General features: G+C 61.4%; 52 protein-coding genes and 1 tRNA gene (2 of these 53 cut by a window edge). 30 read left to right on the top strand and 23 right to left on the bottom strand.

The window, feature by feature from the left end; all coding sequences use genetic code 11:
* The 4 genes from BPNPMPFG_RS01440 to BPNPMPFG_RS01455 all read left to right on the top strand — a co-directional run.
* Positions 1 to 6,384, top strand: the 3' portion of a protein-coding gene (locus BPNPMPFG_RS01440; RefSeq protein WP_258592911.1) for a glycoside hydrolase family 94 protein. It extends 2,199 nt beyond the left edge of the window; the window shows 6,384 of its 8,583 coding nt (coding positions 2,200-8,583); its start codon lies off the left edge, out of view; its stop codon occupies positions 6,382 to 6,384.
* A gap of 517 nt (positions 6,385 to 6,901) precedes the next feature.
* Positions 6,902 to 8,683 carry a glucan ABC transporter ATP-binding protein/ permease gene (locus BPNPMPFG_RS01445; protein WP_258592912.1) on the top strand — a complete coding sequence of 594 codons (1,782 nt, stop codon included), beginning with the start codon at positions 6,902 to 6,904 and terminating at the stop codon, positions 8,681 to 8,683.
* A gap of 190 nt (positions 8,684 to 8,873) precedes the next feature.
* Positions 8,874 to 9,980 (top strand): ISAs1 family transposase, encoded by a 1,107-nt coding sequence (locus BPNPMPFG_RS01450; protein ID WP_258590727.1) that lies wholly within the window; start codon positions 8,874 to 8,876, stop codon positions 9,978 to 9,980.
* Between the two features lie 84 nt (positions 9,981 to 10,064).
* Positions 10,065 to 10,817, top strand: a complete 753-nt coding sequence (locus tag BPNPMPFG_RS01455) for a heme ABC transporter permease (protein WP_258592913.1) — start codon at positions 10,065 to 10,067, stop codon at positions 10,815 to 10,817.
* Positions 10,818 to 11,041: 224 nt separating this feature from the next.
* Here the strand turns inward: BPNPMPFG_RS01455 and BPNPMPFG_RS01460 are convergent, their stop codons facing one another.
* Complete coding sequence (locus tag BPNPMPFG_RS01460) at positions 11,042 to 12,100, bottom strand: D-TA family PLP-dependent enzyme (RefSeq protein WP_258592914.1); 1,059 nt, start codon at positions 12,098 to 12,100, stop codon at positions 11,042 to 11,044.
* 290 nt (positions 12,101 to 12,390) lie between these two features.
* On the opposite strand from BPNPMPFG_RS01460, the gene BPNPMPFG_RS01465 reads away from it, so the two are divergent.
* The gene (locus tag BPNPMPFG_RS01465) at positions 12,391 to 13,077 is read left to right on the top strand and encodes a D-lyxose/D-mannose family sugar isomerase (protein ID WP_258592915.1); all 687 of its coding nucleotides are present in this window, start codon (positions 12,391 to 12,393) and stop codon (positions 13,075 to 13,077) included.
* A gap of 17 nt (positions 13,078 to 13,094) precedes the next feature.
* On the opposite strand, the gene BPNPMPFG_RS01470 is transcribed toward BPNPMPFG_RS01465, so the two are convergent.
* From BPNPMPFG_RS01470 to BPNPMPFG_RS01480, 3 genes are all read right to left on the bottom strand, one after another.
* Positions 13,095 to 13,370 (bottom strand): hypothetical protein, encoded by a 276-nt coding sequence (locus tag BPNPMPFG_RS01470; RefSeq protein WP_258592916.1) that lies wholly within the window; start codon positions 13,368 to 13,370, stop codon positions 13,095 to 13,097.
* Positions 13,371 to 13,405: 35 nt separating this feature from the next.
* Positions 13,406 to 15,091, bottom strand: coding sequence for a tetratricopeptide repeat protein (locus tag BPNPMPFG_RS01475; protein ID WP_258592917.1), 1,686 nt, complete (start codon positions 15,089 to 15,091; stop codon positions 13,406 to 13,408).
* Between the two features lie 263 nt (positions 15,092 to 15,354).
* Complete coding sequence (locus BPNPMPFG_RS01480) at positions 15,355 to 16,470, bottom strand: tyrosine-type recombinase/integrase (RefSeq protein WP_258592918.1); 1,116 nt, start codon at positions 16,468 to 16,470, stop codon at positions 15,355 to 15,357.
* A 337-nt stretch (positions 16,471 to 16,807) separates the two neighbouring features.
* Here BPNPMPFG_RS01480 and BPNPMPFG_RS01485 point away from each other — a divergent pair, with 337 nt between their 5' ends.
* From BPNPMPFG_RS01485 to BPNPMPFG_RS01555, 15 genes are all read left to right on the top strand, one after another.
* Positions 16,808 to 17,011, top strand: a complete 204-nt coding sequence (locus BPNPMPFG_RS01485; protein WP_258592919.1) for an excisionase family DNA-binding protein — start codon at positions 16,808 to 16,810, stop codon at positions 17,009 to 17,011.
* Positions 17,008 to 17,346, top strand: coding sequence for a hypothetical protein (locus BPNPMPFG_RS01490; protein WP_258592920.1), 339 nt, complete (start codon positions 17,008 to 17,010; stop codon positions 17,344 to 17,346). Before BPNPMPFG_RS01485 ends, BPNPMPFG_RS01490 begins: the two co-directional genes overlap by 4 nt.
* 440 nt (positions 17,347 to 17,786) lie before the next feature.
* Complete coding sequence (locus tag BPNPMPFG_RS01495; RefSeq protein ID WP_258592921.1) at positions 17,787 to 18,755, top strand: hypothetical protein; 969 nt, start codon at positions 17,787 to 17,789, stop codon at positions 18,753 to 18,755.
* 567 nt (positions 18,756 to 19,322) lie between these two features.
* Entirely contained in the window at positions 19,323 to 20,357 is a 1,035-nt protein-coding gene (locus BPNPMPFG_RS01500) for a hypothetical protein (RefSeq protein WP_258592922.1), read from the top strand.
* 302 nt (positions 20,358 to 20,659) lie between these two features.
* The gene (locus tag BPNPMPFG_RS01505; protein ID WP_258592923.1) at positions 20,660 to 21,160 is read left to right on the top strand and encodes a hypothetical protein; all 501 of its coding nucleotides are present in this window, start codon (positions 20,660 to 20,662) and stop codon (positions 21,158 to 21,160) included.
* A 10-nt stretch (positions 21,161 to 21,170) separates the two neighbouring features.
* Positions 21,171 to 21,782, top strand: coding sequence for a hypothetical protein (locus BPNPMPFG_RS01510; protein ID WP_258592924.1), 612 nt, complete (start codon positions 21,171 to 21,173; stop codon positions 21,780 to 21,782).
* A 222-nt stretch (positions 21,783 to 22,004) separates the two neighbouring features.
* The gene (locus BPNPMPFG_RS01515) at positions 22,005 to 22,235 is read left to right on the top strand and encodes a cold-shock protein (protein WP_258592925.1); all 231 of its coding nucleotides are present in this window, start codon (positions 22,005 to 22,007) and stop codon (positions 22,233 to 22,235) included.
* A complete protein-coding gene (locus BPNPMPFG_RS01520; protein ID WP_258592926.1) occupies positions 22,225 to 22,803 on the top strand; it encodes an HK97 family phage prohead protease in 579 nt (192 codons plus the stop codon). Before BPNPMPFG_RS01515 ends, BPNPMPFG_RS01520 begins: the two co-directional genes overlap by 11 nt.
* 244 nt (positions 22,804 to 23,047) lie before the next feature.
* Positions 23,048 to 23,431 (top strand): hypothetical protein, encoded by a 384-nt coding sequence (locus BPNPMPFG_RS01525; RefSeq protein WP_258592927.1) that lies wholly within the window; start codon positions 23,048 to 23,050, stop codon positions 23,429 to 23,431.
* Positions 23,432 to 24,009: 578 nt separating this feature from the next.
* Positions 24,010 to 24,447 (top strand): hypothetical protein, encoded by a 438-nt coding sequence (locus tag BPNPMPFG_RS01530; protein WP_258592928.1) that lies wholly within the window; start codon positions 24,010 to 24,012, stop codon positions 24,445 to 24,447.
* Positions 24,448 to 24,518: 71 nt separating this feature from the next.
* Entirely contained in the window at positions 24,519 to 24,860 is a 342-nt protein-coding gene (locus tag BPNPMPFG_RS01535) for a hypothetical protein (RefSeq protein ID WP_258592929.1), read from the top strand.
* Between the two features lie 81 nt (positions 24,861 to 24,941).
* Positions 24,942 to 25,217 carry a hypothetical protein gene (locus BPNPMPFG_RS01540; RefSeq protein ID WP_258592930.1) on the top strand — a complete coding sequence of 92 codons (276 nt, stop codon included), beginning with the start codon at positions 24,942 to 24,944 and terminating at the stop codon, positions 25,215 to 25,217.
* Positions 25,207 to 27,099 (top strand): coiled-coil domain-containing protein, encoded by a 1,893-nt coding sequence (locus tag BPNPMPFG_RS01545; protein WP_258592931.1) that lies wholly within the window; start codon positions 25,207 to 25,209, stop codon positions 27,097 to 27,099. Before BPNPMPFG_RS01540 ends, BPNPMPFG_RS01545 begins: the two co-directional genes overlap by 11 nt.
* Positions 27,099 to 27,764 carry a hypothetical protein gene (locus tag BPNPMPFG_RS01550; RefSeq protein WP_258592932.1) on the top strand — a complete coding sequence of 222 codons (666 nt, stop codon included), beginning with the start codon at positions 27,099 to 27,101 and terminating at the stop codon, positions 27,762 to 27,764. Before BPNPMPFG_RS01545 ends, BPNPMPFG_RS01550 begins: the two co-directional genes overlap by 1 nt.
* A complete protein-coding gene (locus tag BPNPMPFG_RS01555) occupies positions 27,764 to 28,006 on the top strand; it encodes a hypothetical protein (RefSeq protein ID WP_258592933.1) in 243 nt (80 codons plus the stop codon). The genes BPNPMPFG_RS01550 and BPNPMPFG_RS01555 overlap by 1 nt, the downstream gene beginning before the upstream one ends.
* On the opposite strand, the gene BPNPMPFG_RS01560 is transcribed toward BPNPMPFG_RS01555, so the two are convergent.
* From BPNPMPFG_RS01560 to BPNPMPFG_RS01590, 7 genes are all read right to left on the bottom strand, one after another.
* A complete protein-coding gene (locus tag BPNPMPFG_RS01560; RefSeq protein WP_258592934.1) occupies positions 27,987 to 28,271 on the bottom strand; it encodes a hypothetical protein in 285 nt (94 codons plus the stop codon). The genes BPNPMPFG_RS01555 and BPNPMPFG_RS01560 overlap by 20 nt on opposite strands.
* Before the next feature lie 575 nt (positions 28,272 to 28,846).
* Positions 28,847 to 29,389, bottom strand: coding sequence for a hypothetical protein (locus BPNPMPFG_RS01565; RefSeq protein ID WP_258592935.1), 543 nt, complete (start codon positions 29,387 to 29,389; stop codon positions 28,847 to 28,849).
* Between the two features lie 17 nt (positions 29,390 to 29,406).
* The gene (locus BPNPMPFG_RS01570; protein ID WP_258592936.1) at positions 29,407 to 29,559 is read right to left on the bottom strand and encodes a hypothetical protein; all 153 of its coding nucleotides are present in this window, start codon (positions 29,557 to 29,559) and stop codon (positions 29,407 to 29,409) included.
* A 923-nt stretch (positions 29,560 to 30,482) separates the two neighbouring features.
* Positions 30,483 to 30,857, bottom strand: coding sequence for a Rap1a/Tai family immunity protein (locus tag BPNPMPFG_RS01575; protein WP_258592937.1), 375 nt, complete (start codon positions 30,855 to 30,857; stop codon positions 30,483 to 30,485).
* A gap of 132 nt (positions 30,858 to 30,989) precedes the next feature.
* The gene (locus BPNPMPFG_RS01580; RefSeq protein WP_258592938.1) at positions 30,990 to 31,568 is read right to left on the bottom strand and encodes a hypothetical protein; all 579 of its coding nucleotides are present in this window, start codon (positions 31,566 to 31,568) and stop codon (positions 30,990 to 30,992) included.
* Between the two features lie 231 nt (positions 31,569 to 31,799).
* Positions 31,800 to 32,057, bottom strand: coding sequence for a hypothetical protein (locus tag BPNPMPFG_RS01585; protein WP_258592939.1), 258 nt, complete (start codon positions 32,055 to 32,057; stop codon positions 31,800 to 31,802).
* Between the two features lie 72 nt (positions 32,058 to 32,129).
* Positions 32,130 to 32,348, bottom strand: a complete 219-nt coding sequence (locus BPNPMPFG_RS01590; RefSeq protein ID WP_258592940.1) for a helix-turn-helix domain-containing protein — start codon at positions 32,346 to 32,348, stop codon at positions 32,130 to 32,132.
* A gap of 116 nt (positions 32,349 to 32,464) precedes the next feature.
* On the opposite strand from BPNPMPFG_RS01590, the gene BPNPMPFG_RS01595 reads away from it, so the two are divergent.
* Positions 32,465 to 32,752, top strand: coding sequence for a hypothetical protein (locus BPNPMPFG_RS01595; RefSeq protein WP_258592941.1), 288 nt, complete (start codon positions 32,465 to 32,467; stop codon positions 32,750 to 32,752).
* 193 nt (positions 32,753 to 32,945) lie between these two features.
* Here the strand turns inward: BPNPMPFG_RS01595 and BPNPMPFG_RS01600 are convergent.
* Positions 32,946 to 33,019 (bottom strand) — tRNA-Gln (locus BPNPMPFG_RS01600).
* A gap of 176 nt (positions 33,020 to 33,195) precedes the next feature.
* A complete protein-coding gene (locus tag BPNPMPFG_RS01605; RefSeq protein ID WP_258592942.1) occupies positions 33,196 to 34,128 on the bottom strand; it encodes a lysylphosphatidylglycerol synthase domain-containing protein in 933 nt (310 codons plus the stop codon).
* A 379-nt stretch (positions 34,129 to 34,507) separates the two neighbouring features.
* Between BPNPMPFG_RS01605 and BPNPMPFG_RS01610 the strand changes: the two genes are divergently transcribed.
* Together BPNPMPFG_RS01610 and BPNPMPFG_RS01615 are read left to right on the top strand one after the other, a co-directional pair.
* Entirely contained in the window at positions 34,508 to 35,860 is a 1,353-nt protein-coding gene (locus tag BPNPMPFG_RS01610; protein ID WP_258592943.1) for a Ppx/GppA phosphatase family protein, read from the top strand.
* 139 nt (positions 35,861 to 35,999) lie between these two features.
* Positions 36,000 to 36,713: an RlmE family RNA methyltransferase gene (locus BPNPMPFG_RS01615; RefSeq protein WP_258592944.1), complete on the top strand. Its 714-nt coding sequence runs from the start codon at positions 36,000 to 36,002 to the stop codon at positions 36,711 to 36,713.
* A gap of 53 nt (positions 36,714 to 36,766) precedes the next feature.
* On the opposite strand, the gene BPNPMPFG_RS01620 is transcribed toward BPNPMPFG_RS01615, so the two are convergent.
* Positions 36,767 to 38,188 (bottom strand): MFS transporter, encoded by a 1,422-nt coding sequence (locus BPNPMPFG_RS01620; protein WP_258592945.1) that lies wholly within the window; start codon positions 38,186 to 38,188, stop codon positions 36,767 to 36,769.
* Between the two features lie 285 nt (positions 38,189 to 38,473).
* Here BPNPMPFG_RS01620 and guaB point away from each other — a divergent pair, with 285 nt between their 5' ends.
* From guaB to BPNPMPFG_RS01635, 3 genes are read left to right on the top strand one after another with little or no spacing between them, the layout of a single operon-like run.
* Positions 38,474 to 39,976: an IMP dehydrogenase gene (gene guaB / locus BPNPMPFG_RS01625; protein ID WP_258592946.1), complete on the top strand. Its 1,503-nt coding sequence runs from the start codon at positions 38,474 to 38,476 to the stop codon at positions 39,974 to 39,976.
* Positions 39,927 to 40,553, top strand: a complete 627-nt coding sequence (locus BPNPMPFG_RS01630) for a hypothetical protein (RefSeq protein WP_258592947.1) — start codon at positions 39,927 to 39,929, stop codon at positions 40,551 to 40,553. The genes guaB and BPNPMPFG_RS01630 overlap by 50 nt, the downstream gene beginning before the upstream one ends.
* A gap of 25 nt (positions 40,554 to 40,578) precedes the next feature.
* On the top strand, positions 40,579 to 40,998 hold the full coding sequence (locus BPNPMPFG_RS01635; RefSeq protein WP_258592948.1) for an MAPEG family protein: 420 nt from the start codon (positions 40,579 to 40,581) through the stop codon (positions 40,996 to 40,998).
* A 331-nt stretch (positions 40,999 to 41,329) separates the two neighbouring features.
* Here BPNPMPFG_RS01635 and rnd read toward each other — a convergent pair whose 3' ends face one another.
* The 3 genes from rnd to BPNPMPFG_RS01650 all read right to left on the bottom strand — a co-directional run bounded on the left by rnd (position 41,330) and on the right by BPNPMPFG_RS01650 (position 45,194).
* The gene (rnd, locus tag BPNPMPFG_RS01640; protein ID WP_258592949.1) at positions 41,330 to 42,481 is read right to left on the bottom strand and encodes a ribonuclease D; all 1,152 of its coding nucleotides are present in this window, start codon (positions 42,479 to 42,481) and stop codon (positions 41,330 to 41,332) included.
* 75 nt (positions 42,482 to 42,556) lie between these two features.
* The gene (locus tag BPNPMPFG_RS01645; RefSeq protein WP_258592950.1) at positions 42,557 to 43,801 is read right to left on the bottom strand and encodes an MFS transporter; all 1,245 of its coding nucleotides are present in this window, start codon (positions 43,799 to 43,801) and stop codon (positions 42,557 to 42,559) included.
* 157 nt (positions 43,802 to 43,958) lie between these two features.
* Positions 43,959 to 45,194: an MFS transporter gene (locus tag BPNPMPFG_RS01650; RefSeq protein ID WP_258592951.1), complete on the bottom strand. Its 1,236-nt coding sequence runs from the start codon at positions 45,192 to 45,194 to the stop codon at positions 43,959 to 43,961.
* A gap of 117 nt (positions 45,195 to 45,311) precedes the next feature.
* Between BPNPMPFG_RS01650 and BPNPMPFG_RS01655 the strand changes: the two genes are divergently transcribed.
* The gene (locus BPNPMPFG_RS01655; RefSeq protein ID WP_258592952.1) at positions 45,312 to 46,070 is read left to right on the top strand and encodes a DeoR/GlpR family DNA-binding transcription regulator; all 759 of its coding nucleotides are present in this window, start codon (positions 45,312 to 45,314) and stop codon (positions 46,068 to 46,070) included.
* Positions 46,071 to 46,242: 172 nt separating this feature from the next.
* Here the strand turns inward: BPNPMPFG_RS01655 and BPNPMPFG_RS01660 are convergent, their stop codons facing one another.
* The 4 genes from BPNPMPFG_RS01660 to BPNPMPFG_RS01675 all read right to left on the bottom strand — a co-directional run bounded on the left by BPNPMPFG_RS01660 (position 46,243) and on the right by BPNPMPFG_RS01675 (position 49,904).
* A complete protein-coding gene (locus BPNPMPFG_RS01660; protein ID WP_258592953.1) occupies positions 46,243 to 46,929 on the bottom strand; it encodes a putative serine hydrolase in 687 nt (228 codons plus the stop codon).
* A gap of 137 nt (positions 46,930 to 47,066) precedes the next feature.
* Positions 47,067 to 47,759, bottom strand: a complete 693-nt coding sequence (locus tag BPNPMPFG_RS01665) for a YbhB/YbcL family Raf kinase inhibitor-like protein (RefSeq protein ID WP_258592954.1) — start codon at positions 47,757 to 47,759, stop codon at positions 47,067 to 47,069.
* Positions 47,760 to 47,888: 129 nt separating this feature from the next.
* Entirely contained in the window at positions 47,889 to 48,806 is a 918-nt protein-coding gene (locus BPNPMPFG_RS01670; protein ID WP_258592955.1) for a LysR family transcriptional regulator, read from the bottom strand.
* Positions 48,807 to 48,887: 81 nt separating this feature from the next.
* The gene (locus BPNPMPFG_RS01675; protein WP_258592956.1) at positions 48,888 to 49,904 is read right to left on the bottom strand and encodes an SDR family NAD(P)-dependent oxidoreductase; all 1,017 of its coding nucleotides are present in this window, start codon (positions 49,902 to 49,904) and stop codon (positions 48,888 to 48,890) included.
* On the opposite strand from BPNPMPFG_RS01675, the gene BPNPMPFG_RS01680 reads away from it, so the two are divergent.
* Entirely contained in the window at positions 49,885 to 50,346 is a 462-nt protein-coding gene (locus tag BPNPMPFG_RS01680) for a MarR family winged helix-turn-helix transcriptional regulator (protein WP_258592957.1), read from the top strand. The genes BPNPMPFG_RS01675 and BPNPMPFG_RS01680 overlap by 20 nt on opposite strands.
* Before the next feature lie 62 nt (positions 50,347 to 50,408).
* On the opposite strand, the gene BPNPMPFG_RS01685 is transcribed toward BPNPMPFG_RS01680, so the two are convergent.
* On the bottom strand, positions 50,409 to 50,753 hold the full coding sequence (locus BPNPMPFG_RS01685; RefSeq protein WP_258592958.1) for a cupin domain-containing protein: 345 nt from the start codon (positions 50,751 to 50,753) through the stop codon (positions 50,409 to 50,411).
* Positions 50,754 to 51,022: 269 nt separating this feature from the next.
* Between BPNPMPFG_RS01685 and aspS the strand changes: the two genes are divergently transcribed.
* Positions 51,023 to 52,819, top strand: a complete 1,797-nt coding sequence (gene aspS / locus BPNPMPFG_RS01690; protein WP_413776824.1) for an aspartate--tRNA ligase — start codon at positions 51,023 to 51,025, stop codon at positions 52,817 to 52,819.
* Between the two features lie 121 nt (positions 52,820 to 52,940).
* Here aspS and BPNPMPFG_RS01695 read toward each other — a convergent pair whose 3' ends face one another.
* On the bottom strand, positions 52,941 to 54,131 hold the full coding sequence (locus BPNPMPFG_RS01695; RefSeq protein ID WP_258592959.1) for an aq_1923 C-terminal domain: 1,191 nt from the start codon (positions 54,129 to 54,131) through the stop codon (positions 52,941 to 52,943).
* Positions 54,132 to 54,458: 327 nt separating this feature from the next.
* On the opposite strand from BPNPMPFG_RS01695, the gene parC reads away from it, so the two are divergent.
* Positions 54,459 to 56,552: the 5' portion of a DNA topoisomerase IV subunit A gene (parC, locus tag BPNPMPFG_RS01700; protein ID WP_258592960.1), read on the top strand. The gene runs 159 nt beyond the window's last position; only the first 2,094 of its 2,253 coding nucleotides appear in the window; its start codon is at positions 54,459 to 54,461; the stop codon falls past the right edge of the window.

The raw sequence follows: 56,552 nt of genomic DNA on the forward strand, positions 1-56,552 counted from the left end.
ATCGAGGAAAACACAATCCTCAGCCACGACCTGCTGGAAGGCGCGCTGGCGCGCGCGGCGCTGGTCACCGATATCGAACTGGTCGAGGACTATCCGACCCGCTATTCGGTCGACGCCTCGCGCCATCATCGCTGGGCACGTGGCGACTGGCAGCTTCTCGGCTTCATGCTCGATCCGCGCTCCGGCGTGCCGGCTCTGTCGCGCTGGAAGATGATCGACAATCTGCGCCGCTCGCTGACGCCGATCTTCTGGGTGATGGCGGCGATCGCCGGCTGGACGCTGCTGCCCTTCACGCAAGCCGCGCAATGGCAGGCCCTGCTGATCCTCAGCCTGTTCATGGCGCCGACATTCGACATCGTCAACGCCATCCTGCCCAAGAGCGGCGACCAGACGCCGCGCGGCCATTTCTCGGCCCTGGCGCGCGACGTTGCCTTCGGCACCGCCATGGTGGCGCTGAAGATCGTGCTGATGGCGCACAACGCCTGGATGATGGGCGATGCCATCGTCCGCACGCTCTACCGGCTGTTCGTCAGCCGCCAGAACCTCTTGGAATGGCGCACCGCCTCGCAGGCGCACAAAAGCGGCGACAACGATGTCGGCTCCTACTATGGCATGATGTATGGCGCCGTGATCATCGGCTTCGTCGGCCTTGCGATTCCGGTGCTGGCCGATTCCACCGGTGCGTTCGTCGCCTTCTTCTTCGCCCTGTTCTGGATCGCTTCGCCGGCCATCGCCGCCTGGATCAGCCGCTCGGCCGAAACCGAGGATCGGCTGCGCATCTCGGCCGCCGACATCCATGCGCTGCGCACGGTTGCGCGGCGCACATGGCACTATTTCGAAAGCTTCGTGACGGCCGAGCACCACAATCTGCCGCCGGACAATTTCCAGGAAAGCCCGGCGCCTGTGGTGGCGCCGCGCACCTCGCCGACCAATATCGGCGTCTACCTGCTGTCCGTCGTCTCTGCCCGCGATTTCGGCTGGATCAGCCTGTCCGACGCCATCACCCGCATCGACGCCACCATGACGACCATCGAGGGCATGCCGCGCGACCGCGGCCACCTCTTCAACTGGTATGACACGACGACGCTGAAGCCGCTTTATCCGCTTTATATTTCCGCCGTCGACAGCGGCAATCTTGCCGGCCATCTGGTGGCGGTGGCGGCGGCTTGCGCCGAGTGGGCGGAAGCGCCCTCCGTTCATCTCCAGGGCGATTTCGAAGGCATTCTCGACACGGTCACCATCCTCAGCGAGAGCCTCGACGAACTGCCCGACGACCGCCGCCAGCTGCGGCCGTTGCGCCAGCGCCTCGCCGACCGTCTCGACGGCATGCGGCGTGCGGTCGACACCATCAAGGCGCAGCCGGAAATGGCGTCGATCCGCACTATCAACCTCGCCGTCCTGGCGGGCGAGATCCGCAAGCTTGCCGCTGCGATCCATACCGAGGCGGCATCGCCCCAGAGCGACATCATCGTCGACTGGGCGGCCAGGCTCGAGGCCACCTGCGAGGCGCATGTCCATGATGCGCACAGCGACGACAATGCCGTCGAGGCACTGCGCGCCAAGCTCCTGACCTTGCGCGAGCGCACGCGCCGCTTCGCCTTCGAGATGGATTTCTCCTTCCTGATGCGGCCCGAACGCAAGCTGCTGTCGATCGGCTACCGCGTCGAGGAACACCAGCTCGATGAAAGCTGCTACGACCTTCTCGCGTCCGAGGCGCGGCTGACCAGCCTGTTCGCCATTGCCAAGGGCGACCTGCCGACCGAACACTGGTTCCGGCTTGGCCGGCCGATCGTCGAGATCGGCTTCCAGGGCGCGCTGATGTCTTGGTCCGGCTCGATGTTCGAATACCTGATGCCGCCGCTGGTGATGAAGGAGCCGCAAGGCAGCATTCTCAACCAGACCAGCAAACTGATCATCAAGCGCCAGATCCAGTATGGCCGCCAGAAGAACGTGCCGTGGGGCATTTCGGAAGCGGCCTACAACGCCCGCGACCGCGAACTGACCTATCAATACACCAATTTCGGCGTGCCCGGTCTCGGCCTGAAGCGCGGCCTCGGCCAGAACACGGTGATCGCGCCTTACGCGACCGTGCTCGCGGCTCAGTTCAACCCGCGCGAGGCCGTGCAGAATCTCGCCCGGCTGCGGGAGATCGGCGCGCTTGGCCGCCACGGTTTTTACGACGCCGTCGACTTCACCCCGCAGCGCGTGCCCGAGGGCACCGATCATGTCGTCGTGCAGAACTACATGGCCCACCATTCGGGCATGTCGATCGCGGCGGTCGCCGACGCGATCTTCGAAGGCCGCATGCGCGACCGCTTCCACAGCGATCCGGTCATCGAATCGGCCGAGCTGCTGCTGCAGGAGAGGGCGCCGCGCGACATCCCGACCGCGACCGTCAGGACCGAGGCCGACGAACGCGCCAAGGACGAGACCGAAGTCGAGAGCCCCGACACCCGCATCGTGCTCGACCCCTTGCGGTCGCTGCGTTCGACGAGCGTGATGTCGAACGGCCGCTATTCGGTGATGGTTACCGCGACCGGTTCGGGCTACAGCCGCTGGGGCGATCTCTCCGTCACCCGCTGGCAGCCGGACCCGACCGAAGACCGGCTCGGCTCCTACATCTTCCTGCGCGATGCCGGCACCGGCGACTGGTGGTCGGCGACGGCGGAGCCGAAGCGGGCGGCCGAGGAAAAGGCGCAGACCTTGTTCTCGGACGACAAGGCGAGCTTCGTCAAAACGGTTGGCACGTTGCGCTCCGAGGTCGAATGCATCGTCGTTTCGGAAGGCAATGGCGAGGGCCGCCGGGTCACGCTCTACAATGACGGGCCGTCCGATCGTCACATCGAAGTGACCTCCTTTGCCGAATTGGTGCTCGGCCTGGAGGCGTCGGACAACGCACATCCGGCCTTCTCGAAGATGTTCGTGGAAACCGAAATAGCCTCGAACAACGCGGCGATCTTCGCCACGCGGCGCAAGCGCGAAACCAGCGAGCCCGATATCGCCATGGTGCATTTCGTCACCGATCCGTCCGGATCGGCGCGTGATGCCGAAGCCGAGACCGATCGGCGCGCCTTCATCGGCCGTGGCCGCACCATTGTCGACGCGGCCGCCTTCGATCCGGGCGCCAGGCTTCGCGGCCATTCAGGCTTTACGCTCGATCCCATCGCCTCGCTGCGCCGCCAGGTGCGCGTGCCCGCCAACAAGAAAATATCGCTGACGTTCTGGACCGTCGTCGGCGCCAATCGCGCCGAACTGGAGGCAGCCGTCGCCCGGCTTGACCATCAGGAGAGTTTTGCCCGCCAGGCCATGCTCGCCTGGACGCGCAGCCAGGTGCAGACCCGCCACATGGGCCTCAGCCTGACCGATGCCGCCAATGTGCAGAAGCTGGCGCGCTACCTGATCTATCCGGATCCGTTCCTGCGTCTTCCCGCCGAATCCATCGCCTCGGGGCTGGGCAAGCAGTCGAGCCTGTGGCCGACCAGCATTTCCGGCGATTTTCCGATCTTCCTGGTCAGGATCGGCGACGTCGCCGATCTCGAAATCGTCGCCCAGGCGTTGCGTTTCCAGGAATACATGCGCACCCGCGGCATGATGATCGACTTCGTCGTCGTCAACGAGCAGGCGTCCTCCTACGTCCAGGACCTGCAGCGGGCGGTCGAGACGTTGTGCGAAAACAGCCGCTTGCGCGGCAAGGAACTCGGGCCGCGCCAGCACATTTTCGCGGTGCGCCGCGACCTGATGGACGAGACCACCTACAAGACGCTGCTCGCCGTCGCCCGCGTCGTGCTGCACACGCGCAACGGAACCATCTTCGACCAGATCGAGCGCGCCGAGGCAGCGGCCTTGCAGGCGCGCGACGCCCTGCAGCCGGCAGGGTTGCTGGTTCCGCGCGAACTGCCGTCGCCTGTACCCATGGCGCATGCTTTTGCCTCGCAGGCCGTGGTGGATGTCAGCGCCGATGGCAACGGCCTCAGCCAGTGGAACGGCTTTGGCGGTTTCGACGGCGACGGGCGGCACTATGTCGTGCGCCTGGCCGGCCGGCGTACGACGCCGCAGCCGTGGATCAACGTCGTCTCCAACGCTTCGTTCGGCTTCCACACCTCCGCCGAGGGGGCTGCCTTCACCTGGAGCCGCAACAGCCGCGACTACCAGCTGACGCCATGGTCGAACGACCCGGTCTCGAACCGGCCGGGCGAGGGCCTCTACATCTACGATCAGGCCAGCGGCAAGGCGTTCTCGCCGCTCGCCGCCGTGGTGCGCGATCCCTCGATGACCTACGAGGCCTGGCACGGCCAGGGTTTCTCGACCTTCCGCGCAAAGCGCGGGCCGTTGTCGATGGACCTTACCCATGTCGTCGACCCGGTCGACCCGGTCAAGATTTCGCGGCTGCGCATCCAGAATTCCGGCTCGGTGCCGGCGCGGCTGCGTGTCTATGCCTATGCCGAATGGGTGCTCGGCGGCCATCGGTCGCGCACGGCGGCAACCGTCGTTCCGTCACGGGACGCTGCCAGCGGTGCGTTGCTGGCGCAAAATCCCTACGGGCTCGACTTCAGCGAGCGGGTGGCCTTCCTCGCCGCCGACGGCGGCGTGCACTCGGTGACATCAGACCGCTCGGAGTTCCTCGGCCGGCACGGCTCCAGCGAACTTCCGCAGGCGGTGCTGAGCGGTGCTGCCCTGTCGGGCCGTGTCGAGGCCGGCGACGATCCTTGCGCGGCGATCGCCCGCGACATCGAGATTCCGGCCGGTGGCGACGTCACATTGCTCTGGCTGCTTGGCGACGCCGAGTCCGTCGAGGAGGCCAGCGCCCTGGTGCAGGAGCATCGGGTCAAGGATTTCGACCAGCGGCTGGCCGACAACGAACGCGAGTGGCGCGGCTTCCTCGACACCATCCAGGTCGAGACGCCGGACAAGGCGCTCGACGCCATGGTCAACCACTGGCTGCCCTATCAGAGCCTGGCCTGCCGCATCCGCGCCCGCTCCGCCTTCTATCAGGCCAGCGGTGCCTTCGGCTTCCGCGACCAGCTGCAGGACACACTGGCACTGCTGGCGCATGATCCGCAGCTGGCGCGCGACCAGATCCTCAATGCGGCGCGGCGGCAGTTCCCCGAAGGCGACGTGCAGCACTGGTGGCTGCCGCGCACCGGGGCAGGCGTGCGCACCACGATCTCCGACGACGTGGTCTGGCTGGCCCACGCCACGGCGCGCTACCTGCTGGTCACCGGTGACGCCACCATCCTGAAGGAGCAATTGCCTTTCATAGATGGACAGGCGCTGGGCGAGGGCGAGCACGATGCCTTCTTCACCCCGGAAATTTCGAAGAAGACGGCGTCGCTCTACGACCATTGCGCGCGGGCGCTCGATCTTGCCATCAAGCGCAGCAGTCCCGCCGGGCTGCCGCTGATCCTCGGCGGCGACTGGAACGACGGCATGAACCGCGTCGGCGAGCACGGCAAGGGCGAGAGCGTCTGGCTCGGCTGGTTCCTGCTGAAGACGCTGGGCGACTTCGCCGCCGTTGCCAAGACCGAAGGCGATGCCAAGCGCGGGCAAGCCTGGGCAAAGCATGCCGATGCGCTGAAGCGGGCGCTTGAAAGCACGGCATGGGACGGCGAATGGTACCGGCGCGGCAGCTTCGACGACGGCACGCCGCTGGGTTCACGCACGTCCGAAGAGTGCAAGATCGACTCCATCGCCCAGTCCTGGAGCGTGCTTTCGGGAGAGGGCGATCCGGCACGGTCGACGACGGCGATGGAGCAGGCAACCAAACTGCTCGTCGACGACAAGCTCAAGATCGTCAAACTGTTCACGCCGCCCTTCTCGAAGACGGACAAGGACCCGGGCTACATCAAGAGCTATCCGCCGGGCGTGCGCGAGAATGGCGGCCAGTACACCCATGCCGCCACATGGTTCGTCATCGCGCTGGCCGAGATGGGACGCAATGACGAGGCCTATCGCTGTTTCTCGATGCTGAACCCGGTCAACCATGCGACCGACGAGGCCTCGGCCGAGCACTATCGCGTCGAGCCCTATGTCGTCGCGGCCGATATCTATGCCGGGGACGACAATGCCGGCGACAATAGGGGCGGCCGTGGCGGCTGGACCTGGTACACCGGCTCGGCCGGCTGGCTCTACAGGGCGGCGGTAGAAGGCATTCTCGGCATCGAACGGCGCGGCAAGCGTGTTCAGTTCAATCCAAAACTTCCTGGCCACTGGGACGGGTACTCGGCAACCCTCAAGATGCTGGGAGCCGAACTCAGGGTTCGCGTCATCCGCGACAATAAGGCCAAGGCGGTTTCGCTGGAGCTGAATGGGGCAAAGACCAAGGGTTCGACAGTCGAGCTCAAGGGTGGCGAGGTTGCCGAAGTCGTCATCAGGATACCGACCTGAGGCAGGTCGCCAACAGTATTCCCTCGGGCTCAAGCCCGGGGGCGGAGCAAGTTTCGGGCTCGCGATATAGGCTGGCGGGCGCCATGCTGCCCGGCATTGTCAGTGGCCAGACCAAAGTCTTGGCAGTAAAAAAACTCATAAAATCAATGGCTTGATGCGGGCCGTATGAATTGTCCCAAGCAGCGAGGCTTGGCGTCCCTTTGCCTTTGGAGAGCTGCGAGGCCGCTTTGTTTCGTTCTATACTGTGCAGAAGGCGATTTCGGCCTTGGTCATCCGCCCGACATCCTTGGTGATTAAAATTATGGCAGCACGTGCCAACTGCCATGATTTCGCCGCATGCCTGACATTTTACCTGTCTTCTCAAACCGTTAGGTGATCACGGCAGATTTCGGAACGTCGCCATCTTTTGTTCGCGAAATGGGAACTGAAGAGGTACACGGCCATTGTTTTGCAACGTATCAACCGGTACGAGTCAAATGATGCAGTGCACAATAAACAGCGTGGCGGAGTAACTGGGGTGACCCTTCTGCAAATCTACTGGAGAGCGCTCGGTTATCTGGCCGCGGACAGGAAACGCGTCGCGTTGATCTGTTCGGCCAATGTCGCTCTCGCCATCATCGCCATCCTCGAGCCGATCATGTTCGGCCGGGTGATCGACGCGATTTCCGAACGCGGTTCGGTGTTTACCACGCTTGCCCTGTGGGCAGGCCTGGGTGCCTTCAACATCGTTGCCTTCGTCCTGGTGGCGCGCGGCGCCGATCGCTTTGCCCACAAGCGGCGCAGCGAGGTGCTTTGCCAGTCTTTCGAGCGCGTGATCACCATGCCGCTTGCCTGGCATCATCAGCGCGGCACCTCCAATGCCTTGCACACGCTGTTGCGCGCGGTCGAGACGCTGTTCAGCCTGTGGCTCGAATTCATGCGTCAGCACCTGTCCACGGCCGTTGCGCTGTTCCTGCTGATCCCGACGGCAATCAGCATGGATCTGCGCATGTCGCTGGTGTTGCTGGCGCTCGGCGCTCTCTATGTCGGCATCGGCCGGCTGGTGATGAAGCGCACCAAGGCAGGCCAGGCCGCCGTCGAGCGGCACTACCACCAGGTGTTTGCGCATGTGACTGACTCGGTCAGCAATGTCGCCGTGCTGCAGAGCTACAACCGTCTTGGCCACGAGGCGGAGACGCTGCGCCGCTATGTCAAGAACCTGCTTGACGCGCAGAACCCGGTGCTCGACTGGTGGGCGATGGCCAATGCGCTGCATCGCCTGTCGTCGACGATCTCGATGATGGTCGTGCTTTTGATCGGCGCCTATCTGGTCACCCATGGCCAGCTGCGCATCGGCGACGTCATCGCCTTCACCGGCTTTGCCACGCTGCTGATCGCCAGGCTCGACCAGATGTCGGCGTTCGCCAACCAGATTTCCGAGGCCCGGGCCAAGCTCGAAGACTTCTATCACCTTGAGGACTCCGCGGCCGACGCCGCCGAGCCGGACGGCCTGCGCGATCTCATCAACGTCACCGGCCATGTCCGCTTCGAGAATGTCGGCTTCGAATTCGCCAATTCGGGTCAAGGCATCGACGACGTGTCGTTCGAGGTCCAGGCCGGTCAGACCGTCGCCATCGTCGGCCCGACGGGCGCCGGCAAGACCACGCTCATCAATCTGCTGCAGCGCGTCTTCTCGCCGTCGCATGGCCGTATCCTGATCGACGGCGTCGACACCCGCACCGTGACCCGCAAGTCGCTGCGCCATTCGATCGCCACCGTGTTCCAGGATGCAGGCCTGCTCAACCGCTCGATCGAGGACAACATCCGTGTCGGCCGCGCAGACGCTACCAATGACGAGATCCATGCCGCCGCCAACGCGGCTGCCGCGCAGGACTTCATCCTGTCCAAGAGCAATGGCTACGACACGCTGGTCGGCGAACGCGGCGGCCAATTGTCGGGTGGCGAACGCCAGCGTATCGCCATTGCCCGCGCCGTGCTGAAGGACGCGCCGATCCTGGTGCTCGACGAGGCGACCAGCGCTCTCGACGTCGAGACCGAGGATCGCGTCAAGGAAGCGATCGACGAGTTGCGGCGCGACCGCACCACCTTCATCATCGCCCACCGTCTGACCACAGTTCGCGACGCCGATCTGGTCGTGTTCATGGACAAGGGCAGGGTGATCGAGATGGGCGGCTTCGCCGAACTGTCGATCCGCAATGGCCGCTTTGCCAGCCTGCTGCGCGCCGGCGGCCTGCTCAACGACGAGGAGGTTCGCCGCCTCAGCCGCACCGTGCAGCAACAGCAGGAAGCCGCCGCTTGAACTTCGTTTTTACCTCCCCCTTGTGGGGAGGTCGGACCGAAGGTCCGGGCGGGGGGCTGGCGCTGACCCCCACCCCGCTGCTTCGCAGCGACCCTGCCCTCAAGGGCAGGGGAATCGCACATGAGTAGATCGGGTCACTTGCGTGGTGGAGAGAAATTGATTCTGACGGACCTCTTGAAGACAGGAGGTCATGATGGTGTTTGTGGATATATTCGACGAGGTTCCGGACCCTCGAGACTTCACGGCCCAGCACGAATTGCCAGAGATTTTGTTCGTGGCGCTGGCGGCGGTGCTTTGCGGAGCGACGCACTGCACGGAGATGGTGCTGTTTGCCAAGTCGCGGCTCGATCTGTTGCGGCAGTTCATCCCCCTCAAGCACGGCGTGCCCAGCCACGACACCTTCAGCCGGGTGCTGGCCGCACTCGATCCGGTGGCCTTCAACGCCGCCTTCATGCGCTTCATGGCCGCCTTCGGCACACAGGCGCACATCGATGTGCCGAAAGGCCAAGTCGCCGTCGACGGCAAGAGCCTCAGGCGCGCCTACGCCAAGGGCTGCGCCCACATGCCGCCGCTGGTGGTTACAGTCTTTGCCTGCGACACCTTCATGAGCCTGGCTCAGGTCGTGGCACACAAGGGTGGCGAGGTCGAGGCTGCGATCGAGGCGCTCAAGCTGTTGTCGCTCAAGGGGTTGACCGTCACCGGCGATGCCTTGCACTGCCATCGCCGCATGACCAAGACCATCCGCGAAGGTGGCGGCAACTATGTGCTGGCCATCAAGGGCAACCAGTCGAAACTGGCAGTACAGGCCAATGCTGCCCTCGACGCGGCAGCTGCGAGCAAAAGAACCAGGTTCCATCAGGTCGACGAGGATGCCCATGGCCGCCACGAGGTGCGCCGTGCTTTCGTCGTCCCCTTCGCCCAGACGCCGGGCCAGAACGCGCTCGTCGACCTTTGCGCCGTCGGCCGTGTCGAAAGCTGGCGCACCGTCGATGGCAAGACCACCCACAAGGTCCGCTGCTATGCGTTGTCGCGCACAATGCCGGCCAAAGAACTGATCGCCTCCGTTCGCCGCCACTGGAGCATAGAGAATGAGCTGCACTGGCAACTCGACGTCCTGCTCTGCGAAGATCGCATCAGGGGTCGCAAGAACAACGCGCCGGCAAACCACGCCATACTTCGGCGCCTTACTCTCAACATCCTTAGAGCCGACCCGGAAAACATCCCGCTCAGCCACAAACGACTCAAAGCACGGTGGGCCGATCAAGACCTCATCAGCCTTATCACTCATATGCGATAGCCCTGCCCACAAGGGGGAGGGTAATAGATCTGCGACACCACCGCTCGATTGCCCCAAACGCGCCGGCGGTCTATGTAAAGCCGCATGAGCGATACGACTTCACGCCTGACCGGCTGGATGGATCTGGCCAACCCGACGCGCTTCGTCGGGCTGGCCGACAAGGTCGTGCCATGGTTGGCGTCCATCGCCACGCTTATCCTTGTCGTAGGGCTCTATATGAGCTTCGCCGCGCCTGAGGATTTCCAGCAAGGCATCACCGTTCGCATCATGTACATACACGTGCCTTTCGCCTGGCTCGCCATGATGTGCTACACGCTGATGGCGATTTCCGCACTCGGCACGCTGGTCTGGCGCCATCCGCTGGCCGATGTCGCGCTGAAATCCGCGGCCCCCATAGGGGCTGTCTTCACAGCACTGGCGCTGATCACCGGTTCGATCTGGGGCAAGCCGATGTGGGGCACCTGGTGGGTCTGGGATGCACGGCTGACCTCGGTCTTCGTGCTGTTCCTGATGTATCTCGGCATCATCGCGCTGACCCGCGCGCTCGACGATGCCGGACGCGCTGCCTGGGCCGCCGCCATCATTACGCTGGTCGGCTTCATCAACATCCCGATCATCAAATTCTCGGTCGACTGGTGGAACACGCTGCACCAGCCGGCCTCGGTGTTCCGGCTTGGCGGACCGACCATCGATCCCAGCCTGCTGTGGCCGCTGCTGGTGATGGCCGTCGGCTTCACGGTGCTGTTCTTCACGCTGCATCTGATGGCGATGCGCACGGAAATCCGCCGCCGCCGGGTTATTGCGATGCGGCGTGTGGCGGCACGGCAGGCTAACTAACCTCGGTCGAGTTCCTTCGCGCCCCCCTCTGTCCTGCCGGACATCTCCCCCTCAAGGGGGGAGATCGGCTGCCACTTCGGCTTTCGCCAATCTCGACTGCCAGAGGAATGAGCGGGAGCGTCAAAGCTGCAAATCTCCCCCCTTGAGGGGAGATGGCCGGCAGGCCAGAGAGGGGCGCTGTCCCGCCAGCGTTACCCGGTCTGCCTGTGCGCGGGCCGTTTGCCTCACCCCATCCGCCCGCGCGCTGCCACCGGCAATGTCTCCAGCACCTTGTCGCCGTCGATCAGATTGACCTCGTTGAACAAGTTGGTGACGACGCAGCAATGATCGGGCACGACGCGCACGCGTTCGCCGATGCGCAGCTTTCCATCGCCCGAAAGCGTGACGGTGCCGTGCTCCTCGCTCAAGCCCGTCACGCGCGCTCCCGAAACGCCGAGCAATTCGCCGAAATCGGCGAGCCCCAGCGTGTCGCTGGACAGCGCCTTGCTACCGGCATCGAGGATGGCGCGCGTTGCTGTCGGGTGGCTGACCACTGTCGACATCACGGTCAGCGCGCAATCATCGAGAGTGCCGACGCCTTTGGCGACCTGGTAGCGGTCGAGATAGATGTAGGTGCCCGGGCGATATTCGGTGACGACCGATGCCGCACTGGAGCGCCACATGTCCGGCGTGCCGCCGCTGGAGATGCGTTCGCAGGCGAGACCCGAAGCGGCAAGCGCCTGCCTGGCGTCGGCGAGCCAGGCCCCGGCCTCCGCCGCGCGGCCGGCGGCCGGGTAGGTCATCAGTCCGCCGAAGGCGAGCCCACTGGCCTTGTCGATCTGCCTTGCCAGCGCCACGGCGTCTTCAGCCGTCTGCACGCCGCAGCGGCCCATGCCGGTGTCGCATTCGACCAGCACCGGCAGGCGGCGGCCGGCATCGCTGAAGGTCGCGGCCAGTCCTTCGATGGTCTCCCTGCTGTCCGCCGTCACCGACAAGGTGACCCTGCCATGCAGCGCCAGAAGCCGCTCCAGCTTGGCCCGCCCGAGGATGTTGTAGGGAAGAAAAATATCGGCAAGGCCGGCGTCGGCCATCACCTCGGCCTCGCCGATCTTCTGGCAGGTGATGCCGACGGCGCCGGCCGCGACCTGCTTCTTCGCCCAATAGGGCAATTTGTGCGTCTTGATATGCGGCCGCAGCTTCAGCCCGTTCCTGTGGGCATGGGCCTGGGCGCGGGCGATGTTGGCTTCGGCGCGCGCGGCGTCGATCAGGATCGATGGCGTATCGAGGTCGTGGATGGTCGGCATCGTCTGTCACCTCATGGAAATCCGCAGGTTTTATGGCCTCGAACGGGCGTGATGTCACCCTGCCAGCGGACCGGATTTGTGGTCCATGCGCGCAAGCCGCAAGGTAGGGCCGGGGGCAAGATGGATCGACACCGCGCCGGGCTTCGGCTATGCGATTTGCCAGAGCAATTCCAGGAAAGTGGGAAACGGTTTTCCGTCCGGAATTGCGTCAAAACAAAGAGGTAGAGCGGTTCGGCGTTTCCATGAAACGGTGAACCGCGCTAGACAAGTCGACACGAAGGACCATGATCATGAAACGCTCCGCCATCAACGACATCATCCGCGAAGCCGACGCGTTCATCCGCTCGTTCGGCTACATCATGCCGCCCTTCGCCTATTGGTCGCCGCGGGAGGCGAAGGCGCGCCAGGTCGACTCCTCGGCCGTGTTCAGCTCGCGGCTCGGCTGGGACATCACCGATTACGGCCAGGAGAAGTTCAAGGAGCTCGGCCTGTTCCTGTTCACCGTCCGCAACGGCCGCTACGAGGACATGAAGAAGGGCATGGGCATGCTCTATGCCGAGAAGATCATGATCTCGCGCAAGGACCAGCTGTCGCCGATGCACCGCCACAACATCAAGGCCGAGGACATCATCAACCGCGGCGGCGGCAAGCTGGTACTGGAACTGTTCATGCACGATCGCGACGGCGGCATCGATCCCAAGGCCGAGGTATCGGTGCCTGTCGACGGAACCATCCACAGGCTGCCGGCCGGCGGGCTCCTGAAGCTCGACCCGGGCCAGAGCGTCACGCTGCTGCCCGGTGTTTGGCATGCCTTCTGGGCCGAGGGCAAGGATGTGCTGATCGGCGAGGTGTCGACCGTCAACGACGATCTCACCGACAACGTGTTTCGCGAGCAGATCGGCCGCTTCTCCAACATCGACGAGGATGTTGCCCCGGTGCACCTGCTGGTATCCGACTATGAGAAGTGGCTGGGTTGAGGAGGCCCGGCTGCCCGCTAGTTTGTCCGATTGAGAAGCGCGCGTAGCCTGCGCACTTCGGCGATCAGGCGAGGAACATCCTGACGCGCGGCGGCCATGAAATCCTGGTCCGCGATGGTGGCGCCGCTAAGTTCGATATCTTCGCCCCGATCCTTTCCTCCGCCGGTTTGAATGAAATTCGATCCGCCCAGAAAGTCCCGGCCTTCGACCCATGATTTCCATGGCCCGGCCTGAGTCGCGGCAACCCGGGCCTCCATCTCTTGAAGTTCGAGCTCGGACAGCGACGTGTTCATGGCGGCCTCTTTCTTTTTGGGTGTCTCACGCAGCCTCAATGACAGCAGCTTGGCGCTGGCTGCACGCTCGTTCTGCACAGGCAGGACGAGCTGATCGGCACATCTGCCTTGGCGAGTGCGCTGGCGAGCCTTGCTTGCATGCCCGGTAGCTCATTGGTTTCGCCACGCCGTTTCAGGCACTCCACCAGCCCGTGCAGCGCCCAGACATTGTTCGGGTGCTGGGCGCAGCGCTGCACCGTGCCGCTCAGGCCGAGATCATCGCGATAGACCTGTTCGGCTTCCCGCGCGTGGCCCTGGTCGAGAAGCAGCGCCGCCAGCGCGTGGCGTGGCGGGTGCATCCATGCCCACGGCTCGGTGTAGGACAGATTGTCGTCAAGCTCGACCGCTTGCCGCAGATGGCCGTAGGCCTCGTCATGCCGGCCCTGGTGGTAGGCAAGCTCGCCCTCGAGGAGAGCCGCGCCGACTTGCAGCGAGGCGCGGGTCGGGTTGCTGAGGAAGCGCCGTTCGGCAGGAATGCCTTCCAGATGCCGGTGGAATTTTTCGCGCTCGCGTTCCGCCTCTGTGAAATTCCCGAGCGTGGCATGCGCCACGCCCTTGGCGTAATGCTGCATGGCTGAAGTCAGCACATAGAGGCCGGGCTCCTCGGTCATCGGCTCGTCGATGATCTCCTGCCAGCGGCCGAAGCGCACCTGCACATGCGATTTCATCGCATGGTAGCCTTCCACCGTCTGGGTGAGCTTTGGCCGGTCGGGAAGGCTGACGACATCACGCGTCACCAGGCCGCGCACTCTGTCGGCGGCCCATAGGGCCGGCCGGTACTGGCCTGACAACATGCAGGTGAACATCATCAGATGCAGATCGTGGCAGCAGCCGAGCAAATAGTAGGTTGGCTCGTCCGCATAGGCGAGATAGAGGTCGTTGGCGCGCACCGCCTTTTCGCTGGCAAGCTTCGCCTTCTCGTACTCGCCGCACAGCACATAGATATGCCCCGGCATGTGGTTCATGTGCCCGGCATCGGGGCACATCTCGCCCAGCAGATCCGCCGAGCGCATGCCGCGTTCCGGCATGGTGGACATTTCCAGCAGATGGATATGCAGGTGAACGATCGCCGGATGCTGAGCAATGCCGGCCTCGTCGGCAAGCCGGATCGACCGCTCGCAAACCGCGAGTGCCTCGACTACGTCCGAGTTTGGCGCCGGCGCGCCGGTCTTGAGGTTCCACAGCCGCCGTACCGTGCGCATCATCAGCGCTTCGACCAACAGCGCCATCACATCGTGGTCGTCTGGAAACTCCTGGTAGACCAGCCGCATCGCGGCGGCGTAGGCGTCATCCCACTGCTCGAATTCCTGTGGCGTCACCCGCTGCGGCTTCTGAAAACGGCAGGCCAGCGCCTCGATCAACCGCCTTTCGACGCCACTGGCGGCAGCCGCATTGGCGCGCGCCAGCTGGACATGCTCGAAGCAACGCTTGGTCGCGCTGTTCGCCTCGGCCTCGCCATGCTCCTTCCAGGTCAGATTGTAGAAAGGCCCGGCCGCATAGGCGATGCCCCAATGGACCATCGGGCAGCGAGGATCCGTTTCGAGTGCCTTTTCAAAGCACTTGATGCCTTCCTCATGGTTGAAGCCGTAGCACCAGTTCAGGCCGATATCGAACCAGCGCTGTGTTTCCGCTGAGTGGGTGGAGATGGGGCGGCGGTAGGCGCCTAGGTCGAAGCGGTCCATGGAGTCTCATTCGTTTATGCTTGGCGGTGGCCGGGGCCTCGCCGGAGACGTGGCGATCGATGTGTGCCGGATGCGCGCGTATGAAAACGGTCAACCAAAGTGTGGCAAGTAGACATATAATTGATGCGAAAAAACTTGGCTGGGGAACCTGGATTCGAACCAGGACTAACGGAGTCAGAGTGTTTTAACCTCTGTTGATTCTAAACAGTTTTCAGCCAATCCGTTGCATATCTGTTGCATGGAGCACATTGTACCCCACGGTACTAGGCGGCAATCAATCGGCTTTCGATGGCCTTCATGGCAGCGGCATCACCCTCGTCATCCTTAAACAAATAGCCGTAAAGGTCATACGTTATCTGGATCGACGCGTGGCCCATAAGTTCTTGGACCTTTTTTGGTTTGAAATTCTGCTCAATGAAGAGCGCCGCAGCGGCATGTCGCAGAGCATGCAGACCGTATTTGGCCTCCATGATCGGCTCGCCGTCTTTGTCCTTCTTTCCGCTATCCGACGTAATGCCCGCCGTGACCTGTAGCGGGAAGAAGCCGCGCTTCAGGATGTTCTGGTGATATTCGATGTTGCCTACGCCATTCGGGAAAACGAGGTTGTGTTCGCCTTTAGGGCAAACCTTCTGCCATTCTCGCAAGACGGCAACAACGGTCGGGGGAAGGGGGATATCCCGCGTTCCGGCCTCCGACTTCGGCGGGCCGAACTGATTACGACTATCTACTCGCTGGCGGACTTGCAGGACGGCGGCGTCTAAATCGATGTTCTCCCATTTCAACCCGCGCAACTCAGATCCTCGCAGGCCTGTGAATACTGCCGTGAAGATGAACGGTTTCCATTTCTCGCCGACGTTAGACAGGATTGCCCGTAGCTCGGCTCGTGACGGCATCTCAGGGCGTTCCTTCCCACGCTGGGGTGTCTTCACCCTAACTGCGCTGACTGGGTTGTGTGCGGCCTTGCCGCGCCGCTGCGCCTCGATGAAGATACAAGACAGCGACACCATGATGCGTTTGACCATCGGACGGCTGCGCGTTTCCATCAGCCTGTCTTTGAATGCCTCAATCGCAGGTGTATTCAAGCGAGAGAGTTTCTGCGCACCGATCAGTGGAACAATATGCAATCTGACGTGCTGCTCGTATGCGGCCAGCGTCGATCGCTCGAGTCCTTCGCTGGCACCGTACTTGAGCCAGAGCTTCGCGGCCTCGGCAACCGTTATGGAGACCGAGTCCGCTACGTGGGTTCCCTGGCCGACCTCATTGCTGGTCTTGGTCCAGAACGCTGTAGCTTCCGCCTTTGTGGGGAACTGCCTGGATCGGCGTTTGCCTTCACCATCCTTATAATCGCACTGCCAGACTACGTTGCCGGTATCGACCAATGTGCGTTTCCGAATCGATGCCATCGCGTGCCCCTGTGCTTGTGGCGGGACCGTGCACGACTAACGGAAATTATGCAACTGATTGGGACTCCAAGAAAATTGGTTGACATCAAATAGGTAAAGCGGTATTGTGGGAGTACAAGTGGGAATTTGCGCTGAAGCCTGTTGACAGGCGAAGCGAAAACGCCTATATTGTATACGTCCGCGCTTGTAGCGGCGACTGGCGTCTCCCGCCGATATAAAAGGCGGCCCTAACCCCAATCAAATTTCGGCTTTTTGAGCGCGCTTTGGCGCGTGTGGATTTCCACGCCTCGTGGTGTTGGAACAGGGGAGAACTATGGATCATTCAAACGACAATCTAGCCGCAGATATTCTGCGCGGCGCTGACGCAATAGCCCAACACCTGGGTTTCCCGCGACGGGCCATCTACCACTTGGTGAGCAAGGGCGGCTTGCCGTCTTTTCGCTTGGGCGAGACCGTTTGCGCTCGGAAGAGCACGCTGGCGAAATGGATTTCCGCACAAGAGAGGGCTGCAGCATGAGCACCATCCGAGACGCAAATCTGGAATTCTTTGCCAATGCTACAGGGGTTATGCCGGCGAGAGGCCCCCAGCTAGTCTTACTGCGCGAAATGCAGGGTGCTGCGCAGAATCTAGCGCTAATGATTGAGCGCGAGATTGCCGGCGTTCGCGATGGCTATGGAAAATGGACGGCTAGCAATCCGGTATTTGGGCTTGCTAACGACATACGAGAAATCGCCTATCAAATTGATACCGGCGTCAGCCGAGCCACGGCAGCAACAGCTTCAATTCCGATAATGTCCACAGAGGAAGCTCTGGAATTGGAACTTGAGAACGCAGCTGAATTGGCCGCCTAGCCCCAACACGCGCCCTGGCCACCGCCCATTCGCAACCCCTTGCCGCTGTGCTGCGGGGCGCGTCTCTCCATTACAGTGACCAAGAACTCTCTTCCCCAAAGGAATCGAGATGCAACTAGAAGACATACCTGAGGCCACTATCCGCAGGATGATGGACTACACCGCTGCGTCCACCAGCCTATTGCGAAGCGGCCGACATGATTTCCGGATCCCGTTCATCGTCGCTGACGAGTGGGCACGTAAGGGGCATTGCGTCCTCTCTACCAACCGACTTGCTCGGGAGTTTAACTCCACTCGCCGCACCATGTGCAGAGCGGTAGACAGGCTGCGAGCAGCCGGCGTCATTAGGGAAATTGATCGCACGAAGGACGGCCGGCCAATATATGAGCCTTGCCTGGAAATCGGTGACGAATGGCGTGCCGCGAAGGAGGCACGCGCCAATGACACCCACTAAGGACGTCGGTTCCCTAGACCAGTTCCAACTCGTTCTCTACGCTTCCAAGGGCGCCGAACCGCCGTTGAACGGTACCGACATCACCGTGCTGTTGGAGCTTGTCGACAGGTTCAAAAAGAAAGATGGCGTCACCTTCCCATCAAGCGCAGGACACCTTGCCCGCGAAACCGGACGCCCTGTCCGTAGCGTGCAAGAGTCACTGCGCCGGCTGCAGGATATGCATCTTGCACGGATTGTAGAGCAGGGCACGGGCACCCGCGGCAACACCTACAATTTCAATTTCGATTGGGTTCGTGAGGTAGCTGCTGAGATTAAATCTGAGATTGAATCCCGTGCGGTTGCACGTAAAAAGCGCAAAAAGAAAAACCCCGCTAGCGACGCGGATAATCGCGTAGGTAGCAATGAAACTCTACCTACGCGGAAATCCGCGCCACTAAGAGACATTGTTACGCGGAAATTCGCGCACCTAACTGGTGTACCTACGCGGGAATCCGCACCCCAAACCTACGGGGTTCCTACGGGAACCTACGTAGGTGGTGCTGATGCACCGCCGTTTGGCTACGCCACGTCGGGCATCGCCCCACTTAAGAAAGATGGCAAACCGGACTTCACAGTCTATCCAGATGTCGAGCGATGGGTGATGATTACCAGTGTAGAGGAGGAAAGTCTCGACGATGTAGAAGACGGCAATTCGAAGGTATTGACTGTCTTCTACGTTACGGATTGCGGGATTCAATCCTACATCTTCCTTACCACGGAAAGCGATGACGATAGAGAGCAGGCTGACGGCCAGGAAGTGCTCGCTAGCGTCTGCGCCGCAGTCGGCTTAGATCAGATTGAAGATGCCAAGGAGCTTGTAGGGCGGCGAGCTAAGCTCGTTCTGCACTATCACAATGGCTCCTTCGTGAGTTGTGTGCCGCGGCACACCAACGACGACTTTCAGCAAGCAGCATAGGCGGAGGAAGAATGATGTCGCGCACCATCACTATTGAATCCGGAACCGTTCAAATTCGCAGGATTCCGTGGCCGGAGTTCTTTCGTATCCGGCCTGACAGGCGGCCGGCGAATGATAACCACCGGAGGGCCGGCACGGAACGGGTCGGACGGACCCCCAACTGTCCATCCGACCCGGCACCCCGCAGCCCAAGTCAACCAAGAAGCGCGCCTGAACATGAACGCCGCCTGAACGGGTAGCCCCATGTGAATCTGGATGGCGGTGGGCCAGGCGTCTTCACCGATGCGATCGGCGGAGATGTCCTTGCGCTTTTTGAAGCAGATCGAGCCGCAGCACGGTGCAAACCAAAACATTACTGACGCCACCGACACTAAAGTTTTGACAAGGACGGAGGCTGCGCGTTCTGCCGGCATGTCGGAGAGACAGCAGGTAACGGGATCGAAAGGGCTCAGGGTCGGCCCACGACCAGACCCGCGTCACCCTCATTCGTGGACTTTTTTCTAGGGTTTTGATTTTTTCTACCCGGTCTGGCGACCGGTTTATTCGAACCTGGGGACGATACGTCGTATGGAACAAATACTAGATCTGACCGGCCTGCCGGCGCGCTTCGATGGGGCGCTACGTGGTAAGCGGATAGCCTGGCAAGCCTTTGCCGAGCTAACGGGCGCCGACGAGGCGGCCGGAGTATCGACAATGATTGAATTCGCGCGCGACCAGTATTGTGCGGAAGGTGTCAGGCCGATCATGTCGGGCGGAAGTGAGTATGTCCGCCAAACAGGAGCACTCGCTGCCCGCCCCATCCCGGAAGGCGCCACGCTGCGCCGCAAGCTTCCTCGGCCATGCCCGGAGCCACGGCCCAAACCGCAATATTGGCTCGGCCGTATGTGCACGTTTGCAAGGCGCTACACCGATCCAACGCGCCGTTGGAGGGGCTGGAAGCCGAGACCGCCAGAGCAGGCCACTGTGCCGTTTCTGGCCCTCTTGGCGCCGTTGTCAGCAACAGCACTTGCGAAACATTACATCGCCTCGCTCGCCGTGCCAAAGGTGGTCATCCGGGCACCCGTAGCCCGCCGCAGGCCTATTGCCGAAGAGCATGTAGCAGGCCGCCTCTCTGCGCGGCACGTGAACGCTGCAGATTGGTTCCAGCGAGACATCGAGGCGGGTAGCAGCGCATTTGTCGATGGCGCACGCATGCGGACCTCCTCGGGTGAGATGGTTCCGTCCGGAAGCCGGGATCCTGAATCGTTGTGGCCAGCGGAGGCCTCCGCTGACCGGGCCATCCGGTTACGCAGCCGGTTCCGCACATTGGGGCCCTTGGCGATGATTGTATGGCGTGCGCTGCAGGGCGCTGAGATGGCTGAACTGGCACCAGCATGGAAATTCCCGCAAAGGTACGTCGCCGCGGCTGGCCGCATCAGGTTGCGGGCCGGTTTGGAGCTTTGCGCCCGCATGGCGGAGCGGGAAGTCGATCGCCTTGCACAATGGGAAGTGCTCGAAGTAGCGAGCTCGGCCTGCGATGAATGCAGCAAACTGGAAGCAAAACGAAGAATGCGCGTGCTGATTCCGGCAAATGACAACAATCGGCAATGCATCGCTGCTTGATTTTTTTAGTGTTTCTGGCTTCGCGCGAGGGTCATTGCAGGTTTTTGCTATATTACAATTATGGAAATCAGTCTAGCGTCGCCCCCCAGGTCGGCGCCGCCGTTATTGTCGCCAGCATAACGGCACCCCGTCATTGGTCCAGTAGGCCAGGCGGGCCCCTTTCCCAAATCCACATGGCCGCTGCCGGCAATGTGTTGATCGACCCCGCTGCCGCTTAACCGCAGGCTGGCGGGGTTCCGTTTCGTCGCCTTCGGGCGGCATTTTTTTACGACCATCAACCCCGAACCATCAAACGTTGGACCATGAACGCACAACATTACCATGCGCTGCCGGAGGCGCTTTCACTGCTCGACCTTCCGCGAGGAAAAGTCCGCTCGACGGTCGAGCGCCTGAAAGCTGCCAATTCGATCACCCGCGGCAACTTCGGTGGGCACGAGTCGCCACCGATCACCGCCCGTGACGTCGCAACGATCCTTCTGGCGCTTGCATCGCCCACCGCAAGTGGGGCTGCCGTAACGGCAACCACGCTGGGCCGCTTGCCCATTTACTACGGCTCCGGGCCGCCAACTGCGCTGGATGCCATCACGTCGATCGTAGAGGTTGGCGCCTTCATGCGGTGCGCCGATATCCCGCAGGACGGAGAGTTAATCCTCGGCGTGGGCAGGCCGGAAATGATCGTCAGATCCGGAGACACGGTTTGGCACTACCGGCCAGACGTGCTCCCGCTCCCCGCAGCGCGATTCACACTCACCATTCCAATTAAAACCATCGCCGACATTTCTCGGCGTCTGCTCATCAATTGAAGGAAAAACAGTGTTCGCAAAACTGAAAAAGACCGACACATACAAAATCCCCAGCCCGTCGGACGTTCCGGAAGTCGCCGCAATGGAGGTTCGCCGTGCCGAACTTGATGCTCGCCGGGCTGCTCTGGACGTGGAGCGAAATTCACTCTGGGCCGTCGCACAGGATGGCACGGACGACGGCGATGATGCTGTTGCGGCCATGCTCGGCGACGCGCCCGACGCCGCGAATCCGTCCAAGCAGAAAGCTCGTGCGCGGCTTGTCGAACTAGCAAAGGAAACTGCCACCATAACGAAGGCGTTGGATGTGCTTGGAGGACGCATGGCTGCGGCTCGCAACGCGGCCAGCACGGCTGTAGTCGCCCAGGTCAAGCCAGAGTATGCTCGCCGCGTCCAGGCGCTCGCTAGTGCCCTCGCTGAGGCCGCCAAGGCGGCAGTTTCGTTCCGCGCGCTCTGTGACTCGCTGAACGATGCCTCCGTCTCCTGGCTAAGCCTTACACCACTTCAGCCCAATCGTGTGCTAGGCGACCCGCGCGACCGTCACGGCGTCCTGGCCCAGTGGTTCCGGGAAGCGGAACAGGCCGGCTACATTTCGAAAAGTGATTTTCCCGAAGGACTTAAATAATGATCATTGAATTCGCCAACCGCGAACGCGCCGTTCGTAACACCGACGGTAGGACCAAGCTGCGCGCGACTAGAGTGAAAAGCGCGACAGGGACCCGCACAGAAATGCTTCCCGAAGATCCTAGGGAAGTGGTCAAGATCCTGCACGAGCGCCGCGCAAAGCAGACGCCCGCTCAGCGCGCTAGGGCAAAAATGACAGCCGATCTTAAAAGTCGAGGCCACCGTGCTGGGTAAGGTCATCACCTTCACCGGCAGGTTCGGCTTTATCGCAACCGATGCCGGCAACGTCTATTTCCGCGCCGCTGATGCCAGCACCATCGAGCGCGGCGATAACGTTCGATACGACACAGCTAACGGTCCTGATGGCAGGCCCCGTGCCGTCAACGTTCGTGCGGTGGATCCTGCAGCCGTGGCAGAGGTGGACCGAGTGTTTGGGAACAGCGATGATGGCTGACGAAGGCTTTTCAGTAACAGGTCGTCGCCTGGTCGGGTACGCTTTAAGATGGGGTGCCATTGGACAGGTACGAAAAGGCGGCGAGAATCTCGAAGAGGTGGTCAAGCGCGGTAGCTTCGCCGCCTCAATCGCGGCTGGCGGGGTTAGGCTATGCATCGACCACGACTACGGTGCTATGGTTGCCAGTCAGGCAGACGGCACGCTGACGTTGGTTGAAGACCACGTCGGCCTTCTAGTCGATGCTGTTGCCCATAACACCGAACACGGCGACCTTGCGATGTCCGCTACCCGCAGCCGCAGCAAGGCGGGCCTATCAGTTGGCTTTGTGCGTGCCATCGATAACGTGTTCTACCGCGGTGACGTTAAAACGCGCGAGATCATTGATTGCCATCTTCGCGAAGTCAGTGTCTGCAGGAATCCGTGTTACCGCTCGTCGGAGATTCACGCCGGCAGGCTCCGCATTGAACGATTCCTAGCCGACAGCCAGGCAGCCAACCGACGTGCTCGGCTTGACCAACTAGCGCGCGCCGAGGCCGAGATGGCGGCAGCCGTCAGAACACTTGCATGACTACCATGGGTAGGGGTGCCAGGCGGGTTGTAGGGTGCCGTGCCAAGGACCGGCTGGACCAAGCAACGATAACCCAATTACAGATATTCCTACGAGTACGCGCGTGTGACTCACGCGGGCGCGCGCGCCGCGCGCGCGAGGGGATGGCCATGGGGGGCTATGCCGGATCGCTAAATCGGCCGACTTTTGCGTACCGGCTGGACCCGATTACGCACGCAGCAACCAATCAGGATATGACCTTAAAATGCCCAAACCCAGAAAAAGCTTGGAGCAATTGCGGCTCACCGGCACGTTCGGGAAGAACCCCGGCCGATATGCAGCACGCTATGAGCCGCCTGACGACCGAGCCATTGGAGAGCCCTATGATTGGCTTCCGGAAGATGCGCGGGCAGCGTGGAGGGAGATGGTACCAAATCTCCCCTGGCTGCGGCGCTGCCATCGCGGCATTGTTGGTATTACAGCGATACTTGCCGGCAAGATGATGAACGATGCGCTGAGCCTGTCGGGTATGACGCTGCTCAACCAGTGCCTTGGCAAGCTTGGCGCATCGCCAGAGTCATTCCCGAAAGTGGGTTGGTCGCCGCCTATGGGTGACGAAGAGGATCCTGCTGAGAAGTATTTTAGGTAGACACCCGCGGCACTGCCTGTTGCAAAACGGTAAATTAGCTAGCACCGTAACTTTTGCGAATGGGAATCGCTATCCGGGGGGGCTGGCGTTTTGAGTGGCGGTGGATTGATATTAGAACAAAGGGCACTAAAATTAGACTCTCGAACAGGTGCCCACATTGACAACCACTCAAATCGCACGCCCCTAACCCCCGGAGTCGTATCCCACTGCCAACAGATCGCCGGGAAATTTCCAAATGCTCGAGCCCGACCTACACGGCCTACCGCGATTTATAATTGTCATGGGCTGACCTTTGGCAGCCGAAGAACAGGTATTGTAAGTCCAGCAGTGCTTCGCGCGATGATCGCACAGGACGACTATGTTAAGGTCGATGCAAACGACATTCACGTGGGAGACATCGCGTTATACATCGAATCAGGCGACATTTCACATTCAGGCATCGTTGTGGAATTGCGCCCAGCCTTTACTACAAAGGTCCCTTGGATATTAAGTAAGTGGGGCGACGCACCTGAGTACATTCATGCGGCACGCGAGTGCCCATACACTGCAGATGTGATCGAGTACTATAGGATTGTTAGATGACTATGGAAAACCTAGATTTATCTTCAGTTGAAGACCATTACATCTTCTCAAATACCCCAATGTACCTTGTGCGTAGACTTAAGGAGGACGCCGCCGTCGCGTCCGCAGCCAAGCAAAACTCGCCTCAGTTTCTTGCGGACCAATACAAGACACAGGTCCGAAAGCCACCTGAAAATGTGAGGGAGGCTGTGATTCCATATGTATGCCTGGTTGCTCTTTTTTTGCAGAAACAAGCGGCGAAGCTGAAAGAGATGACGGCGTTAAGTCCGGATCCGTCGTATAAATTTATCGCAGAGGTAAATCAGATATTGGTACAGACATTGGTTCCGACTAATGTTTTTTCTGGAAATTTTCCGCAAGAAACATTGAGTAACAATTTCACAATAAACCCCAGTAAAACTGCCACTAGCTTTAGCTCGATAGTTGTAAAATGAAAATAATATCATTTATATGTTGCGACTTTAGCGTGGAGGACTCTCGCACAAATCGTATCAGCATACTGAATGTGATCGATGAGATTCAAACTCCCGCGCTTCCGGTACTGGTGCCCAAAATAACTATTGTTGCTATTGCCACTCGAGACGCTTCCGAGCCCAGCACAGCTGAGGCAAAAATTGTGTTCCTTAGTAATGGGGTTCGGCTGTTTGAAATGCCTGCGCCTGTTCAATTCCACGACAAATTTCGGGCCCGAGTCGTGGCCGAAATTCAAGGGATAATAATTCCTGGCAGCGGTAAGCTCAGAGTAGCCTACTACCAAGGCGATAACGAAATAGCCAGTTGGGACATGGCTGTCGTCCTCGTTGGGGCACCAACTATGGATCTTTTCAACACTACCTCTCCACAATGATCCCGACCAACGCTGATCTTTGATCGGTTGATATTCGGCCGCCCACCTAGGCGGCCTTTTCATTTTAGGAACCCCAACAAAATGACCAAATCTACCAAACGCGCCTCGGCGCGCACGAAGACGGCTGTCAGCAATCCGGAAGCCGAACTTCTCGAACTTCTCGAGCACACGGTCGCGGCAGCGGCGCTTACGAGCTTTGTCGACAGCATGCGCAGCCTCGGATTCGACGACGCCTTCGTAGTCGCCGCGCTCCTGGCAGGCGCGGGCAGCCTGATCAACGGACTTCCGGAAAAAGAGCCATGGGCCGCTCATCTCGAGCAGATGGCTGGGGCCGCGAGGGCAGCCGATGTCCGTTAATGGCGACGACCTTGTAATCTCGGTATCCACCGACACATCGACAATTCGGCGTCAGCTTACGCAGCTAGGCCAGGATATCGGTCAGACCACAAGCAAAATCTCGAATCAATTCGAGACGATGGGACTGAGCATCGATAAGTCGATGACACCCGTCCAGAGGCAGATTAACCAGCTTGTTGGCATCCCTGTGCCAACCAAAATCAAAGAATGGACCGGCGCGCTCGCCAACACGGGCACGAGCCTAGGCCATGTAGCAGATGGTGCTGGTCACGTCAGCACGCAGATGCAGGCGATGATGCATGCAACTCGCTCCATGACGGAGCAGTTGGCCATGGGCGTGCCAATCACGCAGGCGTTAACCGGTCAGCTAAGTCACCTTAGCTATGTTGCAAGCCAGCCTGGCGGTATCACTGGTGCCCTCAAAGAGATGGGTGCCGGGGCAGTCTCCCTGGTGACGAAGTTCCCATGGGTGACCGCTGCGGTGGCCGCCGCAGGCGTTGCGTTTGTTGCGTATGAGGAATTAGGCGGCAAGACGGTCAAATCGGTCGACGACGCACTTGCCGAGCATCAGAAAACAATCAAGGCACTCCGCGAAGCTTACGGCATCGCAGGAGATGGCGCCGAAGATTACGCGCGTCGCAGCGTCTCGTCGCTCGAATCGGCACAGCGCCGCTCGCTGGCGGCACTACGAGAGTCGGTCGCAGCCGCGGATAAGCAGGTTAAGGCCGACCTGTCGGACAGCGGTGGTTTTAGCGGGTTCGGCTTGCTGCAGAAATTCGGGCTGCTCGGAAACAATGACCTTAATGCGGTCAATGCCAAGTTCGCCGCATTCGCCGAGCCTATCCGCAAGTTGCGCGAGGACATCAAGGCCGGCAAGCCGGATTTTGATGCTTTCCAACAGTGGCTTGACCGTATCGTCGCCACCGACCCAGGACATTTGCGGCCGATCGCCGACGAGATCCTCGGTGTGATTGAGAAGGCGGCAGGAGGCCGCGAAGCGCTCGACAACATGTCGGTGGCACTCGGTCAGCTAACCCAGCAGCAGATCGACACCGCCCACATTGCCGCGCAAATCCACGGCATTGAGGCGGCTGCCAAGGACGCGCAAGGCGCGGTCGGCGCACTCAAGGCCATGCTTGCCGACATGGAGCGCCTTGGCAGGGGCGAGGGCTCTCGCGGTGACGCTATCGGCGGCAAGGGTTCGCTGGACAGGGCGCAGGCTTCGTTTAACGACCAGCTGGCCCTGTGGCGTCGCTTCGGTCGTGACAAGGACGCCGGGCTAACAATGCCAGGCCCCAAGAAGGCCAAGGGCTCCAAAACCCCATCGCTAACCGCCGCCGACCAGTTCAGCAACGACCTTCAGTCTATCACGGACAGAACGACTGCGCTTAAAGGGGAAATCTCGTCGCTCGGCCTCTCATACGAGGCACAGACCAAACGTAAGATTTCCCTTCAACTCGAGCAGACCGCGCTGAAGCAGGTTCGCGAGGAAGCCCGCAAGAAGGGCGACGTCGACTGGCAGAATGCTCAACTGACGCCCGACCAAATCAAGAAAATTGACGAGGTCTCTGCCGCTTATGCGCGGCAAGCCGAACAGTTAAAGGAAGCGCAAGCCGCGCAACAGCTACAGCGTGATGTTTTACAAGGCGTCTTCGACGATCTGCGCACGTCGCTTCAGGCCGGCCAGTTGGGATGGAAAACCTTTGGCGACATGGCAATACATGTCCTCGATAAGATCGTCTCCAAGATCGAAACCGATCTAATCGACAGCATTATGCATGCAAGCGGCGCTGGCGGTGGAGCCGCAATACTAGGCGGGCTCGGCACGCTCGGCCTGTGCCCTGCGAATGACAACCAAAACCAATTTAGGAGGGCTGCATAATGAGCGCCTTTTATTGTGTAGCTTATACGGATCATATCGAAATCCTGACGGACGGCGCATTTTATCACCCAGACGGCACGCTGATCACTACGCTTGAGAAGGTGTGGCGATCGCCGTGCCTGCCAGTAGCCATCGTCGGGCGAGGATCCTGTGAGTTACAGGCTTTTGCTGAGACCGTTCTCGACGCCGACAACGCTTCGGTCGACACAGTATTTGATCGTGCGGCCGCTCTTGCTGCTCGGTTGAATGAAATTGAGCGCACTGAGCAGTTCGAGGCCGTTGTTGCGGGGATTTCCGAAACGCACGGCCCGCTGATGATCTACTTTAACACGTACCAAGCCTATCCGCAGTTTGATCCATTCAAACCTTACGTCGTCGGCCCGGTATTCGGTGGCGGGTCTGTGCCTGCCGCTGAGGACATCATCGGCTTAGATATTGCCTATGGCCTAGCCGTGTGCGGCGTTCAACTGTTCGAGGCTATGCGCAAAGTGCCAGGACCGAACCCCACCAGGCCAGACTTTCCGGACGTCTATGGAATCGGGGGCCACGTTGACTTGACCGTCATAGATGCCGAAGGCGCCAAAACAACGCGGCTGCACACTTGGCCGGAAGATGTGGTTGGGCAGAAGATCATGCCCGGTGGCGTGTTGCGGGAGGCTGCTTGATGATGAATTATCCGGTCACAGACGAAGAGATAGCGTTCAACAATGCCGCCCTTGGGAAGGTGTCGATGAAGCCTGTCTCGGAACTCAGTATGTGCGTCCCACAGGGAAAGTCGGAACCGCATGTTTTCGTAGACGGTAAGTTAGTCGGCTCAGCGACGAAAATCCGGTGGCTTCTGGATTATTGGGAAGGCAATATCACGCCTTCGCCAAATGAAGTCGAAGCTATGTTTTCGCTGCAATAAGGGCTGCGCTGCCGCCATTGATCTTAATTTCATTGGTCCCATCGATATATGAGCCCAACACAAAGCACTCGACGGTATTTCCATTTTCGAGTGTCAGCGACGCTTGGCCGCTCATAGTAACTTTTGCATAATCGGCCAGCGATGTGAATTTGACCGTCGCATTAACATCGATTGACCCGAAATTTATTCTATAGATAACAGGCACGCTGCCCATTTCGGACGTGATGCTTCCGCTCCCTTCAAGCCTCTCGGTGTGAATCGGCACGTATTTCCCTCCCGTTTAAGCGGCCTCATCAGGAGGCGCGCGTTGGTCGCGTGTCAATCGCAGCTAACGGGATATTCGAGAAAAACCCTGTGATCTAAAATCCGCGAAGTTGCGTTGTTCGCAACTTCGCACCATGTTGGTGACACCCGAACGGGAGGTGGCTGTAACCACCTCCCGCCCTCCGGGGAGCCAACTGGAACTCGGGGTCTGCAGCCTAGTCACTTGTTACGAGACAGCTGCGGGCCCCATCCAGCAATCCCAATGTACAGGTAGTGAGCCATCGGCGCCTGCTGTGGCGGACCCAATTCACAGGCTTTTTGTTCTATTTTTGTTCTGATGTCCGATGGGTGGCAGCATGCGCAGTACGGCCTTTGTCATCCTTACATGCGGCGCAACCTTAATGAGTCAATCTGGCTTAGCAGACGGCTTCACACTGTACGGCGACGGGACAAAATCATGTGGCTCATATATCGCCGCGACTACAGGCAATCCGCCAGGGCAAACTAACCAATGGTCCGAGTCTGGAAAGACATGGCATGATGAAGCCTACGCATCAGCACAATGGCTTGATGGCTTTATATCGGCGGCCAATTTGTTAGCTGGATGGACCATCGACGGTGACATCTATTCACGCATTCCTTAATGCGTTCCGCTTCGTCGTTAGTGAACTTTGGTGCCTCTGCGATTACCTTTTCCGCCTCCTTCAGTTTCGTCTCTGCACGTCGATGCTCCGCAACCGCTTTTGCAATCGTTCCGTCTGACACGGCTTTACGCTGCTCGTCCTTATCCATGAACTTGGTGGCCTTGGCCGCAGCGCTTACCGCTACCTTCCCGCCTTCAACGGCGGCGATCAGTTCTTGAGAGGCATCACGCTGGACTGTAGCAGCTGTCCGTATGTTTCTGTCCGATGTGTTGAGAAGTTCAGCCGCCTGCTTTTGCGTAACAAGTGGCAAATTTTCCGCTTGGTCTGAACGACGATCCCCCCCATGCTTCATCGTCGCCAGCTTAGCGGCCACCATCGCGCGTTGGCTTTCATTGAGGTGACGTCGCTTAAGGTTTAGAGAAACCACCAAGGCTAGCGGATCGCCTAACTCACCAAGATAGTCACCGCATGCCATGACATCCCCAACCGAAGTTAGAATGGCGCCGCGCTGACCAGTATCTCGCGATCATTGCCGAGTTTCCTGATCAAATCCCACAGTTCTTCATGCGTGATGCCGTTTTCCACGGCAAAAACCGCCTCCTCATGAACCTCGACGACATCGCGCTTCGGCCGCTTTTTGGTCATGACCCCACCCCTGGTTGCGACCGCTGTTGCGCAAGGGTGATATTTCGTCGACTGCGGGAATTGACGAAGCGGCCCGACAGTCCGTCGTTGGGGTAGGTTTGGCTGACCGTCGGGCCTAACCGACTCGGGCAAGCCGGCTAGCGCAACCGTAATATTAGCAAATCCTCAACAAAACCCTGCGCGGACGTTTTCCCCCGCTGATGGCCCATTTCGGGACGGGGGTGTGCTGGCATCGATCTTGCGTCGGACGGGGTACCGGGTGATCCCGGCCCTGATCGCGTACCTGATCAGGTAGTAGGCTCGCCGGGCTTGAGGTGCTTGGGGTCTTCGCCCGGCGAGTTCACCGCAATGGGGATCGCCTGATCGATGATATCGCCCGCCGAAAGGAAGTTCATCTTCCGCGGCGAACATGCTGGAACTTAAGCGGAGCCGGGAGCTTACTTTTGGATGGACAAGCGTACCGCCAGCAAATTTCCCGGGCCAATTTCGAAATCGCACCAGCGGGGTGATTACTTTCCAGTCCTATTGCTACTTGGCACCTATGTGCTCGTGGGCGCAGTTGGGATCCTATATGCGATTGTACGACTATCGCATCAGTTGTAGGTGTTATTGACCGGATTTCGAGGACGACGGAACCTATCGCCGCTTGTCACATCGCTGTGGAACCTGACAGGCCCGGCGAGGCCACCTACGGTTGATTAGGCCGATTGGCTTAGTTGCGCGATTTCTAATATATCCATAATTTAATCAACGCGGGGAGCCTCTACTAACCCCAACCCGCGTGGCCGGCGCGGCTCGCAACCCCCCGAAGCATGCCCGCGCCGGCCAGACGGTCCCACCTTGGTCCGCCGCAATTTAGCGATAGCTGATTCTTGACGTCGCATCATGTCGGCGCAAGTCGGAGGTCGGGCGGGTAGATCGATCTATGGGCAAGGCCAAGTCTGACTTAAACCTTCCAACACCCCGTTGCTTTTCGATTCCTGCCAGTTCGCAGGGTGGGCCTGCGCCCAATTCACAAATGCTTGTACGTAGGCGCCATAAGTAGGGGACGGGTCGCTGACACAGATCACACCCAACCTCCCGAGCCCGGCCTGCTTCGCTGCCAATTCGTTGTCTACCATCGCGTCGGCGAAGCCGCCGACATACCCGAGACAATAGCCATTACCAAAGGTTCCATAACCTGCTTTGCAAGCCCCCAATAGGCTTTGGACATTTTCAATCGCGTCTGCTGCATTCGCTTGATGTGCGAACAGGGCTGACATCAAAAGTGCCGCTGGGCCGATCAAGTTCCGTTTCATGTTGCCCCCCCCGCTCGATTTTGGAATTCATAACCTAGGCTAACATCACCGATCAGAGCAACAGCATTGCGCGTTTCCCAATATGCAGAAGCGTGCAACCCCAAAACATGACCCTACGCAATTCCGAGATGCTCACTGTGGGGCCGAAGAAGCGGTAGTGGCCAGCGCCGCACTATTGGATTTGGAAGCGACCGACACAAACCGCACAACTGAAATGTGTTGCCAGTTGATCGTAACTGGACCTTGGGGAGTGTCGACCCAAAGAAAATCGTCACCGCCGTGTACGTATCGTGTGCCGTCGCAGTCAGCGAACCAAGCGCCCGGTTTTGGTAGTGTGATTTTCGAAATGTCTTCTACCTCGAAAAACCGGCCTGACTGCATCAGCATATCTTCATAAAGAGATTGAGCCCTTCGAAGCGCTTCAACAGCCTGTTTCTGCGCAATGCCGGCAATGAAACCGCCGACCAACGACAGCGCTGCGGCTTCGGCTGCAAACGTCATGCTAGGCGTACCAATGACCCCTAGCATGCCACCAGAGTGCCCTAGAACCCTTAGGGCCGGGGCTTGAATGGCGGCAATTTCTGCTACCTTCGCCGCAACGTATAGTTTGATCCGGCCCACGTGGATCCAGGCGCCAGAGGAAAGCATGACCCTCATTGCGCCGACTTCCTCCGCAGATTCAATTGATCCGTCTGTACCTTCGGCAAGCATCTCAAAGCCCCTCCCGTTCCCCGGCCGCGACATGCTCTGCGGTCAGGCAGAAGTCGAGTTGCTGCCGGGGGGATAAACGTTCTATTCTGCGACTGGATGCCGGATCGGGCGTGCTGATACTCGAGGATCGGCTTCGACGCATCGGAGCCAGAGCGCGTTCTGGCGTAGTAACTGGGACGCGCTTTCTATGTGGGGCCGTGTGGCGTCGAAGCTCTTGTCGGTAGATTACGATCATTCGGCGTCGGTGTCGGCGACCCAAATTGATTCAGTGATCGGGCCGCCCGAATTGCGAATGATTGGACCGCTTGGTGGCTCCGACTTTGCACCTTCGCGAAACCTAGCCAAATTGGGATTGAAGAAGGGGGAACTGGGGGCGACGCGAGCAACTGTATTGATTGCAGCCTTCGCTTTGAGGCGACGCGTCGCTGCCCGTTTCTGCGCACGCGCCTTTCTGGCTTGCAGAGCGTGGCACTTAAGTCTTTTGGCCATCGAATGTTCCATATTCCCCCGTCACCCGGGAACCATTGCGCAACAGGGGCATGTAAGCAAGTTGCGCCACCGCTACGTCCGCAGTTTCACGCCTGTTTCGTTGATGAACTCCACGCCGGCCAACTCAAGGGCACTGCGGATCGCGGCTAGGTTGTTTGGGGACGGAATGCGGCGACCTTTTTCAAATTCTCTGATGGTGCTTTCGCTCAGGTTGGATCTCGTTCCAAGCCTTGTTTGTGACCAATCAAGAAGACCTCTTGCCGCGCGAGACTGCTCTGAGGTGATAGACATTATGCCTCCCTGTTTCTGATTTCCGTTTATCACAAACGAAAAGCGTTGACGCCATCAAAAATACGCGCTTTACGTATATGGTAAACGGAAATCGTTGAATCATCGAGGAGCCGAACATGAACGCCGACACAGTTAACAATGCCGACCAACCGGACGACACCTGGGCCTTCAAACTCGGCGAGTGGATCACCCACCGTGACCAGCCGATGCCGTCACTCGTCTTAAGCCGAGTGCGGACATGTAAGGGCAATGAGATTTACGGCGTGCGTTCATTCGCAACCGTGGATCCAAACAGGGACAGGATGATGCTAGGTGATAGTCTGGTCCCGATGACTGACGATCATCCCGACTGGCGCGACTGCCTGCTGGCAGACACACCGTTCGATCCACGCGTAGCAGCCTGACCGCGCGGCATCGCGACGACAGAAGCCCGCCTCGCGCGGGCTTTTTCTGTTGCATATCTGTTGCATGGATCAAATCGCAACACGTTGAAAATCGCGGTAATGCGCGGAATCTGTTGCAAGGCGATGCAACAGGAAAAAGCCGCTTCTGCGCATTTCGTAGTTTCTATCTCGTTGAATTTATTGAGGTTTTATTTGGCTGGGGAACCTGGATTCGAACCAGGACTAACGGAGTCAGAGTCCGTGGGTCTACCGTTAACCTATTCCCCAGCAGGCGCGGTCATGAACCGTGCGGGCCGAGCGGGCAAGCCGCTATGAGCGCTGCCTTGTAGCCGCCAGCGGAAAATAGTCAAGCCTGCTCGGCAGTTCAATCGCCAGGTTTTATCAGCCAGTTCGAGGCGCCACGTCCAGATGCCGCGCACGGACCTCGATTCCAACTGCGCGTATCAGCTCTCCCTGCGGCTGAACTGCGACCGTTCAAAAAACAGCACGACGCCCAAGCCCAGAATCAGCGGGATGATCAGATAAAACAGCCGGAACACCAGCAGCGCCGCCAGCACACCGACCGGATCCATGTCGGATAACCCGGCCAGGAACACCACTTCGAACACGCCGAGCCCGCCAGGCGCATGCGAGATCTGCGCGATCGAGAAGGAGACGAGGAAGACGCCGAGCACGACGAAATAGCCGGGATTGTGGGCTTCGGGCAGGGCGAAGAAGATGATCGCGGCGGCCGCCAAGAGCTCGATCGGGCCGATCAGCAATTGCCTGGCGACGATCGGCAGCGCCGGATAGTGCAGCTGGAAGCTGCCGATCTTCAGCGGGCGCAGATGCAGCCAGCTGCCGAATATGTAGGCGGCGACGAGCAGCAGCAGGGCGATCCCCGCCGCCTCCGACAGCCCGTGATGGGCAATGCCGGAAAAGCGGTCGATGATCTGCGGCTCGAAGACCAGGACGAGGCCGGAGGCGAGAATCGTCGACAGCACGAAGGTGATCCAACAGATCGCCACCAGCACGCCGACATCCTGGCCGCTCAGGCCCCTGGTGCCATAGGCGCGGTAGCGGATGACGGCGCCGGAAAACACCGAGCCGCCGATGTTGTGCGACAGCGCATAGGTGGTGAACGAGCACAGCGTGACGAACAGCCACGACACTTTTTTCCCAATATGCAAAAGCGCGATGTGGTCGTAGCCGGCGAGCGAGGCATAGGCGACGACCGAACACAGCGCCGCGAGAACCCAACCACGGGTTGGAATGGCAGTGATGCCTTCCCAGACATCGTCGAGCGAGATGCCGCGCAGCTCGTGCCAGAGCAGCAACAGCGAGAAAATCACCGCCGCGATGCCGACGACCGGCCAGAAGTAGCGTCTCCAGTTCATTGCCTGACTGCCATGCGTTGCCGATCCGCTTCCTTTTCTGTCGAGAGGCCGGCAGCGCCGGATTCTTCCGCTCATTTCAGAAATGCCTCATTGAAGCCGGCTATTCAACCGCGAACGTTTTCGGCGCCGGCAGCCAGCAGGATTTGTCTGTGTCGAGAGCGGCTGAAAGGGGCGCCGGCAGGTGTTGCGCTACCAATCCTGGCTTGCGGATACATTACGCGGCGCGGCCGGACAGGCGAGTTTGCGCGGCCAGCCGGCAAAATTCGGCACGCGGCTCTTGGTGATCGGGCACAGCACTGTTAGGCTGGCGGCAACTTAAAACACGTCAAAGCGCCTGCGGCGTCCGTCATCGGTTCGCGCGGCGCCGGAAGGAACGACAGTGGAAGACCGCGACACCGGCGCCGGCGCGCCGGAGGTGGGCGCGTCCAGCGCTTCCCCAGGGCCGGCTGGCTCGTGGCGGCAACGCCGCCCGTCGGAGCCCCGCTCCGCGGACGGGCAGGCTGATGACGCGACCCATAACCAGAAGGGCAAGCCCAAGAAGCGGCGCAAGCGCAGGCGCGGGCGCAAGGTTTTTGCGCGCGACGATGCGCATCCCGCACAGGTCAGATCACCAGTGCCCGGCAATGCCGCTGCCTCGATAGCCAAGGCGTCTCAACCGCCGGAGTCGGTGGCCGCGCCCGTCGCTTCGCCGGCACGGCCGGAACAGGGCGTGCGTCGGCCGCCGCTGCACGAACTTCCCGTGTTTGCGGCACTCGATCTCGGCACCAACAATTGCCGGCTGCTGGTTGCCGTGCCGACGCGGCATGGCCAGTTCCGCGTCATCGACGCCTTTTCGCGCATCGTCAGGCTGGGCGAGGGGCTCACCGCCAATGGCCGGCTCGGCCAGCCGGCGATGGACCGCGCGGTCGAGGCGTTGAAGATCTGCGGCGACAAGCTGCGCAACCGCAAGATCCGAAAGGCCCGGCTGATCGCCACCGAAGCCTGCCGCACGGCCGACAATGGCGTCGAGTTTCTCGACCGCGTCGAGCGCGAGGCCGGCCTGAAACTCGAGATCATCGATCGCCAGACCGAAGCGCGACTGGCGGTTTCCGGCTGCGGCTCGCTGGTCGAGCGCGACACGCAAGGCGTCGTGCTGTTCGATATCGGCGGCGGCTCGTCCGAAATCGCGCTGATCGACCTCGCCGGCCGCCGTTCGCCAAGGCTCGCCAACCATATCGTGTCGTGGACGTCGCTGCCGGTCGGCGTCGTTTCGCTGGCCGAGCGTTTTGGCGGCCGCACGGTGACGCGCGAGACCTTTGCCGCGATGGTCGACGACGTCGCCGGCCGGTTGGCCAGCTTCGATGGTCGCGACCGGCTGAGCCATCTCAAGGCCAGTCCGAATTTTCATCTGCTCGGCACGTCGGGCACGGTGACGACGCTGGCCGGCGTTCACCTTGATCTCGAACGTTACGATCGCCGCCGTGTCGATGGCCTGTGGATGGATCGCGACAGCGTCGACCGCATGGTCGAAAAGCTGGTCGGCTGGGATTTCCAGCAGCGCTGCGCCAACCCTTGCATCGGCGCCGATCGCGCCGATCTGGTGCTGGCGGGCTGCGCAATCCTCGAAGCGATCCGCGCCGTGTGGCCGTCGGAACGATTGCGCGTCGCCGACCGCGGCCTGCGCGAGGGCATATTGAGCGAACTGATGGCCGACGACGGCGTCTGGCGCAACGATGGGCGTGGCAGAGCATGATCCCGAACCGAAGGACCGCGTCAGCGAAAAGTGGCAACCGGTTTTCGGGAAAGATCATGCTCGGACAAGATTTGAGCATGATCCCGAAAAGTGGCCGCCGGTTTTCGGCAAAGATCATGCTCCAACAAGAAATTAGCCAATGACCAAGAAACCGGAAAAACCAGGATCTGCCAGCATTCGCGTGCTGAAGACGCGGATCAAGAAGAAAAGCGGCCTGAAGGAATCGTCGCGCCGCTGGCTGCAGCGCCACATCAACGATCCCTATGTCCAGCGCTCCAAGGCTGACGGCTATCGCTCGCGCGCGGCCTACAAGCTGATCGAGATCGACGACAAGCACCATCTCCTGAAGCCCGGCATGAAGGTCATCGACCTCGGCGCCGCACCCGGCGGCTGGTGCCAGGTCGCCGCCGCGCGCACGAAATCGACGGCGGAGAAGCCGCATGTCGTCGGCATCGACTATCTGGAGATGGATGCCGTGCCCGGTGCCCCGGTGCTGTTGATGGATTTCCTCGACCCGCTGGCGCCGCAAAAGCTGGCCGAGGCGCTGGGCGGTGACCCCGATATCGTGCTGTCCGACATGGCGGCACCGACGACCGGCCACAAGAGAACCGACCACATCCGCACCATGCATCTGTGCGAAGTGGCCGCCGATTTCGCGCTGTCGGTCCTGAAGCCGGGCGGGCATTTCCTCGCCAAGACTTTTCAGGGCGGTGCCGAAAACGAGCTGCTCTCCATGCTCAAGCGCAATTTTCGTTCGGTCCATCACGTCAAGCCGCCGGCGTCGCGTGATGAATCGGTCGAGCTTTATTTGTTGGCGAAGGATTTCAAAGGGCGAGAGGTGGTTAGCGAGTAGCGAGTAGCGAGTAGCTCCTTTCCTTCTCCCCCTTGTGGGAGAAGGAAAAGCGATCAATTTCCCGGCGGGCTCACTGGTTCCAGCGTCTTCGGCGTGGTCAACCGGCCATGGCCGGAGACGGCGTTGCCGGCATCGGGCGCCAGCCGCATGAACGACAGCGACGCGGCGGCGGAAATCGCGGCGACGACGAAAAACGCGGTGTGGAAATCCGCCAGCGTCAGCGACCTGTCATTGAGGCTCGTGGACACTTCCAGGATGCCGCCGGCCACCGCCACGCCAAGCGCGATCGAAAGCTGCTGGAAGACAGCGGCGATCGGCGTCGCCTTGCTGGTGTCCTCGGCCGAAACCTCGGCATAGGCAAGCGCATTGACGCCGGTGAAGAACATCGAGCGGATGAAGCCGCCGACGAGAAGCATGGCCAGCATCAGCAGATAGGGCGTGTCGGGGGTGAACAGGCCGTTGATGGCAATCGATCCGGCAGCAACAAGCGAGCCGACGATCAGCACGCGGCGAAACCCGGCGACGCGGAAGATCAGCGCGGTGACGAATTTCATGCCGATGGCGCCGATCGCCGAGATGAAGGTGATCATGCCCGACTGGAAGGGCGTCAGTCCGAAGCCGATCTGGAACATCAGCGGCAACAGGAAGGGCACGGCGCCGATGCCGATGCGAAACAGTGAGCCGCCAAGCACCGAGGCGCGGAACACCTGGTTGCGGAACAATTCGAGCGCGAGCAGTGGATTTTTGGCACGGCGCGCGTGCAGCAAATAGAGCGCTCCCGAGAGCAGGCCGACCGTCACCGTGATGATACCGACGAGCGGCGGCAGATAGGGCAGGCTGACCACCGACAGGCCGAACACCACGCCGGACGCCGCAAGCCCGCTCAGCACGAAGCCAATGAAATCAAGCGGCGGGGTCTGCGTTGGTTCGGTCTCCGGCAGGAAACGCGTCGCCAGCCAGATGCCGGCCAGGCCGATCGGCACGTTGATCAGGAAGATCCAGTGCCAGGTGAAGTAGGTGGTGATGAAGCCGCCGATCGGCGGTCCGACCAACGGCCCGACCAGCGCCGGGACGGTCAGCCAGGACATCGCCGCGACGAGTTCGCTTTTCGGCGTTGCGCGCACCAGCACCAGGCGCCCGACCGGCGTCATCATGGCGCCGCCTATGCCTTGCAGGAAGCGCGAAACCACAAAAGCCGGCAGCGAACCGGAAAGCGCGCAGGCGATCGAGCCGACGATGAAGACCGCGATCGCGGCCCGAAAGACATTCTTGGCGCCGAAGCGGTCGGCCATCCAGCCGCTGATCGGAATGAAGATCGCCAGCGACACCAGATAGGCCGTCAGCGCCAGCTTGAGTGCGATCGGGCTGGTGTGGATGTCTATGGCAATCGCCGGCAGCGATGTCGCGATGACGGTCGAATCCATGTTTTCCATGAACAGTGCGACCGCCAGGATGAGCGGGATGGTGCGATTCACAAAACGCGTCCGAACTTGATTCTTGTACGGTCGACCGGGGGCAGCCAATACGCAGGGCGGTTATCATGGGTTGGCTCTGATGTCGTGTTAATTTGCTGTCACTTTTGTGCGACCGCAACCACGGGTGGCACAATCAAGTGTTCGAAGCCGTTGTTGTGCAACGCAATGATCGGCTTTTCATCGGCTGCGGGACGTGTTACCAGCCAGCGCCAATCCTGAAAGGGAAGAACGAGTCGGCGCTGTCCATTTCGGTCCAGCGCCTTTCATGCATTCTAAGGACTGGCCATGGCAAAAATCATCGAAACGTCCACCGGCGCACTGGCGCTGACTTTTGACGACGTGCTGCTGCAGCCCGGTCATTCCGAGGTCATGCCTGGCGAGACCGATGTCCGCACCCGCATCGCCGGCGACATCGACCTCAACGTACCCATCCTGTCGGCGGCGATGGACACCGTCACCGAGGCGCGCCTTGCCATCGCCATGGCCCAGGCCGGCGGCATCGGCGTCATCCACCGCAATTTCTCGCCGGCCGAACAGGCAGAGCAGGTGCGGCAGGTCAAGAAGTTCGAATCCGGCATGGTGGTCAACCCGGTCACCATCGGCCCCGACGCCACACTTGCCGACGCGCTCGGCCTGATGCGCACCTACTCGATCTCCGGCATTCCGGTGGTCGAGAATGGCGGTACCGGCGGCCACAAGATCGGAAGGCTGATCGGCATCCTGACCAATCGCGACGTGCGTTTTGCCTCCGATCCGGCGCAAAAGGTTCACGAACTGATGACCCGTGATAACCTGATCACGGTCAAGGAGAACGTCGATCAGGACGAAGCCAAGCGGCTTCTGCACCAGCACCGCATCGAAAAGCTGGTGGTCGTCGACAGACAAGGCAATTGCGTCGGGCTGATCACCGTCAAGGACATCGAGAAGTCGCAGCTCAACCCGCATGCCACCAAGGATGCGCAGGGCCGCTTGCGCGCCGCCGCAGCCACCAGCGTCGGCGATGACGGTTTCGAGCGCGCCGAACGCCTCATCGATGCCGGCGTCGACCTTCTGGTCATCGACACCGCGCATGGCCACTCGCAGCGCGTGCTGGACGCGGTGACGCGCGCCAAGAAGCTTTCCAACTCGGTTCGTATCCTGGCCGGCAACGTCGCCACCGCCGCAGGCACCCAGGCGCTGATCGACGCCGGCGCCGACGCGGTCAAGGTCGGCATCGGCCCGGGCTCCATCTGCACCACCCGAATCGTTGCAGGTGTCGGCGTGCCGCAGCTGTCGGCCATCATGTCGGCGGTCGAGACGGCTCATAAATCAGGCGTCTCGGTGATCGCCGATGGCGGCATCAAATATTCCGGCGATCTCGCCAAGGCGCTCGCCGCCGGCGCAAGTGCCGCCATGATCGGCTCGCTGCTGGCCGGCACCGATGAAAGCCCGGGCGAGGTCTATCTGCATCAGGGCCGCTCCTTCAAGGCCTATCGCGGCATGGGCTCGGTCGGCGCCATGGCGCGGGGCTCCGCCGATCGCTACTTCCAGGCCGAGGTGCGCGACACGCTGAAACTGGTCCCGGAAGGCATCGAGGGACAGGTTCCTTACAAAGGACCTGTGTCTGGCGTGCTGCACCAGCTTGCGGGCGGGCTGAAAGCCGCTATGGGTTATGTTGGCGGTCGCGACCTTGCCGATTTCCGTGAACGCGCCACCTTTGTGCGTATATCCAACGCCGGACTTCGTGAAAGCCACGCCCATGACGTCACGATTACCCGCGAAAGCCCGAACTATCCCGGCGGAGCCTGATCCGTACGGGATCGGGCGGAGCCTGACGGCGACGATCCTGCGGCTGTCGCGCCACGCGGCCGCGCTCTGTTTTCTGTCGGCGGCGGTCTTCATCGCCATGACGGTGCTGGAGTTCTTCTACTTCCGGCAATTGAGCGGCGGCTTGCCGTCGCTCGACATGCGGTTTTACGGATTCACGCCGGACGAAGGTATGGCCTGGATGACGGCGCTCGGCCGGCGTGGTGGCGAGACCATTCTCGTCTGGCACTATCTGACCTTCGATCTGTTGTTCCCGGCGCTGTTGTCGGTGACGCTGGTCAGCCTGATCCTGGCCACCGGCCGGAGACTGAAGAATTTCCGCGTGCTCCCGGGGCAGATGCAGTCGATCTTCGCTCTGGTTCTGGTGCTGCCCTACACGCTGGCCGACTACGCCCAGAACATCGCGGTGGCGCGGCTGCTGTCCGATTTCCTGTCGGCCAACCCGGATTCGCTGTCACTCGCGTCGTCGCTGATCGTCACCAAATTCACGCTTCTTGCCGTCCCGGTGGTCGTCATCGCGATCTTCACCCTGGCGGGTCAGAAATGGCGCCAGGGTTGATGCCGGGCCGGGCAGGGAGCACTTCATGAACCAGACCACGATCTTCTGGCCTGTTCTGGCGCATGTGCTGGTGATCTACATCGTCTACGTCGCCCTGGGTCGTCGCAGATACTTTGCCGTCAAGTCAGGCGAAGCCAAGGTCGGCCAGTACAAGGTGCGCTCGACCGAGCCGGCCTCCAGCATTACCGTTGCCAGCAATCTCATCAACCAGTTCGAACTGCCGGTGCTGTTTTACGTGCTGTGTCTGACGCTGCACCTGACCAACGGCGTCAACTATCTGACCCTGGCGCTGATGTGGATTTTCGTCGCGTCGCGCTATTTCCACGCCTGGGTTCACCTCACCAGCAACAATCTGCTGCTGCGCAGCCGGTCTTTCTTCTTCGGCGCGGTTGTGCTGGCGCTGGCCTGGATCTGGTTCGCGCTGCATCTACTCGGAGTGGTTTGAGCTGCTGTTTACCCTCCCCATGGGGCAGGGCAATCGCATATGGGAAGCCGAGGTTTTCGCCCTACGAATACCCCACCCCTAACCCCTCCCCACAAGGGGGAGGGAGACTCTCGTAGGCGCTGATCTCGGCAAACTGCCGAAGTTCGACGCCGAGTATGATGGACAAAGGCGCGCGGCAGCATTCCCTCCCCTTGTGGGGGTCCGAAGGACGGGCGAGACCCGTGTCTCGCCCCGGCAAGTTAAGGTGGGGGTCCTTCTTCGCAAGAATCCAAATGCGACTGCCCTGCCCTTGTGAGGAGGGTCGTTCCGCAAAGCGGAGCGGATAGGGCGCCTACAGGTCGAACACCGCGATCTTGCGCTTGTCGAACTTGATGCCGATCTCGCCACGCACCAGTTTCAGCGCTGCCTCGCCGAACACGGCGCGCCGCCAGCCTTGCAGGGCTGGTACGTCTGCATCCTCGCCCTCGGCCGCGATGCGATCGATGTCGTCGCTGGAGGCCAGCACTTTCGAGGCCACGCCCTGTTTTTCGGCGACGATCCGAAGCAGCACCTTCAACAGTTCCGCCGCCGCGTTCGAGCCTTCGGGCGGCTGGAAGCTCTTCGGCAGTTTCGGCATCTGCTCCTTGGGCAAGGCAAGGGCGGTGTTGACCGCGCCAAGCAGGGCCGTCGCCGTCGAGGAGCGCTCCCAGCCCTTCGGCGTCGTGCGCAGTTTGCCAAGGGCTGCCGCATCGCGCGGTGCCTGCTGCGCCACTTCGTAAATCGCATCGTCCTTGAGCACGCGGCCGCGCGGCACGTCGCGTTCGCGGGCCTCACGCTCGCGCCATGCCGCCACGGTCTGCACGATTGCCAGTTCCTGCGGCTTGCGCAGCCGCATCTTCAGCCGCTTCCAGGCGTCCTCGGGATGCGGATCATAGGTCTCGCGCGAGGTCAGAACTTCCATTTCCTCGTTCAGCCAGTGGGCGCGGTTTTCCCGCTCCAGTTCGGCGCTGAGGTGCTGATAGACCTCGATCAGATGGGTGACGTCGGCCAGAGCATAGTCGAGCTGCTTGTCGGAAAGCGGCCGGTGGCGCCAGTCGGTGAAGCGCGACGACTTGTCGAGCCGCGCCCCGGTGATCCGCTGCACGAGCTGATCATAGGAAACACTGTCGCCGAAGCCGCAGACCATCGCCGCCACTTGCGTATCGAAGACCGGATGCGGAACAAGATCGCCGAGATGGACGATGATTTCGATGTCCTGCCTTGCGGCGTGGAAGACTTTGACCACGGCCTCGTTGGCCATCAGCCTGAAGAACGGCTTCAGGTCGATGTCGGGCGACAGCGGATCGATCAGCGCCGTCACGCCGGGTGCGGCCATCTGGATCAGGCACAGGATCGGCCAAAAGGTCGTCTCGCGGATGAATTCGGTGTCGACGGTGACGAAATCCGACTTTTCGAAAGCGGCGAGAACGGTCTCGAGTTCTTTCTGGGTGGTGATGACGGGCATCAAATCGCTTTTGGCAGGAGTAAGGTCTTCCTAGATTTCAGCCGGAAGCGCTTTCGTCAAGCTGTGGCGCCATCGTCATGAGGGTCCCGGCCCATCGGAATCGCCGTTTCTTCTGGCCAGCCGGGCGAAAACCGTCGAGGTGCGCAACAGCGCGGTGAAGCGGCTGCGCCTGCCTGCCGGCACGCTGGACCGGGCCTGCATGCGGTAGAGAATGACGGCGATGAAGATCGCATAGACCATGGCGCTGAACACGAACAGCGCGCTCGGCCCGAAATGCTGCATCGCGGTCGAGGCGGCGAACGGCCCGCCAATGGCGCCGAAGGAATAGAACAGCATCAGCGCCGCGTTGATCAGCACGAATTCGCCGGTGTCGGCGCGGTCGTTGGAATGCGCCGCCGACAGCGAATAGAGCGGCATGGCGAAACAGCCGAAGATGAAGATGATGACGAAGTTGAGCGCCGGATTGCTGCCGGCGAGGAACACCAGCGCGAGTGCTGAAACCATCGCGCAGCAGGTCGTGATCAACAGTACCCGGCGCCGGTCCCAGCGATCGGAGAGGTAGCCGAGCGGATATTGGATGATGGCGCCGCCGAAGATGCCGACGCTGACGAAGGTGACGACATCCGCGACCGACATGCCGATCTGCTCGGCATAGACCGGCGACAATGTGCGAAAGGCACTGTTGGTGACGCCGACGGCGATGCAGCCGAAACAGCCCAGCGGCGAAATCCGCCAGACGCGCGCCAGGTCGAGCTTGACGTCCTCCGGCGGCGTCGGGTTGGAGCGGTCGCCGAGCGAGACCGGCACCAGCGAGAGCGTGATCATGATCGACATGATGGCGAAGATGGTGAAGCCGCCGGCGCCGAAGATCGGGATCAGGAACTGGGCGCCGGTCACGGAACCGGTGTCGACCATCCGGTAGATCGCCAGCACGCGCGCACGGTCGGTGTTGGTGACGCCGGAATTCAGCCAGCTTTCGACGATCGTGAACAGCCCGGCGAAGCAGAAGCCGCCGGCAAAGCGCACCGCGCACCACATCACCGGATCGATGACCAGCACCAGCAGCAAGGTGCCGACCGAGGCGATCGCCGCCAGCGCCGAAAACGCCCTGATATGGCCGACTGCCTTCATGATGCGGGTGATGGCCAGGCAGCCGAGCAGGAAGCCGGCGAAATAGAAGGTGCCCATGAGGCCGATATCGGAGGCGGAAAAGCCCTCCTGCGCGCCGCGCAGCGCGATCAGCGTGCTCTGCAGCCCATTGCCGCCGAGCAGAATGCCGGCGGCGAGAAGAAGCGGGATCAGCGGGCGGATGGAGGACATGAAGCGGAGCAGTTGCGTTTGAGTGATCCTTCTTGGACCATCGTCCCCGCCATTGCCAGCCGCTTGTCCCGTCGCCAACAGGCTGATGGCCCTCACATCGCTGTTGCCACCCCCTCCAGCTTCAAAACAGGCAGCGCACAGTCCGGCGGAGAACCGTTCAGTCCTGGCTGGCTGGCGTCTGTGCCTTCATCCGCGACGGTCTGGAGGTCATGTCCGTCGGCACCGTGGCCTTCTCCGAAGGCGCCCTTCGCCCAAGTGATCCGGCGGTCAGCAGGCTGAGCGCGATGAACGGAATGCCGATGGCAAAGGCCGAGCGGATGCCCCAATGGTCCGAGACAAAGCCGAGCAGCGGCGGACCGAGCAGGAAGGCGACGAAGGAGATCTGCGACAGCGCCGCGACATTGATTGCCGCCGGGCGATCCGTCCGCTGAGCGGCGGCGGAGATAGCCAGCGGAAAGAGGGCGCTGCTGCCTATACCCAGAAGGGCAAAGCCCAGCATGGACAGGAACGGGGCGGGCGACAGGAAGACAAGCAGCACGCCCGCCGCCATGCAGGCCAGCAGCACGCGCGCCACCCCGCTTGGCGAGTGGCGGTCGACGAAGCTGTCGGCGAAGAAGCGTGTGGTCGCCTGCGAGAACGCGAACAGCGCCACCGAGAATCCAGCAACAAAGGGACCCGAGTCGAAAACGGTGCGCATGTAGATCGACGACCAATCTATGCTGGCGCCTTCCAACAGCATCGCCGACAGCGTCACCGCGACGAGGACGAGGATCGGCAGTGTCGGCCGGGCCAGCATGGGTGCCTTGTCGCCGGTGCCGGCGAAGCGGCTGGGCGCCGGTTCGTAGCCGCCGAGAAACAGCGCCATCGCCATCGCCACCATCGGCACGACAACAGCCAGATGGAGTTGCGGCGAAATGCCGAGATGACCCAGCGCCGCGCCGAACAGGCCGGCGCCGAAAAAGCCAATGCTCCAGAACGAGTGCGCCCGGTTCATGATCCGGCGCTTGAGCAGGAACTCGGTTCTGTCGGCCTCGACATTGAGCATGATCTCGATGCTGCCGATCATCAGGCCGACCGGAAAGAGCATCAGGAACAGCGCGAGCGGGCCTGACGCGTGCACGGCGATGGCGTAGGCGACCGCCACAAAGGGGACCAGCCCGAGCAGTGCGCGGCGGAAGCCGACTCGCTCCAGGATCGGTGTCGCCAGCGTCAGCGCGGTCAAGGTGCCGATCGGCGTTCCGATCAGGCTGAGCCCCAGCGTGCCGTCCTCAATGCCCATGGCGTGCTTGATGTCGGGCAGCCGCGGAAAGATGTTGCCCATGGCGAACGAATAGATCGCAAAACCGGCATAGACCCGGTGCTGAGGGGCAAGGCTAAGGCCAAATGTCATCATGGTGCTTTCGACAGGGATAAACCAGCGGCTGGTCTGTCTAGCCGCTCGACATGCTTCGCTTCTTGCATAAACGTGCAAAACATGCAAGAATGTGCATGGAGAAAGCAGGATCGTGCAATGCTCACCGATGAACGGCACCGGCTTATCCGCGACCGACTTGCGGTTGAGGGAAGAGTGCTGGCCGGCGAACTGGCGAGCCTCTTCGGGGTTTCGGAAGACACGGTCCGACGCGACCTGAGGGAGCTCGCGAAGGCAGGGCAATGCCGCCGTGTCTATGGTGGCGCGGTCGCACCGGCGCCCTTCGCAGCCGCGTCGATCGGCCTGCGCGGCGGTCATGCGATAGAGGAGAAGGCGAGGCTGGCGAGCACGGCGGTCACGCTGCTCTGCGCCGGGCAGACCCTATTCGTTGACGGCGGCACCACCAATGCCGCGATCGCCAGGGCCATTCCGCGTGACCTCGAGCTGACGATTGCCACCAATTCGCTCGGCGTCGCCTCGGCCCTGTCTGATCACACTTTGGTCGAACTGATCGTGCTGGGCGGCAGGTTCGACCGCAATCTTGGAACCTGCGTCGGTGGCGACACACTGGCCGCTGTCGCGCAGCTTGGCGCCGATCTGTTTTTCCTGGGCTCCTGCGGTCTCGATGCCTCACGCGGCGTGACGGCCTTCGATTCGGCGGAGGCCGAGGTGAAGCGGGCGATGGCCAGGAACAGCGCCGGCATCGTCATCGCCGTCACCAACGACAAACTGGCCACTGCAGCGCCCTACCGTGTCGCCGGACCCGAAGCAGTCCGCTATCTGGTCGTCGAAAAGACCGCGCCGGCCGCCATCCTCGCCGATTTCGAACGCCAGGGCGCTGAAATCCTCTTCGCTTGAGGAGCGCGCGGCGCGCCTGCGTCCGGGTTTCCCCCCAAGGTTTCGAAAGCGGGTGTCGAAAACGGGTGCTTGCCTTGACAAATCCGGCCTCCCAGGCGCTTTTCGCGTAAATTTTGAGGCTGGGCCGTGATGCGCTGGGATGGTGCCGAAGTCCGATTGGCGTAAACGGCGATCACAACCCGGATCGATTCCGTTGCTGCCTGTCTTCGAGAAAGCCACGGAAGCGTTGCCGGATCGACGGTGCGTTTGGGATGATGTGTCCGCCCTCGTGCTCCAGGATCAGCGGATTGCGGAATCGCGATGCAAGGTCGATTGAGGCGATGGGTGGCACGATGGTGTCCGAACGGCCAATGATGTGCACCGAGGGCAGGTCGTAGTTCGATCTCTCGCCATACAGCCTGGCGAGATCAGGATCGGCGCTGACGAATCCGCCGACCATGATGGCAAAGTCGAAGGCAAGCGAACGGTCGGGGTTTTTGCCCGCCGTGCCGGAGGGCTCGTCGCCGGGGTTATCGCCGCAGCGCAATCCCACGAGCAGTGCTGCCAGGGCCGCGCCTTGGCTGAAGCCGAACACGCCATCGAAGGGTCCTTGCCGCGCAAAGGCCGAACCGATTGCGGCGCGCGTTCTTTGCCAGCCCTCGTAGCGCTTGGCGCCGGGGCCGGCGCCTGCGTTGGCCGCCGTGCCCTCCGCGCTTTGCGCATGCCACCAGCCGAAATCGCCTTCGGCCAGCGATGGCGCGTCCATGCGGACAAACTCGACCAGCTCGTCCAGCCCGTCGGCAAGCGGGGCCATCTGGCGTCGCAGGATTTGCGCGCTGCCGTGATAACCGTGCAAGCAGAGGATACGCAGTCTTTCCATCTTTTTTGCTCCCCGATCACGGCCAATGTACAGCATCCTGATCCGTTCCGAGGTGAGCTTGCCGGCTTGTCCGCCCGATCGCCGAAACGACGGGCGGACAAGCCGGATTACCTCCGGGGTTGCTTAGCCGACGCGTGCTAGTGCCCGTACGAGGCCGTGAAGCTGGCCGTTCCAAGAAGCTTGCTGCCCAATCCCTTGTTCAGCACGAACGAATAGAGCGCCGTAGTGCCGGTTTTCGGAATTCCCGCGGCCGCTTGTACGTCATCGACCGCAACCGCGTACAAGGTGAACACATAGCGATGCGGCTTGTCGCCGACAGACGGGCACGGGCCGGTATAGTTGCCATTGGCACCGGTCACGCCTGTGTCGAGAAAATCGGTGGTGCCGCCAAAGGCCGGCGCCGGCAGTTTCGAAAGTGAATTTCCGGCGCCCTGCGCGAGTCCCGTCGCCGTCGGCGGAATGTTGTAGACGGCCCAGTGCCATAGTCCGCTGCCGGTTGGCGCATCCCGGTCGCGGACCTGGAGCGCCAGCGATTTCGTCCCGGCAGGGATGTTCGCCCATTGCAGGGCCGGAGAGACGTTCGAGCCCGTGCAGCCAAAGCCGTTCAGAGTGAACCTGGTTTCGAAACTGCCTGAGGACAGATCCGGGCTCGAAAGCGTGAATTTCGATCCTGCCTCGGCCTTGCCGGCAAAACCGCCGAGCGTTGCCGCGACAAATGCCGCCGCTATCGACATTGCGGCGCGAGCCAGCATGGGTTGCCGGCGCCGGCCGGCAGGGCTGCCCTGACGATCGTGCGGCGGCGATGATTTGATGTTTTGATGAATGGTCATGACCGAGCTCCAGATGTGAGGAGTGGTCTTCGTAAGAAGCCGGACCTTGCCTGGCCAGCGCTTCGCCGGCACGAGACTGTTGCAAAAGCTGCATGAATGGGTCGATGGAGGGGCCGCCGGGCGAGCCCCTCAGGCGGCTCTGGCCCGGAGGTTTTCGGCGTATTGCCTTTTGATGAAATCGAGAAATGCCCGGACCCGATGCGGAATATAGGACCGTGACGTGTGAAGCAGCCAGATCGCGTTGTCGAAATCGGTCGGCGTCGCCTCGTGCCTTGGAAACAGGTCGATCAACCGCCCTGCCGCCAGGTCGGCACCGACCAGCCAATCCGGCAGCAGCGCCGGCCCCAAGCCTTCTTGTGCCGCGCGCTGCAGGGCGAGGGAATTCGACATCGTCAGCCTGCCGTGGATATCGATCCCGTCGATCATGCCGAGAGCATCGCGGAACCGCCACTGCGCCGAATAGCCTGGCACCGGGCAGCGGAGGCAGTCGTGCGTCACCAGGTCCGCCGGCGTCAGCGGAGCGCCATGCTGCTTGAGGTATGCCGGGCTGGCACAGACGTGATAGCGGATCCGCGCAAGACGGACACCGACCAGCGAGCTGTCGGCGGCCTGCCGCAAGCGTAGCGCTACGTCGACGCGCTCGGCCACGAGGTCGATGATGGAATCGGTCAGCCGCAGGTCGATTTCGAGCTTGGGGTAGGCCTTGCGAAGTGCCGTGAGCATCGGGACCAGGACCGAATAGCCATAGCTTACCGACGCCGTCACCCGCACGACGCCTTCAGGCTGGCCGGCGAGATCGCGCGCCTCGTCGGTTGCGCGCTGCAGATCCTTCAACAGGCCCCGGACGCTCTCGTGATAGGCCGCGCCAGCCTTGGTCAGCGCCAGCCGGCGCGTCGTCCGCTCCAGCAACCGTACCCCCAGGCTCTTCTCGAGCGCGGCAATGGAGCGCGTCACCGCCGACGGGTCCGTCGAGAATTCGCGCGCCACGGCGGCGAAGCTCCCCAGCCGAACCACTTCAACGAAGGTCTTGAGCTGTTCAGTGTCCATGCTCGGCATCTTGCCAGATGTGCCATGCTCCTGGCGAGGCAATTGTTGCCAGTTCGGCAATAGTCCGTGGTTTCGAACCAGTCAGGCCAAACCGCTCGATGGATTCAGCCGGAACGGCGCAACCCGTTCCGCGGTCGCTTGCCACAGGGTTTGCTGCGCCTGTCGGTCGCCGCCCGGCGCCAAGGGCACGAGCGGCCGCGCATCGTTGACCGAATAGTAGCCACCGGTCGTTTCGGCGAAAGCGGGATCACTGGCCAGACGCACGATGATGCCCGCGCCGCGTTTGGGATTACCGATTCCCAGCCATGTTAGCAGCCGTTCGAGCGGCGCGGCGAACCACAATTCGCGCCCGAGCCCGGTGACGTTGAACCCGGGGCAGAGGCAATTGACCGCGACGCCGGTTCCGCCCAGCTGGCGTGCAAGCTCCAGCGAGAACATGATGTTCAGCATCTTGGTCTGGCCGTAGATTTTGGACGAGCCGCGCGCGGTGAACGGGTGCATGTCGACGAGTGCGGCAAGCGGATCGAACCCGGCAGCCTGTCGCGACGCCTCCGACGCCACCGTGACGATGCGCGACGGCGCCGACCGAACCAAGGTCTCGCGCAAGATGCTGGTCAGCAGCCATGGCGCCAGATAGTTGACCGAGACCATCTCGGGCATGCCGTCGGCGGTAACGCGCGGCTCGAAGGCATGAAGCCCGGCATTGTTGATCAGGACGTCGATCCGTGGGTGGCGCGCGACGATCTCGCGCCCAAGTGCGGCGACCGATGCCATGTCGGCGAAATCACCATAGTGGACATCGACCCGCGTGCCCGGCGCGGCCGCCTCGATCAGCGTCAGCGTTGCATCGGCCTTGGCCTGGCTGCGCGCGGTGAGAACGAGGTGCGCGCCTTGCCGGGCGAGTGCGATCGCCGCGATCTGACCAATCCCGCTGGTGGCTCCGGTAATGACAATGGTGGGGGTTGACTGAGGTAAGGTGTTTCTCTTTTTAATGGATAAATATCCACTATATAGATGATGGATTTTTGTCAACCATTGTGACAGGAGTCCGGCAGCCGAAACGCCAGGTGAGGGAGTTATGACTTCGCACTCCGCCAAAACGCCCCTGAGCGAGGAGCAACGCGAACAGCGCATCCTCGCGCTCGGTGGCACGCTTAACGCGCTGGTCAGCCAGTCCCGGGCCTTGATGGCGCGCGCCGGTGTTGCCTTTCATGCCGAATTGCAGCCGGCGGCTTTTCATATCGCGCTCTGGCTCGACGCCTTCGGCCCGGCCAAGCCGAGTGCCGTGGCGCAAGCCGTCGGCATGGATCGCAGCGCGACAAGCCGTCTGACCCGGGAGCTGACGCGCCTGGGGCTGATCGAGACAATCACCGATCCATCCGACCGCCGAAGTGTCGTCCTGTCGCTCAGCACCGACGGCCGTCGGCGGATGGCAGCGGCGATGCACGGCAAGGGCGACACATTTCGCCAGCGGATCGCCTCCTGGAGCGACGAGGATCTCCTGTTGTGTACGCACCTTTTACGAAGGCTCCTCGGGTGATGACCGGGCAGCCGAGCAGGAAGCCGGCAGGCCGGCGTCACCGCAGCTCGGTTCGGCGCAAGTCATCCGAACGTCGGCGGCTCAATCCGGATGGTCTCCATGATTGCGCGTTCCACGGTCAGATTCACCGACCTTTCCGTAAGGGGACGCGTGCGATGGGCCACGCCCTTCTTCACGCAATAGAGGTCGTTTGGCCCCAGTTCGATCGTTGCATGATCAAGGTCTATCGCCAGCCTGCCCTCGATACACATGAAAACCTCGTCGGAATCGGGATGCAGGTGCCAATAGAACGCCTCGGTCATCACGCTCATCCGCACCACATGGTCGTTCACGTCGCATAGGGGATGGTTTCGGTAGGAAAGCGTGGTCTCGCTCTCTACTGTGAGGTTCTTGACGTGTTCCGCCATTGCGTTCTCCAATCAGGATCGATGGGACGGGCCATTCGGCGCGACCGGCAGGATATACGCCACTCCTCCTGACAGGGGCCGTCAGCATTCGCCACGCATTCAGTGGGCGCTTTTGATGCGTTTGCGCACTGCCGGGCCAAAAGCCGGGTAGAGATGCCACCCTCGGCCCGCTTGCCTTGACAAATCCGGCCTCCCATGCGCTTTTCGCGCAAATTTTCAGGTCGGGCCGCGATGCTTCGGCCCACAACCCAGCACCCCGGACTTTACCAATGACAATGCACCGTTACCGCAGCCATACCTGTGCCCAGTTGAGGAAGAGCGACGTCGGCTCTTCCGTTCGCCTGTCGGGCTGGGTGCATCGCGTGCGCGATCATGGCGGCCTGCTCTTCATCGACCTGCGCGACAATTATGGCCTGACCCAGATCGTCGCCGATCCGGATTCGCCGGCCTTCAAGGTCGCCGAGACCGTGCGTGGCGAGTGGGTCATCCGCGTCGACGGCGAGGTCAAGGCGCGCTTGCCCGAGACCACGAACGCCAATTTGCCGACCGGTGAGGTCGAGATTTTCGCCCGCGAGATCGAGGTGCTGTCGGCGGCCAAGGAATTGCCGCTGCCGGTGTTCGGCGAGCCCGACTATCCCGAGGATATAAGGCTGAAATACCGCTTCCTCGACCTGCGCCGCGACACGCTGCACAAGAACATCCTGGCGCGGACAAAAATCATCGCCGAGATGCGCAGGCGCATGGGCGAGGTCGGCTTCACCGAATTCTCGACGCCGATCCTGACCGCGTCGTCGCCGGAAGGCGCGCGCGACTTCCTGGTGCCGTCGCGCATCCACCCCGGCACCTTCTACGCGCTGCCGCAGGCGCCGCAGCAGTACAAGCAGCTGATCATGGTCTCGGGCTTCGACCGCTATTTCCAGATCGCGCCGTGCTTTCGCGACGAGGACCCGCGCGCCGACCGCCTGCCGGGCGAATTCTACCAGCTCGACCTCGAAATGAGCTTCGTCGAACAGGACGATGTGCTGTCCACCATGGGGCCGGTGATGACGTCTGTCTTCGAGGCCTTCGCGGACGGCAAGCCCGTCACCAAGGACTGGCCGCGAATCTCCTATGACGTCGCCATGCGCAAATACGGTTCCGACAAGCCGGACCTGCGCAACCCGATCGAGATGCAGCCCGTCTCCGACCATTTCCGCGATTCCGGCTTCAAGGTGTTCGCCAACATCCTGGCCAACGATCCGAAAGCCGAGGTGTGGGCCATTCCGGCCAAGACCGGCGGCAGCCGCGCCTTCTGCGACCGCATGAACTCCTGGGCACAGAGCGAGGGCCAGCCTGGGCTGGGCTACATCTTCTGGCGCAAGGAAGGCGACAAGATCGAGGGCGCCGGTCCGCTGGCCAAGAACATCGGCGAGGAGCGCACCGAGGCGATCCGCCTCCAGCTCGGCCTTACCGACGGCGACGCGGCCTTCTTCGTTGCCGGCGATCCGAAGAAGTTCGTGTCTTTCGCGGGCGCCGCGCGCACCCGCGCCGGCGAGGAACTGAACCTCGTCGACCGCGATCGCTTCGAGCTGTGCTGGATCGTCGATTTCCCGTTCTTCGAATGGAACGAGGAGGAAAAGAAGATCGACTTCGCCCACAACCCGTTCTCGATGCCGCAGGGCGGCATCGATGCGCTGAACGGAGACGATCTGCTTGGCATCAAGGCATTCCAGTACGACGCCGTGTGCAACGGCTTCGAGATCGCCTCTGGCGGCATCCGCAACCATCTGCCCGAGACCATGGTCAAGGCGTTCGAGACGGTCGGGCTCGATCGTGCGACGGTCGAGGAGCGCTTCGGCGGCCTCTATCGCGCCTTCCAGTATGGTGCACCGCCGCATGGTGGGGCGGCATTCGGCATCGACCGTGTCGTCATGCTGCTGGTCGGAGCGAAGAACCTGCGCGAGGTCACCATGTTCCCGATGAACCAGCAGGCCTACGACCTGTTGATGAATGCGCCCTCGGAAGCGAGCCCGCAGCAGCTTCGCGAACTGGCGCTGCGCGTCGCGGTGCCCAAGAAGGACGCCTGACGCCCGCTTTGGGCGATGCTTTAAAGAACCGCCTGAACCGATTCTTTCGATTCACTAATTAGTCCCAACAAAAAAGCCCGGCATCACTGCCGGGCTTTTCCGTATATTGAGATCGCTTCGATCAGTCTTCGTTCGCCTTGACGGCAACGCCGAGCGTCTTCGGCAGGTCGAGCGGGTTGGACATCGCACCCGCCATGATCAGCGCGAACGGCACCGATGCCGGCGGCACGGCCGAGACTTCGAGGCTCTTCGGCTCGTCGAGATATTTGCTGACCGCGGCCGTAACTTGCGCCGTCAGTTCCGGATTGTTGAGCTGTGCCATGCCGAACGGCACGATCGCCTTGGCCTGGTTGGCGATGTCCTTGCCGGACATGCCCTGCTGCTTGCCGACATAGTCCAGCACCTTGTTGGTCAGCGAATCGTCGTCGAAACGGATCGAGGCGCTGTTGAACGAAAGCTGCTGCAACAGGCCGAGCATGGCCATGCCTTGTGCCGAATTGTCGGCGCCTGCAGGCTGTGCCGCCATCTTCTTCTGCATCTCCTGCAGCGACTTGATGAAGTCCATCGTGTAGCCGCCGAGGTTGAAGGTCATGCCGAGCTTACCGGCATTCTCGACGGAGATGTCATACTTCGTCAGTTCCATCTTGCCGTCAGTCGGCTGCCAGGTGCCGGCCATCTCGAAATTGCCGGCGATGTTCTGGTAGCCGAGCGCGTTGATGACTTCCTTGGACTTGGGATCGTCGACTAGCGAGAGATCAGCGTTGAACTTTTCCGTGGTGCCGGTGAACTCCATCGCCTTGCCGTCCGCAGGCGGCGTGATCTCGATGGCAAGCCCGTCCATCGAGAAGGCGGTCTTGTCGGCGACCTTGACCGTCATGTTCGAGAGTTCGGCCGACTTGTACATCATCAGCGAGCCCAGCGGGCCGGTGGCGCCGTCGGCCGGAACCGTCATGTCGTGGATGACGAAGGGGCTGAGGTTGAGGGTGACGCCGTCCTTTGAGTGTTCGAATGCCGACGTCGACACGGTGGCGATATCGTAGCCGCCATTCGCCGCGGTGACGCCTTCGAGTTTGACGTCGCCGATGGTGAGCGCTTCCTTTTCCGACGCCGGCTTGATGGCAACGCCCTGCAGCACCATGCTGGTGTTGTCGCCGGTCACGCCGGTCCAGGAAATGTTGACGCCCTGGGCGGAAAGTGCCGCCTTCAGCCGGTCGGCGACTGCCGTATCCTGTGCAAGGGCCGCGTTCAGCGGCAGCGTGAGCAAAAAGGTCGAAAGAGCGAATTTCCTGAGAGTTGAGCGTTTGATTGTCATCGCAAGGTCCCTGAGAGTGTCCTGAAATTGTTTTTCAATTCTTTGCGCCATCACCATTCCGTGACGAACTGGACGGGAAAAAGGCGTATCCCGGTACAATGGTCAAAAATCGCGGTGAAAGGCAAACTCGATCCCACCGTCTTTGCGCAAACCGGTGAATTTGTCATGAAGAGCCGGTTGCCTGACATCGTCGCGCTTGGCCATAGAGCCCGCGTGTAACAGGCTGATGTTGGTCGATATCCCCCAGCGTACGGTTTCATGTTGCAGAAGGGGCGGTGCATCTGCCTGCCTCTTGCCGCGAATCACCCGCTCGGCTAGTCCCAGCCCATGGCAAAGAGGCTTTTGCCGCCTGAAAATGGCGGTGGCGATCATATCGAACCGGTCGATCTGAAGAAGGCGCTGGAAGAGCGCTATCTGGCCTATGCGCTGTCGACCATCATGCATCGGGCGCTGCCCGACGTGCGCGACGGACTGAAGCCTGTCCATCGCCGCATCATGCACGCCATGCGCCTGCTGCGGCTCAACCCCGACCAGGGCTTTGCCAAATGCGCCCGCATCGTCGGCGAGGTGATGGGCAAGTTCCACCCGCATGGCGACCAGTCGATCTATGACGCGCTGGTGCGGTTGGCGCAGGACTTTTCGATGCGCTATCCGCTGGTCGACGGGCAAGGCAATTTCGGCAACATCGACGGCGATAACGCCGCCGCCATGCGCTACACCGAAGCGCGCATGACCGAAGTGTCGACGCTGCTTCTCGAAGGCATCACCGAGGACGCGGTCGATTTTCGCGCAACCTACAATGAAGAAGACGAAGAGCCGGTCGTGCTGCCCGGCGCCTTCCCCAACCTGCTTGCCAATGGCTCATCGGGTATCGCCGTCGGCATGGCGACTTCGATCCCGCCGCACAACGCTGCCGAGCTGTGTGACGCGGCGCTGCATCTGATCGAGCATCCGGACGCACCGGTGACGAAACTGATGGAGTTCGTGCAAGGTCCGGATTTCCCGACCGGCGGCATCATCGTTGACGGCCGCGCCTCGATCCTTGAAGCCTACGAGACCGGCCGCGGCGGTTTTCGCGTGCGGGCGAAATGGGGTCAGGAGGATCAGGGCAGGGGAACCTGGAACATCGTCGTTACTGAAATTCCCTACGGCGTTCAGAAGGCCAGGCTGATCGAGAAGATCGCCGAGCTGCTGATGGCGCGCAAGCTGCCCTTGCTCGAGGACATCCGCGACGAGAGCGCCGAGGACATCCGCGTCGTGCTGGTGCCGAAGAGCCGCTCGGTCGATCCAGGCATCCTGATGGAGTCGCTGTTCAAGCTCACCGAGCTCGAAAGCCGCTTTCCGCTCAACATGAATGTCCTGTCGCGCGGCAAGGTGCCAAACGTCCTGTCGCTGAAAGGTGTGCTCAAGGAATGGCTGGCGCACCGCCGCGACGTGCTCATCCGCCGCTCCCGACATCGCCTTGGCGAGATCGAGCGGCGCCTCGAAATCCTCGCCGGCTATTTGATCGCCTACCTCAATATCGACGAGGTCATCCGCATCATCCGCGAGGAGGATGAGCCCAAGCAGGTGATGATGGCCCGCTGGTCGCTGACCGACACCCAGGCCGAAGCCATTCTCAACATGCGGCTGCGGGCTCTGCGCAAGCTTGAGGAATTCGAGATCCGCACCGAGTTCGATGGCTTGAGTGCCGAGAAAAAGCAGATCGAGGCGCTGCTTGCGTCGGATGACAAGCAATGGGCGACGATCAGGTGGGAAGTCGCCAATGTCCGCGAGAAGTACGGGCCCGAAACCGAAATCGGCAAGCGCCGGACCCAGTTCGCCGATGCGCCCGAGCACGACCTGACCGACATTGCGCACGCCATGATCGAGCGCGAGCCGGTCACTGTCGTCGTCTCGGAAAAGGGCTGGCTGCGGGCGATGAAGGGGCATCTCGCCGATCTTTCGACGCTGACCTTCAAGGAGGGCGACAGCCTCAAGCTCGCCTTCCATGCCCAGACCACCGACAAGGTGCTGGTCTTCACCACCGGCGGCAAGTTCTACACCATCGGCGCTGATCGCCTGCCCGGCGGACGTGGCCATGGCGAGCCGATCCGCATCATCGTCGACATGGACAATGATCAGGACATCGTCACCGCCTTCATTCACGATCCGAAGCGCAAGCTGCTGTTGGCATCGCATGACGCCAACGGCTTCATCGTGCCGGAGGAGGAAGTCGTCGCCAACACCCGCAAGGGCAAGCAGGTGATGAACGTCAAGGCGCCCGACGAGGCCAAGCGCTGCATCCCGGTCACCGGTGACCATCTCGCCATCGTCGGCGAGAACCGCAAGATGCTGGTGTTCGCGCTCTCCGAAATTCCGGAAATGGGCCGCGGCAAGGGCGTACGGCTGCAGAAATACAAGGACGGCGGCCTTCTCGAC

The sequence above is a fragment of the Mesorhizobium sp. AR07 genome (assembly GCF_024746815.1).
In the GTDB taxonomy this organism is placed as follows: domain Bacteria; phylum Pseudomonadota; class Alphaproteobacteria; order Rhizobiales; family Rhizobiaceae; genus Mesorhizobium.

What these genes read in the sequence shown, in the direction of transcription:
- BPNPMPFG_RS01450 (WP_258590727.1), top strand. Translation starts at nt 8,874, where the DNA reads ATGATGGTGTTTGTGGATATATTCGACGAGGTTCCGGACCCTCGAGAC.
- BPNPMPFG_RS01455 (WP_258592913.1), top strand. Translation starts at nt 10,065, where the DNA reads ATGAGCGATACGACTTCACGCCTGACCGGCTGGATGGATCTGGCCAAC.
- BPNPMPFG_RS01460 (WP_258592914.1), bottom strand. Translation starts at nt 12,100, where the DNA reads ATGCCGACCATCCACGACCTCGATACGCCATCGATCCTGATCGACGCC.
- BPNPMPFG_RS01465 (WP_258592915.1), top strand. Translation starts at nt 12,391, where the DNA reads ATGAAACGCTCCGCCATCAACGACATCATCCGCGAAGCCGACGCGTTC.
- BPNPMPFG_RS01470 (WP_258592916.1), bottom strand. Translation starts at nt 13,370, where the DNA reads ATGAACACGTCGCTGTCCGAGCTCGAACTTCAAGAGATGGAGGCCCGG.
- BPNPMPFG_RS01475 (WP_258592917.1), bottom strand. Translation starts at nt 15,091, where the DNA reads ATGGACCGCTTCGACCTAGGCGCCTACCGCCGCCCCATCTCCACCCAC.
- BPNPMPFG_RS01485 (WP_258592919.1), top strand. Translation starts at nt 16,808, where the DNA reads ATGGATCATTCAAACGACAATCTAGCCGCAGATATTCTGCGCGGCGCT.
- BPNPMPFG_RS01490 (WP_258592920.1), top strand. Translation starts at nt 17,008, where the DNA reads ATGAGCACCATCCGAGACGCAAATCTGGAATTCTTTGCCAATGCTACA.
- BPNPMPFG_RS01495 (WP_258592921.1), top strand. Translation starts at nt 17,787, where the DNA reads ATGACACCCACTAAGGACGTCGGTTCCCTAGACCAGTTCCAACTCGTT.
- BPNPMPFG_RS01500 (WP_258592922.1), top strand. Translation starts at nt 19,323, where the DNA reads ATGGAACAAATACTAGATCTGACCGGCCTGCCGGCGCGCTTCGATGGG.
- BPNPMPFG_RS01505 (WP_258592923.1), top strand. Translation starts at nt 20,660, where the DNA reads ATGAACGCACAACATTACCATGCGCTGCCGGAGGCGCTTTCACTGCTC.
- BPNPMPFG_RS01520 (WP_258592926.1), top strand. Translation starts at nt 22,225, where the DNA reads ATGATGGCTGACGAAGGCTTTTCAGTAACAGGTCGTCGCCTGGTCGGG.
- BPNPMPFG_RS01525 (WP_258592927.1), top strand. Translation starts at nt 23,048, where the DNA reads ATGCCCAAACCCAGAAAAAGCTTGGAGCAATTGCGGCTCACCGGCACG.
- BPNPMPFG_RS01530 (WP_258592928.1), top strand. Translation starts at nt 24,010, where the DNA reads ATGACTATGGAAAACCTAGATTTATCTTCAGTTGAAGACCATTACATC.
- BPNPMPFG_RS01540 (WP_258592930.1), top strand. Translation starts at nt 24,942, where the DNA reads ATGACCAAATCTACCAAACGCGCCTCGGCGCGCACGAAGACGGCTGTC.
- BPNPMPFG_RS01545 (WP_258592931.1), top strand. Translation starts at nt 25,207, where the DNA reads ATGTCCGTTAATGGCGACGACCTTGTAATCTCGGTATCCACCGACACA.
- BPNPMPFG_RS01550 (WP_258592932.1), top strand. Translation starts at nt 27,099, where the DNA reads ATGAGCGCCTTTTATTGTGTAGCTTATACGGATCATATCGAAATCCTG.
- BPNPMPFG_RS01555 (WP_258592933.1), top strand. Translation starts at nt 27,764, where the DNA reads ATGATGAATTATCCGGTCACAGACGAAGAGATAGCGTTCAACAATGCC.
- BPNPMPFG_RS01565 (WP_258592935.1), bottom strand. Translation starts at nt 29,389, where the DNA reads ATGGCATGCGGTGACTATCTTGGTGAGTTAGGCGATCCGCTAGCCTTG.
- BPNPMPFG_RS01570 (WP_258592936.1), bottom strand. Translation starts at nt 29,559, where the DNA reads ATGACCAAAAAGCGGCCGAAGCGCGATGTCGTCGAGGTTCATGAGGAG.
- BPNPMPFG_RS01575 (WP_258592937.1), bottom strand. Translation starts at nt 30,857, where the DNA reads ATGAAACGGAACTTGATCGGCCCAGCGGCACTTTTGATGTCAGCCCTG.
- BPNPMPFG_RS01580 (WP_258592938.1), bottom strand. Translation starts at nt 31,568, where the DNA reads ATGCTTGCCGAAGGTACAGACGGATCAATTGAATCTGCGGAGGAAGTC.
- BPNPMPFG_RS01585 (WP_258592939.1), bottom strand. Translation starts at nt 32,057, where the DNA reads ATGGCCAAAAGACTTAAGTGCCACGCTCTGCAAGCCAGAAAGGCGCGT.
- BPNPMPFG_RS01590 (WP_258592940.1), bottom strand. Translation starts at nt 32,348, where the DNA reads ATGTCTATCACCTCAGAGCAGTCTCGCGCGGCAAGAGGTCTTCTTGAT.
- BPNPMPFG_RS01595 (WP_258592941.1), top strand. Translation starts at nt 32,465, where the DNA reads ATGAACGCCGACACAGTTAACAATGCCGACCAACCGGACGACACCTGG.
- BPNPMPFG_RS01605 (WP_258592942.1), bottom strand. Translation starts at nt 34,128, where the DNA reads ATGAACTGGAGACGCTACTTCTGGCCGGTCGTCGGCATCGCGGCGGTG.
- BPNPMPFG_RS01615 (WP_258592944.1), top strand. Translation starts at nt 36,000, where the DNA reads ATGACCAAGAAACCGGAAAAACCAGGATCTGCCAGCATTCGCGTGCTG.
- guaB (WP_258592946.1), top strand. Translation starts at nt 38,474, where the DNA reads ATGGCAAAAATCATCGAAACGTCCACCGGCGCACTGGCGCTGACTTTT.
- BPNPMPFG_RS01630 (WP_258592947.1), top strand. Translation starts at nt 39,927, where the DNA reads ATGACGTCACGATTACCCGCGAAAGCCCGAACTATCCCGGCGGAGCCT.
- BPNPMPFG_RS01635 (WP_258592948.1), top strand. Translation starts at nt 40,579, where the DNA reads ATGAACCAGACCACGATCTTCTGGCCTGTTCTGGCGCATGTGCTGGTG.
- rnd (WP_258592949.1), bottom strand. Translation starts at nt 42,481, where the DNA reads ATGCCCGTCATCACCACCCAGAAAGAACTCGAGACCGTTCTCGCCGCT.
- BPNPMPFG_RS01645 (WP_258592950.1), bottom strand. Translation starts at nt 43,801, where the DNA reads ATGTCCTCCATCCGCCCGCTGATCCCGCTTCTTCTCGCCGCCGGCATT.
- BPNPMPFG_RS01650 (WP_258592951.1), bottom strand. Translation starts at nt 45,194, where the DNA reads ATGATGACATTTGGCCTTAGCCTTGCCCCTCAGCACCGGGTCTATGCC.
- BPNPMPFG_RS01655 (WP_258592952.1), top strand. Translation starts at nt 45,312, where the DNA reads ATGCTCACCGATGAACGGCACCGGCTTATCCGCGACCGACTTGCGGTT.
- BPNPMPFG_RS01660 (WP_258592953.1), bottom strand. Translation starts at nt 46,929, where the DNA reads ATGGAAAGACTGCGTATCCTCTGCTTGCACGGTTATCACGGCAGCGCG.
- BPNPMPFG_RS01665 (WP_258592954.1), bottom strand. Translation starts at nt 47,759, where the DNA reads ATGACCATTCATCAAAACATCAAATCATCGCCGCCGCACGATCGTCAG.
- BPNPMPFG_RS01670 (WP_258592955.1), bottom strand. Translation starts at nt 48,806, where the DNA reads ATGGACACTGAACAGCTCAAGACCTTCGTTGAAGTGGTTCGGCTGGGG.
- BPNPMPFG_RS01680 (WP_258592957.1), top strand. Translation starts at nt 49,885, where the DNA reads ATGACTTCGCACTCCGCCAAAACGCCCCTGAGCGAGGAGCAACGCGAA.
- BPNPMPFG_RS01685 (WP_258592958.1), bottom strand. Translation starts at nt 50,753, where the DNA reads ATGGCGGAACACGTCAAGAACCTCACAGTAGAGAGCGAGACCACGCTT.
- aspS (WP_413776824.1), top strand. Translation starts at nt 51,023, where the DNA reads ATGACAATGCACCGTTACCGCAGCCATACCTGTGCCCAGTTGAGGAAG.
- BPNPMPFG_RS01695 (WP_258592959.1), bottom strand. Translation starts at nt 54,131, where the DNA reads ATGACAATCAAACGCTCAACTCTCAGGAAATTCGCTCTTTCGACCTTT.